The following is a 55,584-nucleotide window of genomic DNA, read 5'->3' as shown; positions in this document are numbered from 1 at the left end:
AGGTGTGTGGGAAACTGGTATTAGCTTGAAAAGCTGTTACTGCTGATATTATTCCATCATTTTAGCGGAAATTTCGCCTGAAACAGGGAGACGAATAGGCTCACGGGATTCTATGAGCACTTTTCGGCATTCTATGATCATTCGGCCGTTCAAATGGCTGAAAAGCAGTTGGAAAATGCCATTTCACTTTAAACTGTATATATTTTTCCAATTCAATGAGTTACGCTTGGATTACTTATTTAATTCGAATTTCGAGGAGGAAAGTTTGTGATGATGAAGAAGCAAGGGGTGTTAGGCGACCGGCATGGCGTCTCCTATTTGAACGGCAAAGTGCAATTTCAAGGCGTATCTTTAAATGTGTACAGTTATCTGATTGATGGCGTCCTGATTGATACCGGCGCCCAGTCGCTGCGCAAATTTTTTGAAGCCTTTATTGACCAGGCTGATTTCAATCAGGTCCTGCTTACCCATTATCATGAAGATCATTCCGGATGCGCCGCATATATTGAAAAGAATAAAGATGCCCCGATTTATTTAAATCAAAAAACAATCGTCTCCTGTGCCCAGCGTGCGGATTATCCGCTGTACCGGAAACTTTTTTGGGGAAAGAGGAAGCCGTTCCACGCAGTGCCTATGCCTGAAACTTTTCAGTCGCGAACTGCCACATGGGATGTAATCGATACGCCGGGCCATGCTTTCGACCATAAAGCTTTCTTAAATAAGGATACCGGCCAATTATTTACCGGTGATTTATTCGTGAATGAACGCACAAAAGTCGTATTGGCAGAAGAGCATATTCCGGACATCATCAATTCCCTGGATAGGGTATTGAGATACGATTTCCAAGACGTATTTTGCAGCCACGCGGGATTTGTTGAAGATGGACGCAGCGCCCTCGAACGAAAAAGAGATTATTTGCTTGCCCTGCAGCAGCAGGTCCAGGAATTGCAAAATGAAGGCAACAGCGCTGAAGCGATCCGCGATCAGCTGTTTCCCCACAAATACCCGATCATCAAATTTTCGGGCGGTGAATGGGATTCGCTGCATATCGTGACGTCGATCATGGGCGAGGTACAGTAATTATGCCAAAAGCGAAAGGGAAGGATTCTGTTGATGGAATCCTTCCCTTTCCTATTTTCATGTAAAAGCCATTGACCCAATTTACCTCAACCTATACTATTCTTCTTTTGATTTGCTGATCATCATAAACGCGACTTTTGAAATTAGATGAAGGATAAAAATGATCATCAAGGTTCTTGAAATGACCAGGCCATCGACAGCCAATTCATAACCGGCAGGCACCAGTCTGGATTCAAACAAGGTATAGACTGCCACAAGAAGAATCAGCAGAATTATTATGTATGCGTAACCTGACTTATTTTCCATGATATATGCCACCTTTTCTTTATTTTAAGCTCCATAACTCCAGTAATGTATATTTAAAACTCAAGGGTGGCGGTAATCATATTTTCCGTTTGGTACATCAATGCTTATACCATTAATGATTACTGTATCGGAATCCTGCCAGTGCACGGTGCTGTCTTCTATTTCATATTGCCAGTAAATATTTTTCGGTTCCTTTTTACTGCCATTGAAATGGAGCACACCTAAAACGGCATAGTTGACCGTTGCTCCGCCGTTATTTACGTACGTTTTCAATGTATATTTTCCGTCTGGCGAAACTTCTTCAGTAAGAAACTCGCCTGGATCAATTCGGTCCATATCGTAAAATGCCCAATTGATGAAAAAACCTACAAGACCGGCAGCTAGCGCTATAAAAATAGTTAATGCAGATAAAATAGGATGATTTTTAACAAAAGATTTCAAATTACGTAACATCCAAACACCCCTACACGACCAGTCTCCAAATGACTTTCAATACCCACTCACTCGTTGAAAATGCGCTTATCGTTTCCTGAAAGCTCCAGGGGAAAGTCTCCTATTCATACTACCAATAATTAGTAATTATGAATATACCTGTATTTAGCAAAAAGGAAGAAACCTTAAACCAGTCTTCTCCCTCTCTCTTACGTCATACTTCCTTACCACCAATTTCTTCCGCCAACCCGATCAGCAGCCCTTCAGTTCCCCGAATATAGCAGAGCCGGTATGAGTCCTCGTACTGAACCACTTCACCGACGAGCTGAGCACCATGCTTCATCAGCCTGGCAACCATTTCATCAATATCTTCAACCGTGAACATGGCGCGCAGGTATCCCAATGCATTTACAGGGGCCTCGCTGTGATCCGCTATCACCGAAGGAGTGTGGAATTGCGAAAGCTCCAGCCGACTGTGGCCATCCGGCGTCACCATCATTGCAATCTCTGCCTTTTGAGAACCCAAGCCAGTCACTCGTCCAGCCCATTCTCCTTCCACGATCATACGTCCTTCGAGATGCAGGCCGATTTCTTCGAAAAAAGCGATGGCGTTATCCAAGGATTCCACCACAATGCCGATGTTATCCATTCTCAGCAATTTGTTATTATTCAATGCTTTGCCTCCTTTTGAATAAAAGCACAGAAACATGTTCTCTAATAATTCGAGATGAAAGTTTTAAATACCTTCCTGGGAAAACGCACAATAAAAGAGCCTGGAAATGCAGCTCCAAGCCCTTTAGTTGATATCTCTAAATTTAATTTCTGATTCCGTCCAGTCTTCTAAAACATTCCGCTTTCATGGTTACTGCGTCCAGCATCCCGGCGCGCTTCTGCTTCAGCCATATTCTGGTTCAAACTATTATCCTTTTTATTCATGCTGTATTTACGCTTCGTCAAAACATCCACGACATAACTGATGATAAATATAGCTGCCAGAGTTCCCCAAAACACCCACATCATCCAATGCATAGAGTACACCCCTTTTCGTTTTAGGCTTTCCCCATCTCCGCCTGTCATCTCTATACCCTTTAATACGTATCTGATTGCAATTAGTTTCAATAATTTTTAAATTCTGAAATTATTTCCAGCCTAAAAATTTCTACTGCTTCCTCTTCAACGGAATCCAGATTTCAGAGACATACTCCTCGCTGTACGCGTCCCCCGCCGGATAAACTTCCAGCTCCGCGGTTCCGGCGTTTTCGTATTGATTGGACGGGAACCATTCCGAGAAAATCTGTTTCCACACTTTCGGCATGGCATCCGGCATCGCGCCGTGCACTTCGAAGACGCCCCACTTGGATGCTGGAATTTCGATTTGCTGGAAACCTTCCGGAACTGCTTGTGCACTTTCTGCTGCAATCCAGTAATCCATCGTGGTCCCGTCCTCGAAGTTGGCACAAATGCCAAGCAGGCCATTAATTTCTCCCGATTGCAGCTTGGCAATCGCGTCGCTTGTGCCGTCCTGATTCATTTCCATCCACATGTCCGGAATACCGCTCAAATTCTCTCCACCCTGCAGCGAAAATTCCCGCTTCACACCAATCGCCTGAAAACTTTCCTTTTCCACAATTCGATACTTCATCGGATCTGCCCCTTTCAGATTCACCTGGATCGCCAGGCGGTTAAAAGATTGCAGCTCTCCCAAATTCTTTCGAGCATCACTCGGTGTCACACCGTGCTGCCGCCGAAACGCTTTGGAAAAAGCCTCGGGAGTGTCGTAGCCATATTTGTAGGCGATATCGATGATTTTTTGATCCGTGGCCGACAGCTCCTGCGCCGCTAATGTCAGCCGCCTTCTGCGCAAATACTCAGCGACCGAACAATCCGTCAAGATTGCAAACGTCCGCTGGAAATGAAACACAGAAGAATTTGCCTCCTTAGCAATCTCCTCGATTGTCACCGGTTCCTCCATATGCGCCTCCATATAATCAATGGCGTGCTGCAACGATTCCACCCATCCCATAACCCTCACTCCTTAATCTGATCTTAACAAGCAATCCGGTCGGAATCCTGTCCGTTTGTGCTGAGTGTAGACAGGTCGAAGTTATTCAGTATACCTGATTGATCTCTTTCATTAGTATAGAGTTTTATTTACTGAGGTAAAAATTTTTTAAAAAGAATTCTGAAAATTCCTGTTATAGTATATGTATATTGTAAAAACATTTAAGGAGGAGATAACCCTGGATGCCGAAAAAATATTAAAAGATCTGCCCTTAATTGAAATAATCAAACGGAAGTCGAGTTTCATGCAAGCCCAACACTCCAAGTATTTCGATAATACGGGTGAGTTACAAGCGTATAATGACATGATCCAAGATGTTATGAATATGACAGAAGATAAGTTCGTACGTAAGTATCTTAAAATTGTCAGAGATATTGAACAGAAATTTAATCGTAATGAGATAACCAGCCAGGAAGAGGATCATAAGTTGGGTGGATACAGCAATGCAGTTGTTAACGTACTGTTGTTGATTGACCCGCTTTACGAGGAAAAGTTGGTTTTCCGAGCATATTGTTCTGATGAGTTGATAGACAGACTAAAGGAATAATCCCTGTTGAGCTACATTTGAATATGGTTACATATAAAGATATCTTCAGAATTTCGCGGGAAAGGAGGCATAAGACAGTGGAAAAATTGCGCATACACTCTTCAAATTGAAAATTTGAGGAGGAAAAAAGATGGAATATGTATACAAAGAAGGTAAGCAAATAGATAAAGAATCGTTGAAATCGTTGTATGAAGACGTGGAATGGTTCGCCTATACAAAAGATTTGGACCAATTGGCGGAGGCGGTTGCCCATTCTTTATACGTCCTGTCCATTTGGGACAACGATGAGCTAATCGGCTTAATCCGAGTGGTCGGCGACGGCCTCACCATTATCTATATCCAGGACATCCTTGTACTGAAATGCCGGCAGAATCAAGGAATCGCCAGCGAACTGATACGGCGCGTACTCATAAAGTACCGCAATGTCCGCCAAAAAGTCCTTTTGACAGAAGAAGCGGCAGGTGTTCGCCACTTTTATGAAAAGAACGGCTTCGAGTCTTGTGACCAGGGGACTCTCGTGGCTTTCGCGAAGCTTGGTTGACTGAAATCTCCAGACGCTAAAAATCCCGTGCAGGTGATTGTCACCCGCACGGGATTTTTAGTTGGTTTTCCGCTTTTCGCTTGCGAAAAGCATCCATTTTTCTTTTGATCTGTGATTTTGGGTGTTGAGGCAGCTATGAATGCGGATGTTGATGAGGAAATGCGCTCTTTCAGCCCCGTTTTTCCTTTTGAAAAACGGCGAATCTCTTTTATCCGCGGCTGCGGCTTGTTTATCCGCGCTTGTGAGGGTTTTATCCGCGCCTAAAGGCCATTTATCCGCGGCAAGCCATTTTTCGCCAAAAAAAGAAGATCATTCTACCACTCCGCCAAACTCAAAATCCATCTTCTCCACAAATTGCTGCTCACCGACCGTTTTGATGACGATATCAAAATTCTCGCTATAAGGATGCATGAAAACTTCATACTGGATCCGCCGTTCGGCATGCGAAAACTTCAGGTACTCCAGATCAGTCCCACGTTCCGCAACATCGCGCGATGATCTTCTCATTAATTCCGTTTCGCCATCTGTGTAAAAATAAATTCTCAAATCGAACAGCTCCGGGTCGATAAAAGCCGCGCTCATCCCCTCGACAATCGTCAACTGATTTTCGGAAGAAATCAAAGCCCGTTCCATGTAATGGACGTCGATGGTATAGAAATCGAGACCATCCCGCGCCATCCGCACATCCCGCTCCAATGCGCCCAAATGATGCGCCGCCGGATGGCATGCGGTCATTTTAAAGCGGTGATCCTCATTTTCATATGTATAGTCGATTGCAGAAAGCCGTCGAATATCCGAACTGACGATATACGGGTCCGTATTGAGGCAGTTTACGTTTTTATTGCCAAGCCGGGCCAGCAGTTCCTGTGTGAAGTGGGACTTCCCCGCCGCTCCGTGCCCCGATATGCCAATCACGAGCCGCCCCTTCTTCGATACTATCCAATTTACAAGCGTGTCCATAAGATTTTCCATTGTTATCTCCTTTTAAGTCAGCTTTATTCAAGTATACGAAATTTTTTTAAGAGGAAGATTAACTGCTTTTATTTCTTAAATCATTTAACTGTCAATTGACACCAATTACATTTTCCTATAATATCTAAATGAAAATGATTATCATTATCAAAAATAAAGGAGAAAACTCATGAAAAAATTAGCTGTGTCTTTTTTACTTATACTAATACTTATTCTCGCTGCTTGCGGTAAGGCAGAAGGTGAAAGTGGAGCTGCCGAATCGGAAGTTTCCGATACATTTACATACGAATCAGAGACAGGTGCGGTCGAAGTGCCGACCGATCCGAAACGAATCATTGCTCTTACAAATGGACCAAACGTCCTTGCGCTTGAAGGCAATATCGTCGGTATTGATGAATGGACAGGCATGAATCCCCTGTTTGAAGAAAAATTGGAAGGCGTGGAAATCGTCACTGAAGACAACCTCGAGAAAATCATTGAACTGGATCCGGATTTGATCATCGCCGGTTCACATATGAAGAACCTTGATAAACTGGGCGAAATCGCTCCTACAGTTTCATTTACATGGGGCAAGCTGGATTACCTTGATCAGCAGGTCGAAATCGGTAAGCTATTGAATAAAGAAGAACAGGCTGTCAGCTGGGCTGAAGATTTCCAGAAACGCGCTGCGGCCATCGGCGATGAAATCCGCGCCGAAATCGGCGAAGACGCTACAGTTTCTGTAATCGAAAGCGGCAACAAGGAATTCTACGTGTTCGGCGACAACTATGCGCGCGGCACGGAAATCCTATATCAGGCAATGGACCTGAATATGCCTGCAAAAGTCGAAGAATTGGCGTTGGAAGCTGGCGTTTACACCTTCTCTTCTGAAGTGCTGCCTGAGTTTGCCGGCGATTACGTGATTTTCAGCAAGAACCCCGACGTCGATAACTCATTCACTGAAACGGATGTTTGGCAAAACATCCCGGCGGTCAAGAATGACCAGGTATTCGAAATCAACACGAAAGCATCCACATACAGTGACCCGATCACATTGGAGTACTTGTTGGATTTCTTTGAAGAATCGTTCTTAACTAAATAAAATTTTGAAGCCATCATGGGAGAGAGAAATCCTCTTACCTGTGATGGCTTTTTTGTACTGCTGGATTTTATGTATAAGCATCAATGTAAAACTTTATCTCAGCAGCAAGGAATTTTCTGTTAACCAATCCCTACTGTTGGTTATAAATCCCTTGCAGGTTCAATGTTAAAACAACCGCCATTGAAAAAATTGCTGCTAATACTGCATCATGTTTTACACTGTTATTTAATGTCGGCATCCATTTTATCTTACCGGTCAAACTTACTAGCCTCGCAACAATAAAAAAGACAATGAAATAACTAAAAAATGTTCCAATCATGCAATCACCCCAAATCAATTTTTCAGTAGATCGATATCTTCCCACCCATAAGCTATCTCGTTTAATACTTTACCAGAGATAGTTAACGTTTTGCGGTCGACTTTTTTGCCGCCCATCTTTTCGTAGAAACCGCGCGAAGGATTTTCTTCCAGCACCCAGACGAGCATCGAATTGTAGCCCCTTTCTTTTAAATGTTCGACTACTTTTTTCATCAGCGATCTGCCTATCCCTTTCCCCTGATATTCCGGCAACATATAGATTGAATACAGCTCGCCCTGCAACTTTTCGTACTTCCCCGTTCTCTCTTTGCCTCCATCTGCAAATCCGATAATTTCACCGCCGTCATTTTCTGCCACGAAGTTGTTGTTTGCTTTAAGATTTTCTTTCCACAATTGTTCCCGTGCTTCGCAGCTTAATTGGTTCAAATATGTATTTGGGACAATGTTTCGGTATGTGGTGCGCCAACTGTCGACATGTACACGGGCGATTCCCTTGGCATCTGCTAAAGTCGCTTTTCTTATTTTCATTTTTTGCTCCTTTTTGATTTATGCCCAACTCTGTCCTGTTTATGCCCAACTTCGACTGTTTTATGCACAACTGGCTAATCAAGTATTCGGTCCCTTTATATTTCCTTATCCTTTTCATTGAAAGTTCAATCTATTATACTTCACGCTTCTAAAATTTGGTATATTGAGAGTAGCTTTGAATAACCGATTGCCAAAGGGGAAGCCGTATGCTCAAATTCATCTCAAATTCTTTATGCCGGAATAAAAAGCGTTTTATTCTTTTACTGATCGGCATTACGATTTTTAGTGGTGTACTGATTTATTTATTTGGAATAAAACAGGGTAACACCGACGTAACTGGAGATTTGCTTCCCCAAAAAGAGCAGTCTTCTACTATCATCGAAGAGCTAACTGAGGAAATTATTCCGCTGGACGAAAAAAACTCAGCCAGCGGTATATCTCCTGGCGCAATTGCCGTCTACAATATCGATCTTGCTTTGGATGAACAGGACGTTTTCCAGATCAGCGCTGAAATCGACGTCACCAACGAATCGCAGGATTCGTGGACAGATATCGGCTTTTATTTCATCCCGAACGCTTTGACGGATGCCAATAAACCCGATTTCATGGAAGACGGAGCGGAAACGGCGATATCGGGCATTACGTCGGATGGCGAGGAGATACCGTTCGAGTTGGTCGATAATCGACTTCTGTTGAAATTGGATGCGGAATTGAAACCGGATGAGATGAAAAAAGTGAAGATCGACTACACTTTGAAGCTGCCCGAGAACGGCAACCGCCTGTCGCAAGTGGATGATAATTATTATTTGGCTCAGTGGTACCCGATGCTCGGCCATTACAGTGACGGGTGGAACATCGAAAACTATGACAGCAAAGGCGAATCCTATCACACGTCCTATGGCAGCTACGAAATCGATTATCAATTGCCGACGGAATATTTAGTCGCGAGTTCTGCCACGGACGGCGAAATTGCGCCGACGGCTTCTGGGACATTGGCGGGCGACAATATCAAAGATTTCTATCTCGCGTTAATGGATCCGGATGACTGGCATACGGCGGCTTCGAGCGTCACCAATACGGCGCTCCGAGTTTATATCCCTTCTGCCGGGATGGATTTCACAGCGGACATGATGGCAGTAACAGAAGATGCTTTCGCTTTCTTTGAAGAAAGAATTGCCGACCATCCTGCTGAAGAATTGGACGTCATCGCCAATGACGGCGGCATGGAATATCCGAATATCATTGAAGTGAACAGCAATCCGGACGATTTTGAACACACTTTGATCCATGAAATCGCGCATCAATGGTTCTACTACCTGGTGGCGAATGACCCTTATACCGATTCATGGCTCGATGAAAGCATCACAGAGTGGGTAGCGTCCATGTACATGGTCGAAGAAGGCTATCAGGACCCGTTCGCGTTTGCGGCAAGAATCGCTCAGACTCGGCCTACTGCCCACTTGATCAATTTGCCGCTGAATGAATTCGAAAAAGGCGATTACTATTCGACCATTTACGGAAAAACGCCTCTCCTGCTGCAGGAGTATTTCGAAGCGAACGGCGGCTCGGATGCGGCTTTCGACTTTTTATCGGCATATGTGGAGCAGTTCCGTTTCGACTACGTCGACACTGAGAAGTTTGCGGAGTTTTTTGTGGAACAGCATGGCGAAGACAGCCGTGAATTCCTGAACAGCTGGCTGGACCTCGAAAAGGAATAAAACAGGTTTTATCGCGCCGTCCGGTTTGCCGGGCGGCGCTTCTTTTTGGTTTGTGCGACTGGGGGTGGGGTTGGGGGTTTTTCGGTCGATTTTGGTTTATGCCCAACTCTGTCCTGTTTATGCCCAACTTCTTGTGTTTTATGCCCGACTTTGGTCCGTTTATGCCCAACCTTGACTGATTTATGCCCAACTGGCTAATTGCAGCCAGCGAGTCGATATTTATTTCGAATTTTAGCCTCCTGCTGAGTGAAATCGAAACTTTCGCAGCTTCATTTTCGAGCGATTTATATTTACTCCCAACTTCGACCTGTTTACTCCCAACTTTCATCGATTTACTCCCAACTTCGCTCCGTTTACTCACAACTTCAATGGTTTTACTCCAAACTTACCATTTCGCGGCTTTGCATGGCACATTTTTCATTCCACACAAAAAGGGACAGCTCCACTCGCCGTCCCTTCAGCATTTATTGCAAAACCCATCCCGCCACAATAATTGAAACAAACAAAATTACCACAAGCCCCACAAAAAGATACCCGCCAACCTGAAGTGCCTTAGGCATCGTCTCCAGATTTCTGTAATCTCCTGCAGCAGGGTAGCCTTCGATGCTCTGCATATGCCCAACTGCATCGTTGAACGGCTTTTTGTCGCCAACGATGGCCTGCGCATCGTACTCGCCATCTCCACTGAAATTGAATGCCTCCCCCGGCTGAAGCTCGACTTTGTCTTCACCGATAAACAGATAAGCAGACTTCGTGCCTGTGACTTTGATGTGCCCATCCTGAAAATACGCACCGCTTTCTTCGGGCAAAGCGATGACCGGCGCATCAAAATCTTCGATATAACGATGGATCATTTCATCGTTTTCATTTTCATAATGGCACCAGACAGCCAGGCCGTCGAGCACATCCAATCCGGCGAAATCGTGTACGCCCACTCTATTGTCATCCAAGTGTGCACTGGTCATGATGTTCGAGCCCAGAATGATGGCGCCGGCGCTCCCGCCATAAACGACGCCACCATCTTTTATATATGCTGCCAGTACCGCATCAAAGCCCGAATTCCGCATTTCATTCAATAAATGAAACGTATTCCCCCCGCCGATATAAACAGCTGAGAATTGCTGCAGATCGTCCACCGATTTCCGGTGAAGATCGGTCCACATGACGATTTCGTGAATGCCCAGCGGGTTGAAGACATCCCGCATCCACTGAAGACAATCAGCGTAGGGAATCATGCCTTCCATCGCAACCGGGATATATAAGAGCGGCTTCGCCTGACCGATTTGCCGCCTGAATTCCTCATCAAACTTCTCAGTGTTCTTGCGGTCTCCACCGCCGGATAAAAATAAAGACCCCATTTCTTAGCCCCTTCACGGATCAAACATAATCAAGAATTTTCAAATCTGTTTCATCTATAACCCCGAGTACCTCGCTTCGGTCCCATAACCTCATCTCTGACGTTTCGTCATTCTTCAGGAATGGCTGAAGCTTCTCCGCACTGCCAGCAAAAACAAGATTGTACTTGACGCTGCCATCAGACGTATTCTCTAATTTTAACAGCCCCTTAAACTCCAGTTCAGTTATGTATTGTCCGGTCTCTTCATAAAGCTCCCGGATGGCGCATTCCTTCTCCGTCTCTTCGCCTTCGAGCCGGCCTGCCGGCAATTCCCATTGTTTCCGCCATACGTTGTAAACCATCAGGACCTTGTCATCACAGCTGATCACCGCAAAAGATCCGGCAATCGGCGCGTAATTCTTTATTTCTTCTTCCTTTATGGCAATAAAATCGAGAATCCTAAAGCCGTTATTTTTGGTGGTGTTCAAGTGCAGCACTCCTTAATACGAACTTCACTTTATTCAATATACTGCTCCGTCAATCTCAAATACTCCTCAATAGCCTCTTTCAGCGCCTGCTGCGAAGCATTCCAAAACTCCGGCTTTGTTACATCGGCATCCAAGTAGTTCTGCGCCAGCTGCTCGACCGTCATCCGGCCCGAGTTACGAAGCAACTCGTCGTATTTCTCCTGAAAATCGCCTGTCGCTTCTTTTGCCAAACTGTAAATGCCGTTGCTGAACAAATACCCTATCGTATAGGGAATGTTGTAGAAAGGTTTGTCGGCGCTGTAGAAATGGCTGATGTACATCCACTTATAAGGGGCTGACCCTTCAATGATGCCGCCGTAGAAATCACTCTCCACATCTTTGATCAGGTTATTGATCTCTTCCACAGTAAGCTGGCCATGCTTTCTTCTTGTATAAAATTCCTGTTCGAATCGGAACATGTTCGGCACGCTTACTACATATTTAAGGCCGTCTTTAATCTTCACTTCCAATAAAGCCAGCTTTTCCTTTTCATCTTCTGTGTGCTCAATTGCCGCATCCAAGACGAGATTCTCCAGGAATGTAGAGGCAGATTCCGCGACAGATGTGCCTTTTTGCTGAGCGAAAGCAGGTTCTTCCTGCAGAATGTAATTATGATACGCATGACCGAATTCGTGTGCCAAGGTCACCACATCCTGATAATTTTCACGGTAGGTCATGAAAATGCGGCTTTCTTTGCTCAACGGCATGGAAGCGCAGAATCCTCCACCCGCTTTATCGGGTCGATTTTCAGTTTCAATCCAGCCTTCTTCAAAAGCACGTTCCGCAAATTGACCCAATTTTTCACTGAACTGGTGAAACTGCTTGATGATAATATCTTTAGCTGCTGCATAGTCTATCTTCTTCTCAGATGCAAAAGTCGGCGTTTCCAGATCGAACCAGCTGATCTCGTCCAGCCCCGTCAATGCGACTTTGCGCTGGAAATAGGCTCTATACAGATCCTTGTTGCCATCGATCGACTTCATCAATGCCTGAATCGATTCTTCCTGGATCCGATTCTGTTCGACAGCTTCTTTTAAAACATTGTTCCAGCCGCGCTGCTCGTATACATCCAGACGGAAGCCTGCAATCCGGTTCAATGCCGTGGCAAAGTCCTCTGCATGAGCTTCACAAGTTTCGGCAATCGCTCCTGCCGCCTTTTTACGATGTGAACGATCTTCTGCATACATCGCTCTATTCATTGCCTGACCAATTGAGACTCCTTGCTCCTCCCCGTCGGGCCCGATCGGAATTTTCAATTTCGCCAGGAGTTGCTGCTGTTGCTGTTCCCAGGCTTTGATGCCGTTGACCGACAGCACATTGATCAGCCGCTCCATTTCAACCGGCAGCCGGTCCTTTACCGTTTTCCGTCTTTCCTCCAAATAAAAAGAATACGGCTTCACTTCTTCCAGTTCGACAAACTCATTCCACCGGGTTTCGGGAAAGTTTGCCAGCGCTTCATCCAAGTCGATCTGCACCGAATCCAGCTTCGCTTTGATCACAGCACTTTCATCCAGCAGCACAACCGCATCGTTGTCTGTAACATCCTGCGAATAAACGCAAATCACAAAATCATCGAGTTCATCCCAGCCGCTCCTTGCATGCTGAAACTGATTGATGAGTTTTAGAAAAGCCTGAGCATCTATATTTTCTTCTTGATCATTTAAACTGCCGCTTATTTTATCGATCATGTCCTTCAACTCGGTTATCAAGTTTTTCAATTCGATTGACTGGCTGCCCCCAGCATATAAAGTGTTGAGGTTCCAATTCTGGTTAGTTGTCTGTTCCAATCCAATTCTCCTCTGCTGCCGTTTAATATTGTTCCATACTATAATGTAGTTCTACTTTTTCCTAAAAATTCCTTTTGAATATAAAAAGAAAGAAAGGCTAATATAAAATCCAGCCTTTCTCCTCGAACACTTATTAATTTTCAATCTTTTATTCCACGTAATATCCCAACACTTCCGCCTGGATTTCGTCGACTTTGATGATATGTTGACTGCCCCTGAACCAGTCATCGCCCACTACATAGATTTCATCATCAGCTAATGGGAATTTGGCTACGTCCATTTGAAAAATTTCTTCCATTCCGGTAGTTGTGCTTTCAGGGGAACTGTTAGCGTCGAACCATTCCAAATATTCTTCAGTCGAACTCGTTCCCACACGGTGCGCCCGTCCATAAAACGTGTCGAGTTTTTGGTCGTTGATGAAAATTTGTCCGTCCACGACTTCAACTTCTTCCCCCGGCAAAGCGACGATCCTGCCTACCGTCCGGCTCTTGCCGCTGAAAAATTCCGCTTCATAGACGATTACGTCTCCTCGGCTGGCTTCTTTAGCGGCGTTAGCTGGGTAAGCCTGCGGATTAATCAGCAAAGGATATTCTGAATAGTCGTGATTGCCGCGGTCCATCGCATCATAGCGGAAGTCGAAAACTTCCTGTGGCTCCGTCATTTCCGTGAAGCTATCAATTTCCGCCACTGTATCCGGATCCGTCAATACCGGCAGCTCTTCCGGTGTACTCGCAGGTACAGCTGGATTCGTATCATTACCATTCAGATTCAGTACGAGAAAAGTGGTGGCCACTATCAGAAGCAACATCATGACTGCGGCATATTTCAAGGCAGCAAAACGATTCATTGGCCGCTCCTCCTTTTTCATGTCGCTCAGAATTTTCCGCTTCAGCGGTTCGTTAAAGCGAGGCGATTCGCCGACAAACTCATCCAGGTCACGTTTGAATTTATTCATCCTGCATCCCCTCCCACTCTTTCAAATCCACTTTTTCGCGCAATAAATCCTTTGCGCGGCGCAATCTCGTTTTGACAGTGTTTTCCGGGCAGTTCAGCAGCTCGCTGATTTCCTTCGACGTGAATTCCTGGTAATAGAACAGCAGGATCACTTCCCGATATTTGATCGGAAGCTCAAGGATTTTATTCGTAAGATTGCCTCGATTTGTATGTTGTTCCAAAATCGTCTCGGGAGATTTGCCTGAAGAAATTAAACTGCCGATTCCATTCGAAAACAACGAGCGTTTGTTTTTCCAGCTCCGGAGATGATCATGGCATTTATTGACGGTAATTTTCGATAAATAGGTTTTCAGGGAAGCGCGGTTGTCGAACTGGGCGGATTTGCGGTAATAGCTGATGAACACTTCCTGCATGATGTCTTCGGCTGTTGCCCAGTCCTTCACGTAGAAATAAGCCAGCCGGATCAAGTATTCACCGTGGCTGTCCATGATCTTTTTCATCTCTTCATCGCTTATTTTCGTGTCTTCATGCACCGGCACACGCCCCCATCCCTTCCTGAACACCCAATAGACGCAAGTTTTCTGATAATAGTTTCGTTTTTTTAAGTATAGGTGAAAAAGAAGAGGTGTGGTTTGGGAATTTAAGCAATCTTGAACCTTATGCTATATGAAATTTATAGTGATAATAATGAATTAATCTTTTAAACAAATCAAAAGGCTTCGCGGATGCGAAGCCTTCTTTTAATGGATTGGAGTTTTTCGCGCCGCGAAAAACATCCGTTTTAGCTCTTTTGATTTTGTGGGCGGGGTGAAGCAGAGTAGCATTCTTCAACTTGCGCCGTTTTTAGGGCAGAAAAATAATACAAAAGACAGAAAAGCATCTTTCCGCGCAAACATGACCGGTTTCCGCGCATACTTGGATCTCTTCCGCGCATTTATATCCTTCTTCGACGCATACTTGTCTTTTTGCGCGCATACTCCCCTGTCTTTAGCGCATATATTTCAATTCCCAAGAAAACCGACTCAAAAGACACCGCTTCCCTTCATTATTTCTATCAAAAAAACCGGCCCGGAAGAGTAACCCCCCTGAGCCGGCCGATTTTATTCCATTAAGCCAGCTTCTCTGACTCACGCTTCTTTTTGACACTAACCAACGCTCCGACTGCAACAATCGCGAGCAAGACTCCCCAGAAGATCAGCTTCCATTCTGCCGAGTGGACGAAATCGTATGGCAGGATGCCGAGATTTTTATGCCCCAGAGTCAGGACAGTCAACTTTACGCCGACCCAGCCGACAATGACGAAGGCAGTTGTTTCAAGCTGCGGGTAGTTCGCAAGCAATTTAACGAATTTGTGTGCAGCAAAACGCATGATGACTAGGCCGACCAATCCACCGGCAAGCATGACGCCGAACTGGCCGCCGTTGATGCCGCCGATTTCCATCGAACCCAAGTGAGGCAATGTCATCGCCAAAGCGACTGCCGCAAGCATGGAGTCGATTGCGAACGCGATGTCCGCCAGCTCAACTTTGAAAACGGTCATCCAGAAACCTGAACCTTTTGTCGCTTCAGGTTCGTGCGAGTGTTCCTTGTGTTTTCGCTGATCGTAAATGTGCTTGAAGGCGATGAATAACAGGTACGCCGCACCTAACGCCTGAATCTGCCAAACATCAACGAGCAGCGTGATCAGGAACAACGCTGCGAAACGGAACACGAACGCTCCGAGTAATCCATAGAACAACGCTTTTTTCTGCTGCTCTTTCGGCAAGTGCTTGACCATCACTGCCATAACGACCGCATTGTCTGCGGCAAGTAACCCTTCAAGTGCTACAAGAACGAGCAGCACCCATACATATTCCAATAAAATTGCTTCCATCTTCCAAACCCCCAGCTAATTTTTTGCAACAAAAAAGACCCAGCCTAATTAAAGGCAAAGGTCTTGCTAAGCAAAATTAACTGCTATCACAGCCGGTGGCTCTTAACCACGTAATGACGACTGTGAAATAGGTTTCCCTATAGCTACTCCCCTTTGACGAATGTCAAAAGTCTATTGAGTTGTAACGTCAGTATAGCACCTTTCAAAAGAAAACAATAGATTGTTTTTGTCTGAATTGTGGCAAATTTAAGTGGGACGAGTTTTCATTGCCATAAACCATTACGTTCCACTGTATGGTTCGCTTCCCGATGTGATAGGATATTCTTAATTTAAATTGGAGGTGCGTGCATTGGGAAGGATTTAATGAAAATCGGTGAAATAGCAAAACAGAGTGGTGTGTCTGTAAGAACCATTGATTATTATACAACTGCGGGTTTATTGGCATTCGAACGCTCTGAAGCTAATTACCGGCTTTACCCGCCCAATGTTCTGCACACGCTCGAACGGATTCAAACATTGAAGAAACAGCGCATGTCGATCGCGGAGATTAGGGAAATTATTTGTGCAGGCGATACTCCGGAAACGGATGAACTGATTGATGAAGTGATCAATGAGTTCGATCAGCTGCAGCAAAAAATCGTCCGGCTGGAAAAACAGCTGAAGGATGCACCGTATTATGCGAAGACACAAACGGGCAAAGCACTGGAGAGAAAGATGGCTGCCATCACGGCTCTTTTGGTTTTGCTCCAATAAACCCCGGAGGTGAATCCCTTTTACAGGGACATAAGTGGATATAATTACGATATTGAATTTAGGATTATTGGTACTATTGCTCGGCCTGACAGCTTTTTTTGTCGGATCAGAGTTTGCGGTGGTCAAGATCAGGATGTCTCGGCTCGACCAGCTGATTGCAGAAGGCAATAAAAAAGCGGTTACCGCTAAAAAAGTGGCCGGCAACCTGGACTATTACTTGTCAGCCTGCCAGCTCGGCATCACGGTGACAGCCCTCGGACTCGGGGCGCTCGGTAAACCGACCGTCGAACGGCTGATGTATCCGATTTTCGAATTTTTTGCCGTATCGGATTCGGTTGCCTCAGCTTCTTCCTACGCAATCGCTTTCCTGCTGGTCACCTATTTGCACGTTGTCGTGGGAGAAATGGCGCCAAAGACATTAGCAATCGAATTTGCAGAAAAGATGTCATTGCTGTTGGCTCCACCGCTTTATTGGTTCGGGCAAATCATGAAGCCTTTCATCTGGGCATTGAACGGAGCTGCCCGCTTATTGCTGCGGACGTTCGGCGTTCAGCCTGGACATGAACAGGCCTATTCGGAAGATGAACTCAAAATCGTCATGGCGCAAAGCTTTGAAGGCGGCGCCATCAATGAAACCGAACTTTCCTATATGGAAAATGTCTTTACGTTTGATGAGCGGGCCGCCAAAGAAATCATGGTTCCGCGAACGGAGCTTGTGACGCTTGATAAGGATATGCCTTTAGAAGAGATTGTTGAAGTTCTCGATGAAAATAATTACACGCGCTACCCGGTCACGGAAGACGGCGACAAAGACCGTATCATCGGTTTTGTCAGCGCCAAAAAGATGCTGCCTCATATTGTTGCGGGACGTCCTTGGGAGCTGCAGAACTTCGTGCGGGAAATGCCGACCATTTTTGAAATGACCGGTCTGCAGGATGCTTTGCTGAAAATGCAGCAGTCCCGCGTCCATATCGCTTTGGTGGCCGATGAATACGGCGGTACTGCCGGCATGCTGACGATGGAAGATATCCTGGAAGAAATCGTCGGTGAAATCCGCGATGAGTTTGATGATGATGAAGTGCCGGATATCAGCCTCGTAAACGAGAACGATTACCTGATCAACGGACGTGTGCTGCTGAAAGATCTCGAAGACCGTTTCGGCCTGAGCTTTGAAGAAAGCGAAGACATCGACACGATCGGCGGCTGGGTTCATTATAAACGAGCTGGCGAAGTCCTTACCGGCGATACTGTAACGCAAGGTAAGACTTCGTGGACGGTCATGGAAATGGATCATCAGCAGATCAAACAGGTCCTGTTCCATCAGGAAGCCGCAGAACAATAGAAGCTTATTCAATATTACTCGGAGGTGAATCCCTCTTATAAGAGGGAACCATATTGGACGTACAGATAATCATTAATCTATTGCTCGTCGCGCTGATGATCATCGCGACCGCATTCTTTGTCGGAGCTGAATTTGCCATTTTGAAAGTGCGCATGTCCAGAATCGATCAATTGATTTCAGAAGGAAATAAAAAGGCATTGCGCGCCAAAGAAGTCGCTAATAACCTCGATTATTACTTGTCAGCCTGCCAGCTCGGCATCACCGTAACCGCCTTGATACTAGGGGCGTTAGGAGAGCCGACCGTTGAACGGCTGCTGCATCCTGTATTCGAATATTTTGCACTGTCTGAAGCAGTTGCCACTGCACTTTCCTATGCAATTGCGCTCGGGATTGTGACGTTCCTTCATGTTGTCATTGGGGAATTGGCACCGAAAACTTTGGCGATCCAATATGCGGAGCGCATGACGCTGCTGCTTGCACCGCCGCTTTATTGGTTCGGTAAAATCATGAATCCGTTCATCTGGGTGATGAACGGATCGGCCCGTCTATTGTTGAAAATGTTCAAAGTGGAACCGGCCGGCCATGAAGAAGCCCATTCCGAAGAGGAATTGAAGCTGATCATGGCGGAAAGTTACCAAAGCGGGGAGATCAATCAGACCGAATTGACTTACCTCAAAAACATTTTCGCTTTCGATGACCGCGTCGTCAAAAATATCATGATTCCGCGCGAGCAAATGGTCGCAGTCAACAATGGCTTTTCCCGCTCTGAATTTTTCGCGGAATTGGACGAGCACGAATTCACACGCTATCCGGTAACCGACGGCGGCAATAAAGACCGGCTCCTCGGTTACATCAACACGAAAGAACTGCTGACCAGCATGGCTGCAGGCAGAAAGCAGGATCCGGCTTCCTTTATCCACGCGATGCCGAGTTTCACTGAAAACACACCGATTCAAAAAGTACTGACAAAAATGCAGCAAAGCCGGACCCACATGGCGATTGTCACTGCTGCCGACGGCAAAACAACGGTCGGGCTCGTGACAATGGAGGATATATTGGAGGAAATCGTTGGAGAAATCAGCGACGAATCCATTGATCCGGAACTGGCTTAAGGATTTTTGAAGCAGGTACTCAAATAAAATCCAGAAAGCAGACAGGGCGAACCAGGAATTTAGTTTGCCCTCAGTCTGTCGAGAAACATCAACTTCTTCAATCATTTCGCTGCAGCCGGACGCGTTCCGCAGGGAGCTGCCTGAGCCTCCTCGTCGCTTTGCGCCTGCGGGGTCTCAGGACTCGCTCTGTTTCCTGCAGGAGTCGCCGGCTGCTGCTACATTTTATATCTGTAAAAATAGATGAATATTTTTCTCGAAAAAATAGTTAGATTACTACTTTATAAAAAGTGATTCTGAGATATGGAGCAAAACAGCGAGACTCCCAAGGGAGTAGAAACGGAGTTGGCTTTCCAACTCCGTTTCGAGCGAAGTGCTGAGATCCACTCGGGCGAAGGGGACCGAGACCGAGTTAGCTCAGTGCGAGCCCCAAGGAAAGCGAAGCTGTTTTGCGCAATATCGATTGCTTGCATTTATCTTTTTCTCAACAAGCTGAGGGCGAGCCAAGAATTTGGTTCGCCCTGTTTTTTATATTTTTTTCGCAGAGCGTATAACTCTACTTTCTGTTGCTTTCATATTCCTTCAGAAATTTTTCATCTTTTTTCTTCTCAACGAAACTCCAAATCAAATAAATCAGGATTGATATGCCTATTACCAATAATGAAGAGTTGAATACAAAATCAAAATCCATCTCATTGACGATCTGGTCAACCCCCGCCCTGTTTAAATGGCTTGTCCAACTGCTTTCATAATCAAAGAGGAGAAAGGATAAAATCAATCCCAATACGAGACCGCCCAATATAGAAAGGAATATTTTCTTCATTCCATGAACACCTCCTGTCAGCAATGTTTAAGCTGTAAAAAATGCATTGCAGGAAAGCCGCTTTTCCTGCAATGCATTTTGAATTCGCTCAGATATTTTTTTGGCTTTCCCTGTTGCTTACTTTATTCGTAACAAACAGCACAAGCACGATCAATAAGACTGAAAAAACGATCGCCCACGGACTTCCTTCTCCGAATAATGCCGTCAATACTACTTCAAACCCGGGAATCCCCAGCGCTCCTAAAAGTAAAGGAACCACAAAAATCCCGCTGAACAAACCTGAAATAAAAGCAAGGATAGACCCCTTTTTCTTCATCGATACACCTCCGATAATATAAGGGTATCATTAATTAACTTAATATTCAAAAAAATGGAAGAGAAGAGCATCTCATTCCCTTTCCGCTATCTTTTTCAACTCAATCGCCCGCTCCGCAATAAACCGGGTCATATATTTCTCGAGGAACAGCTTGTCCGCGATTTTCCCCAGAATCCCTAACGGCGACCGGTAAACAAACCGATCTTTCATTACCGTGCCGCTCCCTTTTCCAATAAATTCGTGTGTATGCGTAAACGAATGAAAGGCACCTTTCACCATCGCATCCGTAAACGAATGCGGCTTATCCATTTCGATAATTTTGCCCGTCAGTTTTTGCCTCACTCCGAGATGGGTGGCTTCCCAGGTAACCAAATCCCCTTTTTCCATCAGACCGGACGTCACTCCCGCAACAGCCCGCTCTTTTGTCTTGCCGGTTGTTTCTGTATGCACATCAACGTTCCTTGCAAGATCGAAGCAGACTTCAACTGGTGCTTCGATGTAGATTTCGTGGTTTATGGTTGGCATTAAAGTGCTCCCTTCAAGATATTCTGAATCCCTGAACTTTTAGTCTTCTTTTCCGTAACGTAAACCTTACTTAAACGACTACTCCATCAAAGGGGGATTGGTCATGAATTACAGAAAATTGATTGGCTTGCTTATGATCTCCACACTTTCATTAACCGCCTGTATCGGCCAGGATCCCACCACTCTGGAAAAAGAATCTGCATTCAACGATTTGCCAAGTGAATTTCAAAAACAGGGTGCAGCCGTCCGTATATCAAGTGAACAGGAAACTTACTCTCTCCCTATCGAGCAAATCCATCTGGTCATTGAAAATTCCGGAAGCAAAGAGATCGGTTTTAGTGCAGCTATTTATCTTGAAAAACTGGAAGAAGACGACTGGTATCAGATTCCCTATAAAAATTTAGGATTCACTGATGCAGAAATCGGAATAGCTGTGGGTGAGACTTACATTGATGAAGTGCCTATTGATATGCTCCATTATCAATTGCAGGAAGGAACTTATCGTATTATGAAATCATTCCACACCGGATCTGCGCGAAAAATGCTTGCTGCTGAATTTGAAATTGAATAGATTTAGGGACTGATTTGCATAAGAATTAATCCTTTTATGACCCAATCTTCCCCATCAAAACCGTATTATAATATTTTCCATCCCTTAACAGCTTGTCTTCCTTCAGGATGCCTTCTGTCTCAAAACCACATCTTTCATACAGGAGAATCGCTTTTTTATTCGTTTCAAGGACCTTCAATGTCATTTTTCTAATGTGATTGCTGTCTGCCCAATCGATGGATCTCTTCAATAGATTCGTTCCTATACCGTAACCCCAATACGCTTCCAATACGCCGACCCCGAATTCCACTTGATGGGCGGTTCGTTTGAGTGAATTGCCTTCGCACCTTGAAAATCCGACAATCCGGCCATCCGCTTCAGCCACTAGAAGTAAATTCCTGCTGCTTGCCGCATCTTCTTCGATGATCCGTTTGAATCCCGCTTCGTCTATGTATGCTTCGCCCGGTTCTCTGTCCAGATTTTCGGTTTCGCCGTCCACCTGCAACCTGACTTCGGACAGGGCTTTCGCATCCGCTATCGCCGCTGACCTTATACGGTACTGCAGTTCGTTGACAATAAATTCTTTCTCTTCAATTCTCATTTCCTATCCTCCGAATGTTGATTTCATTTTGATTTAAGAGAAAGCCTCATTTTCTTCATCTAATTAATCCATCCCTCAAGCATCTCTTCCGACAGTTCACCTTCATGAACTTCTTCGATCACGCCTTTTTCATCAACCAGGAACGAAGCTGGCAAATTGCCGACACGATACGCTTCTTTGATTGACCCGTCCTGATCGATCATCACGGGAAATGTCAGCTGGTATTGGTCGATGAATTGGCCCGCTATGAAGTCGGACTGGCCCAAATTGATGGAAATGACTTTAAAGCCGTCATCTTTATATTTTGAATGCGCGCTTTCAAGTGCAGGCATTTCCCGTTTACACGGCTCACACCAGGATCCCCAGAAATTGATGAGCGTTTTCCCTTCCAGCTCGTTGGATAAAACAAGCATCTCGTCCGCCACCGTCTCACCGGCAAAATTAGGAGCCTGCTTTCCCTGCGAAGTCATGGCCGTTTCCGGTTCTTCTTTCATACTTTCATAAGCTGCGTAAAACACCATCACTGCGAGCAGTCCCAAGACCGAGACCCTATAGATCATTCGCTTCTTTTTCTTATTCATCCGCTGCCCGCCTCTGTTCATCTTTTTGTAAAACTCTATGGAAATAATGGGAATATTCGTTAACTCTCTCGTGTTAGAATAGCATAGAGGTGTTTACGTTGGAAAATATCACTATCTGGGTCGCGCTCGCCGGCGGATTTCTCGCATTCATATCCCCGTGCTGCCTTCCTTTATACCCTTCTTTTGTTTCTTATATAACCGGTGTTTCCGTAAATGAATTAAAGGAAAATAAACAGGCTTCCTTCAGAAAAAAAGTCTTGATCCATTCAATTTTCTTTTCTCTCGGATTTTCCGTCATTTATTATGTACTCGGCTTTTCCCTGAGCACAATCGGCGGCTTGTTCACCAAAAATGAAACGCTTATCCAGATGCTTGGCGGCATCTTCCTGGTGTTCATGGGTTTATTTTTAATGGGCATCATCAAGCCTGAATTCATGTTCAAGGAAAAGCGCATAAAACATGAAAAGAAACCGGCCAGTTATTTGAACAGCTTTGTGGTCGGATTTGTCTTCTCGGCCGGCTGGACACCGTGCATCGGACCGATTTTCGGGGCGATCCTGACATACGGCAGCCTGGTTAACCCTGCGCACACGATTGCAGTCGTCACCGCCTATTCCCTTGGCTTCTGCATCCCGTTCATCATCATGGCGTTCTTTATCGGCAAGACGCGTTTCATCCTGAAGTATTCATCTGCCCTGATGAAATTCGGCGGTGCGATCATCGTGGTGATGGGCGTTATGATTTACTTCGACAAAATGTATTATTTGAACATCTGGACTGCAGAACTGCAGTACTTCCTCGAGTCATTGCTGACTTAAAGGATGATGGATGGATAAAACCTTCGCGGACGCAAAGGTTCCTTTAAAAGACTGGAGTTTTTCGCGGCTGCGAAAAACATCCGCTTTTGTTTTTTCACTTTTCGGCGGCTTGAGGAGTTTTTTCGGGTGTTTTACTCTCTGATGTGGTCGTTGGTGTGGGGTTTTTGAAGCTTGTGATGTTTAAAAAGCTCTTTTCTAAACATTAAGAGTTGGAATAGGGCCTGATTCAGCTTGAATTATGATAACTAAGATGTGAGTCTCCATTTTTAATTTCCATATTTTGGACTTACTGTCCGCAATTGGGCAAATACTGTCCGGAGTGAGTCAAATACTGTCCGCAAATCAAAAATACTGTCCTGAACTGCTGAAATACTGTCCGCAGGCATTTAACGGGCGAAGTTCGCACTATAAGCAATTGACAATCCATCCTCTCTCCCCATAAATAAAGCCCGCCTGTTCCCGGCGGGCTTTCATTTTCATTTTCATTTATCTTATTGATCCAACTCAAAATACGCCGTCAGCGAAACCTTGCGCCCCGCTTCATGCCACTTGCGGTATTCAGCAAACACCGCCTGGATGTCGTGGTCAAAACGCTGCTCGACCAGATACATGACTGCGAGAAAGCTGCGCCAGTAATCGAACATGATGCTCGATAAGCTGCCCTGATAGGAACTGCTGCCGAATTCGTCGATGGACCGGCCGCCGTATTGCGGCGTGAATGCCTCGACCAATTCCCGCTCCACCGCGGTGATGTCATCGAACTCGGTTTCGCTCAACAACAATTTCCGCGGCAGGTATTCACACATGCCCTCTTCGAACCAGATGCTGTCATCCCGCTCTTCGTCAAATTCATCCGGAAATAAATCCGAATGATGGGTCAGCTCATGACCGACGATCGTGAACAGGTGGTTTTCCGAATAGTTCTCGTAAAACTTCCGAATGTGAGGCAGCTCATTTCCGTCCAATTGCCGGATGAAAAGTTGTCGCCACGCGTCAAGATCCGGCGACATGTAGATGACGTCTTTATTGGTATAGGCCGGTATCGGGATGTCCGACAGCACCGAAGTCGCCAGCTCATCCGTTGTCCAGACGATGCCTTTCGGCTTGTCGGTCAAAGCGAAGTCTTGGGACAAAGTCTGCTCGTAATCCGCCACCCTTTCACTGAAGCGCTTGATAACCTGCTCGAATTTCTCGTAGTCTGCCATCTTTTCAAAAGCATAAATATGTTTCAACTCGAATACCCTCTTTCATTAAGGTGCATCTGCCGGCTCGATCCAGCTGTCCAAAAATTCACTTTGGTCCCCATCAAAATAATCTTCGAAGAACGTTGTGAAGTCTTCGCTGTCCACCCTTTTAAATTGGAATGCCGCGTAATAATCCGATAAAAATTCAAGCGCATTTTCGCGGCCGCCATTGGCATCGAAAAATTCCTTCAACATCAACGGCCCTTTGCCGTAGACCGTCGAGTAATAAGCGGCCTCTTCAAATTCATCCAGTGGCAGATTGACGTATTTCTCAGGCGGATGGCTGGCCTGGCTCAGCGAAGCATCCCAGAAACCGCTGTCCGTATCGCCGTTGCGCTCGCTGATGAACAGCGCCGTTAAAAATTCCGCCAGACTCTCATCAAGCCAGGCATCTTCGAACGGATCATTAGTCACCAGGAAATAAAACCATTGATGCGCAATCTCATGGATAAGTATGGGCTCCATCGCTTCCTGTTCCGTCGCCACTTCGATGACGTTGGGGTATTCCATATAACCGTCGTTCGCGATGATATCCAGTTCATCGAAAGGATTGTCGCCGATCTCCTTTTCGAAATAGCTGTAGGTTTCTTCCGCCAAAGCAATCGTTTCTTCCAGCAAATCGGCATCCGTCGGCATAAACACCCGCAAGTCTGTGTCGCCCGCTTGCGCCGTTCCTGTTTGCCAGTCTTCCGGATCCATAAAGGCGATGTAAAAATCCTTGAGATTGTCGCCTGCCAGTTCACCTGATGCAGCAGCCTCGATTGCGCCGTCGTCAGCTGAACTGGCTACCAGATATTCCTCTAGCAATTCAAAGCTGACGCTGAAATTACCGTACCCGGTGTCATAGGATTCACCTTTTGGATCGTAGTCTTCAATGTCCCAGCCGTTATCGTAAACCCCAAGCATCGGGTACCAATGCGCGAGATAGAAATTATCATCCACCTGAGCCAGGCGCATGCCGTCTTCCGGCACTTTGAGACTGTAGTCGACCGTCACTTCCACAGCGCCGCCGGTTTCCAGCTCGGTCGGTAATTGAATCATCAGTTCATTATTTTCCAGCGTGAAATCAGCCGGCTCCCCGCCGATCAATACATCAAACAACTCGACTTCCGCCTGTCGGTCACGGTAAGAATGGGTCTCCACCGCATTCATGGCGTTCGGTACGAGATAGAAGCCAATCTCCTCCCAGGCATCCTCGGAATCGTTCGTCACTTCGATGAGAGACGACACCGTGAACAGCCCATCCTCCTCCATTTCAATGTCCAAATCGTAATTGGCATTCACGCCCTCCGGTTTGCCGTCCGAAACCTGTTTTTCGGGTTGGCCCGAAAAGAAAGCGATCATTAAAATCGCCACGCTGATCAATGCAATGACGCCAGCTGCCACCCATCCTTTTTTCTTCATAAGCCATCCCCCGTTGAAATTCTTTCTTTTATTCCAATAAAACCGGCTGCAGGCCGGAAATAAAATCTCCTTTTTTATCCATTTACAAGTCTATCATCTAAGAGGCGCCCAGGTCATTCGAAGTCCGGCGAATAGGTAAAATTGACAAAGCGGGACCGCTTGCATAGAATAAGGACAAGCTTTTGTATGATCATGGGAGCAGGCGCCGGGAGCGGCGTCGCCTGAGTACAGCCGAGCTGAGCATAGCAGAGTAAATCGTCGAACAGGAAAAGTAGCGCAAAAAGCCTCTAAAAGAGAGCCGGTGGCAGGTGGAAACCGGCGGGGCGAATGCGTGAATGGGCCTGTGAGTGGTGTCCTGAAAATCGAGTAGGGACATCCGTTTCCCCGCGTTACTGGGGATCAAGTGAAAGCTGCAATGGCTTTAACACGAGGTGGCACCGCGGTCAATCCGTCCTCTACAAGGAACAGTCCTGTTCTTTGCAGAGGGCTTTTTTTATTGGCCGGCGCTGTCGAACCGAGACCAGAGGAGATGAGCAGAGATGGAGATCAGAAAGATCGAAGGAGATTTGCTGACGCCGATTGCGGTGTTCAACCGGCTGAAGGGGCCGAGAAAGTTTTTGCTGGAAAGTTCGCTTAAAACGTCGCTTACCGGACGCTATTCGTTTATCGGCGCCGATCCGGTCAAGTCTTTTATCGGCGAGAAAGAGCAGCTGATGGAAATCAACCACAGAACCGGCGAAGAGACGATTCACCACGGGAAGCCGCTGGAAATATTGAAAGATTTGGTCCCGACCGATCGTGAATCGATTGAAGGACTGCCGTTTACCGGCGGCGCGCTTGGCTATATCGGCTATGATGCCATTGCGGCTTATGAGCCTGTTGAGGCAGCACGCGTGAACAGCCTGCAGATGCCGGATATCCATTTGCATGATTACCAGACCGTCGTGATATTCGATCATGTAAAGCATGACGTAACGATAGTGTCCACTGAAGGCGAAATCGACCAAGTAACAGCTCAATTATATGAGGCAGAACAGTCCGCTGATCCCGAATCACAGCAGCCGCTTACTTTCCGGTCGACAACGGATGCCGACAGTTTCAAACAGAAAGTGAACCTGGCGAAAAAACATATCGAAAACGGCGATGTGTTCCAAATTGTGTTATCGCAGCGTCTGTCCGCTGATTACAAAGGAGACTCTTTCAACCTCTACCGGAAATTGCGCAAGCAAAACCCGTCTCCATATCAGTTTTATATCGACTTCGCGGATTACGCTGTGGTCGGAGCCTCACCCGAGAGTTTATTGACCCTCCGGGGTGGCCATATGGTGACCAATCCCATTGCCGGCACACGGAAACGCGGACGGACCGAAGAGGAAGACGCGCGCTTGGCCGAGGATTTGGAGCAGGATGAAAAAGAACGGGCAGAGCATCAGATGCTGGTCGATCTCAGTCGCAATGACGTAGGGCGCGTGGCTGCCATCGGTTCGGTGAAAATACCGAAATACATGAAAATCGAACGCTATCAGCACGTAATGCACCTGGTATCGGAAGTCACCGGCGAACTTGGTGAAGACATGCATCCACTCGACGCACTTGTTTCCTGTCTGCCGGCGGGCACGGTCTCCGGTGCTCCGAAAGTCCGCGCCATGCAATTGATCCAGCAATTCGAAGAAGAACGAAGAGGCGTCTACGGCGGAGCGATCGGTTATCTCGGCAATAACGGGAACCTTGATATGGCGTTAGCTATCCGTACGTTCGTCGTCAAAGACGGCCAAGTCCATGTCCAGGCAGGAGCCGGCATCGTTTACGACTCAATTCCCCAGGCGGAATTTGAAGAGACGCTGCACAAAGCCCGCTCGCTGACGGAGGTGTTCGGATGATTCTCCTGATCGATCATTTCGATTCATTTACTTATAATATTTATCAGGCCGTTTCTCTATTGGGCCGTGAAGTTGAAGTTGTGCGCTACGGTGTGCTGACGGCTGAGGAAATTCTTGAACGGGAACCAGAAGCCATCATCCTGTCCCCCGGTCCGGGCCATCCCGATGCAGCCCCTGAATCGATTCGGCTGATCCAGCTTGCCGGCGACTCGGTTCCGCTGCTTGGCATCTGTCTCGGCCACCAGCTGATTGGCGCTGCTTTTGGCGGAACAATTACACACGCACCCGTCATCCGCCACGGAAAAGTATCCGCAATTTCACACAGCAATCAAGGCATGTTTTCAGAAATGGCAGTTCCGCTTCCTGCCATGCGCTACCATTCGCTGGTGGTCGAGGCGGAATCACTTCCTTCCTGTCTGGAGGTTCAAGCTGTTTCGGAAGATGACGGAATGATCATGGCCATAAAACATACCGACTATCCGATTTACGGCATCCAGTTTCATCCGGAGTCGATTGGGACGCCAGAAGGTGATAAATTGATGGAAGGATTTTTGAATCGGATATGAAAATAAAAACGGAATTCCTGCGCCATGTGAGTGGGCGGAAATTCCGTTTTTTAAATTGGATTTATTTCATATCGGCTTTTATTTTTTCCGGAATCATAACGACTGCAGTCGCGAGATCAACCGGCGAAAAATCAGGGTCAATACATTCCTGCCAGTAAGCCATATGCTTTTCGTCAATCCAGTGAGTCGACGTTTCCACTTCCTGGCCGCCCTCGCCTTGGATCGAATACCAATAGAGATACTCACTGCCGTCGAGCGTTTCACGGAAAATCGTCTCGACATACATTTTCTCTCCCTCCAAGGTGACCAAAACATCTTTCATATTGCCATTCAGAAATGCCAGCCATTCATCGACCACAGCTGACTTTCCATCTTTAACGCGAAACCTTGTTAATTCTACGTTCATTGGTGATTCTCCAATCCTATTTATTTAAATACAGCATCGATCTTGTCTCTATCGTAATCGAGGATCCAATCGTTATATTGTTCGTATAAAAAACGGATATTTTCTTGGTCTGCAGCGATGATATCGCATCCCCGGTCATCGTAGAGATGGTAAATGAGTTGCTGGGTTATATTAATCAAATAAATCTGGGCGGAACTTCCCTGATAACTAGTAATGGTCGACGGGTGATCGAAATCCTGGTAACAGATGGCCTGCAATAATTGCGGGTAGCGAATATCCTTTTTGCGGCAGGCGTAGCTGAAGCGGCGAGTCGTGATATTATCATCGAATTCCGACAGTTGGATATCTTCCAGCTGTAACTTATATAAGGCCTGCGGTTGCTTAATGTATTTCTGATATACATTCAAAGGCTTTTTGCGAATAAAGGAATTGTTTCGCCATGTAATCAGGTCAGTCACTAAAAGGATTTCATCTTCTTCATTGAAAGCCGCATCGAATAAAGCTTTGGAACGCTCGAAAGCCTGCGCTAAAAAGTTCGATTCTTTGTTAGAGCTTTTAGGATCCGCTATCTCGAAACGCAGCCCGGGTTCCCACGCATAAAACAGGGCTGGCACAAGTTCGATGCCATTAAACGATTGATCCATAAAAGATGGCAGTTTGTCAGGCATTGGATTCCTCCGTTTTTTTCAAGGTTACACTTAGTGTTACTCCACTTTCAACACGCTCAAATGATCTGCAGTCGTAATCAGATCAATTTTCTTGTCGTCCTTCTGGTAAATCGGCGTCAGATCGCCTTCAACTTTCTCCCAGCCATTCAACTTCAACGCCCATTGATAGCTCCAAGGAATGCCGTTGTCGCCGGAAGCTTTCGGCCAATCGTAATTCTTTCCGAATTCATTTTCTTCAACCAGTGTGGCGCTTTGCGGTATCGGAAAATCCAGTAACTCCGCGTCTGCTTTGTAACTCGAAATAAGTACAAAAAAGGAAATGCCACCTATCAGAACTAATAAGCTTAATGCGATTGGCCAAATGAATTTTTTCATTGATAATTCTCCTCGCGATCTAAATTTTCCTCAATTTAAATCTAACTTCTGTTGTTTCACTAAATATTTCAAATTCTTCTTTCTTCAAATATACAGATTGTGAAAAAATAAAACCAGTTGAGTTTGAAAAATATTTTTTCTCTATAAAAAACAAAAAAATCCCGCGAAGGAATAGTTTCTCCTCCACGGGATTTTCTTTGAATCACATTTGAGCGCCATGATCACGCGCAATATCGTCTTCCAGTTGTTCAATTTCCAGAGTCCAACTGTCGAGCGTGTGCAGCAGGACTTCGCGCACGATTTTCGGATAGTCATCTATACGCTCTGCCACTTCCTGCTGCAGTTCCAGCCGGTCCGCTTTCAATTCCGCCACAGCAATTTTCTTTTGCTTCACTGTAAGATAGTCATAAACCTTTCTTATGTTGCCCACCACCTCATAAAATCCTTGTAACGCAATCCGAATCTATCAACCAGCACCGCTTCGAGTTCGGCTAAATAACCGTCCACCGCTTCCAGTAAATCTTCCGCGGCGATCAAATCTAAATGTTCAAATTCCTGCCAGATTGAAAACAACTGCCACCGGCCAGCACTTTTCCTGTTGAAAGCCAATATCGGACCTTCTCTTTCATCATGCTCCATCGTGAAAAAGTGAAAGTCTTTATTCGCGCCGGGATCCTTCGTCCTCCAACGTTTCAAAGCGACACCAAGTTCAAGCAGCGTAAGAGACGGCTCCCAGAAGAAGCGTCTATCCCCTAACGTGATAGTCAGTTCTCCATCGACATCGATCAATAGTTTACCATTTTTCTGCTTCAGCAGTTTCGGGTCCAATTCCAATAAAGGATCCAGCTTAAAATCAATCGTCAATTTCCCCATTCAAACACCCCTTCGTATTTACCACGTTTATACTGATCTCCATTTACGCTGATATAACACAATCGTCATCAGCACGATGAATTCAGAAATCGGGATCGCCAGCCAAGCACCTGTCACGCCGAAGAACACAGGAAGAATGCTGAGTAAAATCAGCAATATTATAATTTCCCGGGCAGCAGTAATCCACGTCGCCATCCGGATTTGACCGGTCGACTGGTAATACGTCATCATGACGAAATTGGTTCCCATGAATAAATAGGCGATGAAGAATAATTGAATCCCTGGTACTGCCAAATCCATCACGGAATCCGGGAAATCACCAAATACGTTTGCGATTGCCCTTGAAAAGAACTGGCCGATGATGAAAAATGCAGTTCCTGCAGCGACCGCAGTCCCGATTGCGTATTGAAGTGTCTTCCGGATTTTCATCTTTTCACCGGCGCCACTGTAATAACTTACTAAAGGCTGGATTGCGGATCCCATACCGAGAAATGCGAGAAGCATAACACTGTGCACATAGTTAAGAATGGCAAATGCCGAAACACCGGCCGTGCCTGCAAGCCGTTCAAATACATTATTATGGGAAATAGTGAAAACTGACATACCAATTTCCGCGAGAAAACTTGGAAAACCGATGACCAGAATCAGCAGCAGTAACTTCCGGCTGAATCTGAATCGCACGAAACGAAGATTGTTCGACTTTTTGAAGAAATGGGAACTGAGTACAAGCATCCCGATAAAAGCGGCAAGCAAAGTTGCAGCCGCTGCGCCCATCACGCCCAAATCAAGCACGAAAAGAAAGATGTAATTAAGGCCGATATTCAGCAGTGACGTTGTTATTAGCGAAGCCATCGCAAGATTCGGACTGCCGTCATTGCGGACCATGATGCTCAGAGCGTTCTCCATTGTAAAAACGAAACCGAACAGCAGCATCAGATATAAATAATCTGCCACGTATGGATACGTTTCAGCATTCGCCCCCAGCAGATAGGCCAATTGGGTCCGGAACGGAAACGCGGTCAATCCGATGAATAACGTTACGATAAAAATCGACAGCATACCATGCGAAAAGACTATTTTCGCTTCTTCCGGCCGCTTGGCCCCCATCAAGGACGAAAACCGGGTTGCTGTTCCAATGCCGATCCACAGCGACATTGCGACAAATAATGTATACACGGGTATCGCAATACCGACGCCCCCCAGTGCTACGGGACCGAGGCGATTTCCGACCATAATCCCATCAGCTACAATATTGATCGCCATCAGCAGCATGCCGATTGTCGACGGCACCAAATAACGGATAAACGATTTCGCTACTGAATCCGTATCCAGCCGTTGTATTGATTGTATTTTCTTCATGTTGAATAACCCTCCTGAAAATCCCTTGTAACGAAAAAACTATTTTTGTTTTTTTAGTTTTCTGTTGCCGAGAAAAAACTGGCTGCTTCAGCCAGCACCTTATTTTTCTTTTATTAATCCATATAATAGTACGTCGCTCATGGCTTCCACGCCTTCTTGCATGGAAATGCTCTGGTCATTGAAAAATTTCTGGTCCAGTGTAATATTGATTGCACTTAATATCATTTTCATTAATAAATCCATGTTCTGTTCCTTGACGATGCCAGCTTCCATGCCTTCCCGCAATAAATCCTCCAGGTCTTCCCAGCGATTCAGCTCCCGATCCACGCGCTGCCACTGTTCCGGATAATACCTTTTCAGCTGCTCCAGAATGCGGAGATCGTAAAACTCGTTATGCTTCGGGATGATTAGAATGACCTGCTGAATTTTTTCCGCCAACGTGAGACTCTTATCTTCTCTAATTAGCCGTGCCTCTTCTTCGTGCCCTGAAAAAGTCATATCTATTATTGTTTCTAATATCTCCAGCTTAGAAGAAAAATTTTCATACAGGGTCCGTTTGCTGATTCCAAGTCTTTTCGCCAAATCGTCCATTGTAAACTTGATCCCGTTTAATCGGGTCTCTTCAATAAACCCTTGAATAATTCTGTTTTTCACGTTCGAACCCCCTCACAAAAACTAATAATACACTTTTAGTTTTTTAAGTTCAAGCTTTAACATCTGCATCTCCCCTTTACTTTTAGTGGTATTATTTACTAAAAAGAAGATTTTTAATAACTCGTCGAGGAGAGAATAAAATGTCAGAACGATTTTGGAATTTCGAATTAATGGATCCATATGAACTGGTAAGCCTGACTCCGGCGATGGTCGATAAAGCAGAAGAAAAATTCAAAGTCACTTTTCCTGCGCGTTATCTCGAATTGCTTCAGGAACAAAACGGCGGGTCGCTGTACCTAAACAAGTTCCCTATCGCAGATTTTGAAGAAGGCTCAATCGACGTCGATTATTTATGGGGAATCGGGAAAAGCGGCAAACAAGGGATTTATGTAACTTCCTACTTGATCAAAGAATGGGGATTGCCTAAGAATCTGGTTTTATTGAATGGTGACGGCAATTTCTGGATCGGGCTGGATTACAGGCAGAATCCGCAGGAACCAGGAGTGGTTTACCTGGAAAGCGACAGCGACGTGGAAATAACCCTGGCCCCAAGTTTTGAAGAATTCGTTTCCAGACTCTACCGGGAAGAAGGTTCAGACGAACTCGACATGTCCTTGTTCGAAGATGATAAAACCGAGTTTACCCAAGAAGAAGCTGAACAAGCTTTCGCCGATAATATTGTATTGCCGATCAGTCTCGCCCTCTTCCACCTGACCAAAGTTGAGACGGATATCGATTGGTTTTTGAATCAAGCCGGAAAGCTTTTAAATAATAAAGATTCCACCATCGTCATGGAAACTGAAGTCACTATGATGCAAATTCTGCTGAATCAACCCGAACAGTTCACGCCGCTTCACCTGCAGAACATCAAAAAAATGATGGCATCGCTGAAAAAAGAATGGAAATGGCATAGCGACATCATCAATTATGCGCAAAAAATCGAAGTGAAAATAAAGCAGATGTCCGTTTAATATGATTTCTGGAGGCTAAATAATTTGAAAAAGCAACTGCTGTCCATAATTGCGATTGCAGCAATCGTTTCTTCAGGCATCTTTTATTTCTACATGAATTCTGGTGAATCAGATTCCCAAAAAGCGCTGGACAGTTTTTACACTCATCATAATCCCACTAATGCGGGGAGCCAAGAGTTTTCACTGAAAAAATTTGAACGAGTCGATGATACTGCAAGTTGAATTGCCATTATGGAGTCTGCTGGCGGAGAGCTTACCTATGCCCATTACGAAGAAGATTGGCTGGGTCGCTTAATTATACGTTCAATTGGTAGGATGCCTGAACTCACTTACGCAGATATTCAGACTGACAATGGACTCCATGGTGTGCTTACAGGCATGAACGCGTCCAAATCTGCAAACGAAATCCATGTCCGGACATTGGGTGCAACCACGCTTGATTTCAGTTTCTCCGTAAAAGATGAAAAATATATTATAAAATACGAAAAATTGCCGGTAGACACTATTTCGAGCGCTCCAGCTGAAACCGAATCGTATGCGTGAGATCATACAGGTAACGATCACCGTAAATAAATTCATTTTCCATCCTTATTTCCCTTCGACTTCCCACCCGTCTTCATGTAAACTTAATGGGAACATATGTTTTATTTTGTATATAAAAGGGGGATTCCGGATGAAGGGTAACGAGTTTACGGATACGTGGGAATTGGATTCTCTGTTAAAGGGGTCAGGTGAACTGACTGAATTGATCGCGCAAACGAAAGTGGGCATTGCTGAATGCCTGGAACGAGTCGAGGCGCTGGATTTAGCCACTGCTCAAGACAATAAAGAACAGGTTGCCATCGTCCTTCGGGATATCGGCTGCATCCAGAATGCACTGTCCCAGATGAGTTCGTTTGTTACTTGCCTGCTTGCTGAAAATCCGGCAAATCAAAAAGGCGTCTCCCTGCAAGGAAATATTTCCTCAGTGAAGGCTGACTTCAGTTCACTGGTGAAAAAACTTCAGCACCAGCTTGCTGAACTGGATTCCGCGACGTGGGATTTATTGCTGCAAACAGAAAGTTTGAAGGACTACCGATTTATAATGAATGAATGGCGGACCGATGCAGATGCCGCTCTGTCGAATGAAGAAGAAGCCTTGATATCCGATTTAATGATCGACGGTTATCATGCCTGGAACGATTTATACCGCTCCATCCTCAATAATTTGCGCGTCAATATCGAGATGGATGGCAGCGATAAGGCATTTTCTGTCGGGCAAGCAGTGAATTTACGGTCGCATCCAAATTCAGCGATCAGGAAAAACGCTTTTATTGCTTTGGAAAATTTGTGGACGGGACAACAGGAAACGATGGCGCGGATTCTTAATCACATCACAGGGTTCCGCTTGCAGGTCGACCGGAAGCGCGGAGCTTCGAGCAGTTTGGAGCAGCCGCTCAAAGATAACCGGATGAGCGAAAAGACGCTGCAGTCTATGTGGCGGGTTGTCGAACGGCATAAGCCTGCGTTTGTCGATTATCTGGACCATAAAGCGCAATCAGCCGGGAACGATCAAATGCCTTCCTATGATTTTTGGGCGCCTTTCGCAGAAAAGGACATCTCCCTCGGTTACCGGCAAGGTGCCGAATTCATCCTTCAGCAATTCCGGAACTTCGGACCGGAGTTGGAGCAATTCACCCGCAATGCCTTTGAAAAAGGCTGGGTCGAAGCAGCCGATCGTCCTGGAAAATCGGCTGTGGCTTTTTGCGCAGGCTTTCCGCTGTCGGGTGAATCCCGTGTATTTCTGACTTTTGACGGCTCGATAACCACGCTTCTGACGCTTGCCCATGAACTCGGCCACGCCTTCCACAATCATGCATTGAAAGATGTGGCTCCGATGAACCGCCGCTACAGCATGAGCACAGCGGAAACCGCGTCGACGTTTGCTGAAATGATTGTGCTCGATGCGGCGATTGAGCAAACTGACGATGCCGACGAAAAACTGATGCTGCTGGATGAAAAGATAAAACGCAGTGTCATGAATTTCATGAACCTCCATTCCCGCTTCCTTTTTGAAGGACGGCTCTATGAAGCGCGTAAACAAGGAATGGTATCAGCTGACCGGCTGAACGAGATGATGGAAGGTGCTCTTACTGAAGCCTATGCCGGTTCCATGAGCCACGTGCCGGTCCATTCCTGGATTTCGACGCCGCATTTCTATATCACTTCTTCCCCGTTCTATAATTTCCCTTATACATTCGGTTATCTGTTTGCTGTCAGTATTTATGCAAAAGCGAAAGAACAAGGAGCCGATTTCGAGAAGAATTATTTAGCATTGCTGCGCGATACCGGCAGTATGACGGTCGAAGATTTGGCAATGAAGCACCTCGGAGAAGATATTACGCAGGAGAGTTTCTGGGAAAAAGGGATGGCTCTTTGCCTGAAGGATGTAGAGGAGTTTATCCAGCTGTCGTCAAGGAGTTTGGTGAGGCAGTGATTTGATGGATTTGAATAAATTAAAAGAAGGACTCCATTTCGGAATCCTTCTTTTTTCCGTTAATATGTTCCAGTGCAAGCACATCTGCCTTAAGTGATTGAAAATTACATGAGAACCATTCAAACTGGAAATATTAAAACACTTACAGCGTCAGTTATGATGACAGGCACTGAGGAAAACTATTTATGAGGTGACTCCGCATGACAACCGATATAATCATTTCGCTTCTCGGCATCCTGCTTCTGCTTATCCTAGGCATTTATTTGCTGCAGGGCAAAGGTGCGATGTTGATCGCTGGATATAACACTTTGCCGAAAGAAGAAAAGGAAAAATACGATGAAGCGGCTTTATGCAAGGCAACTGGAAAATTGATCCTGAGTTTCATCGCACCCATTACGCTGATTTCTCTGGGTGACCTACTCCAGATGAACTCCCTGATGATTGCCGGCGGCGTTTTACTCGCCGTCCTGATTGTCTTCGGACTGATTTACATTAATACCGGAAACCGGTTTAAAAAGAATGCATAAAAGATAAAGGCATCTTCTTACGAATGAATTGTACGTAAAAAATGGATGCTTTTATCTTGCCGGCAATATGACACAGTTTCTTTTGGATTCATTTATATTACACACTTTACAGACACCTGTTATCTATAATTAAACCAAAAAAATATACTTACCCAACTTCCCCCTGCTTCTGCACAATCAATACATACAACGATTCTGAAGGAAATACTTTTTCAACTACCCGGAAACCGGCATCCTCCATCTCCTGTTCCATCCCTGCCAACGTGATTCTTGGCGCTTTATGGGAGGATTCCCCTTTAGGTTCGAGTTCGATACAGATCAAATGACCATCATCTTTCAACACATTTTTCATTTGCGTCAATGTTTGATCCAAAGGCCGGATCTCGTGTAATACCAATGAAGCGATCACCAGGTCGACCCTTTCATCAGGCAAGGGAATATCCGAACCATCTGTGTGAACCGGAATGATGTTTTCAATTTCCGCGTGCAGAGCTTTCGCTTTTATAACGTCCAGCATTTCAGCATCCATATCAAGCGCATATACATTCCCAGTCACTGCTTTCGCCGCGGGAATCGTAAAGTAACCGGTACCCGCCCCGAAATCCAAAACAGTATCCGTTTCCTTGATTGGAATCAGGCTCAATAATTTTTCTGGAGACAAGTCATTTTTTCGCGCGGGATTCTCCAGATAAGACATTTTCCCGTGAGACCCGTGCTTACTATGCAAGTTTTTATGTTTCTCGTGCATCTATTTTCCTCCTCTTATAGATTTTTTCAACTGAATTTCTCTTCGATCATCGCGGCATTGATGCTGATGGCGGCCATGCTGCCTTCCGCAGCCGCAAAAATCAACTGGGATGCGCCGGCCAACGAGACATCTCCACAGGCATAAACGCCTTCAATATTCGTCCGTTTCATCGCGTCGCTTTCCACGCCGCCGTGGTCATTGAGTTTGCAGCCGAGCGACGCTGCGATATCCGAAGCAAGCGTCCATTCCGGCGTTATGAATCCGCCTTCCCGTGAAACCGCTCTTCCGTCTTCGAAAAGAACTTCCGCCAGCTTACCGTTCTCTCCATTTAACGCACGGATTTTTTCTTCATAAACCTGAATGCCCCTGCTTTCCAGCAGACTTTTCTCTTCTTCAAGCAACTGCCGTCCATTTGTGCAATAAATCAAATCGTCCGTCCAGTTCGACGCCACTTTCACCATATGCGATGCCGCTTCGTTATCTGAAATGACGACTAATGCCTTGTCCCGCATTTCCCAGCCATCGCAGAACGGACAGCTGAACAGGCTTTTTCCGTAAAATTCGTCCACTCTTTCCACATCCGGCAGAATTTCTTTAAAGCCCATTGCCAGAATGATCCGCTTGGCCTGGAATACCGCTCCGTCTTCCGCTTCAAGGTGGAACAGTCCATCTTTCTTATGAACACGTACAACACGTTGCTTCTGAATTTCAACATCTGGATACTTCGCCAATTCTTCATGGCCGATCCGTTTGAATTCCTGCGGATCGACGCCATCCCGCGTGATGAATCCATGCGATTCCGAAACGACCGCATTGCGCGGTTTATTGTCATCGAACAGGACGGTTTTCCGCCGGGATCTCCCGAGCACGAGCGAAGCGTTCAGCCCCGCTGGCCCTCCCCCGATTACAGCACAATCGAGTATCATTCCAATCACTCCTTCTAATTTCAATTAACTTTCAATCCCAGCCTGTTTTTCTTTCGCCATCCTGACAATATCGATCAGCAGCTTGTTTTCGAGCTCGTGCTTCATATTGTCTTCTGCCTGCTGCATGACGTTTTCAATCAGGCAGCCTTCGTGATGGATCGAGCACTCGAATAAATTCGTATCCCCTTCAATCGATTTGATGACATCGAGAAATGAGATTTCCTTTTGCTTGCGTGAGATTTTGTAGCCGCCCTTTACGCCGGGCGTCGACTCGATCAGTCCGGATTTCGTCAGCTTGGTCAAAATTTTCGACAGATAGGTCGGGGACAGTTTCTGCATCGCAGCCAGCTCCTGAACCCCTATCGGCTCCCCGTCAGACTGGCGCATGATATGGACCATCGTGTGCAAAGCGTAGTTCGTCGCGTTCGAATATTTCATGGTGACCTCCTGTAAGATTTATTCGCAGATATCAAAGACTCTATTTGTCTTTAATTGATTTAAATTTATCACCCTCTATGCAGGAAGTCAACTCACGGGATTTTTTCTCACAAAAAAAGAAGCCGCTTTTTAACAAGCCGCTCCTTCCTATTTAACATCTCACATATCTCCGCTTGAAGCCCAGGCGATCTTTTTCCATCGCTTTCTCGATGGTCGCGGCGGCATTCAGGAAATTGCTCTTCTTGCCTTCGCGCTTCATTTCAACAGGACCGATCTGCCGCGCTGTTTCCAGCGCTTTTTCGCTCAATGGCTTATATGATACACCAACCGTTTCGATAAAATTATTCATGGCGGATTTTGTGCGTTCCGGCGCTTCGTGAATCGTGTCTTTCACGAGTTCCAGCATGCCGGACAGCTTGCTCTCCGAAAACTCCTCGTCCTTGCGGCTGCCGAGCAGCCAGCAATAACAGCTCCAGCCGGCGGACATCCGCAGCTCCTCGCCGCTCGCAATCCATTTGTCTGCCACTTCCTGCGCAATATCCGATTCCGACAATGTCACAGCCACCACGTAATCAGACAGCATAAAGAAATACGCCGAATCCAGCCAGCGGTCGTAATCCTCTGCCGTCATCGCCTTCGGGTCGGCAATGATGCCCGCGAAATACATCGCATCGTAATTGCCGGTCGCGTATAATTCTTCCGCCAGTTCCTGATCGATCTTTATTTTCTTCGCTATCGGTTTCATGGCACCTGTCGCCACACCGAAAAGCGGCTCATGTGCACCATTCGAAAGGTATTTCTTCTTCATATTTTCTTTGCTCAATGCCTCAAGTTCCTGCATGACCGTTTCAAAATCCATCGCTGCGCACTTCCTTTCGGATCTGTTCTTAATACTTTACAATAGTCGTCACACCCCGCGAGGTTATTTAATTTTTGCGGCTTAACTCTTAGGCTTCATTTCTGCGGAATTCACTTTTTTCCTATCTGAGCGCCACCTCAGAAAGTTCATTACTTCCGCAATCAGAAATCCGCCAAATATCCACGGCAGCAAGCCGAAACCTTCCGGATCAGCGAATAGTTCCGCCGCCCCTAATGCCACGATTACACCTGTGAAAAGCATCAGATAATATTTCTTGTTGCTCGCTATGTATGAGATCATCCGAATCATTCCTTTCTGGCACTCACCCCTTTAGAATCAGCTTGCTTTTCATTCCCCTAGTATGTGCTTTAATTCTTCTGTCTGATCTGCAGTCAAAATAAAAAAGTTTTGATCTTCATTTCCGGCTAGGTCGTCATTCGACAGAATAGTGCTGCCATCTTCCTGGTACCAGACGTAACGGCTAATTTCAGAAACACCTTCCTCCCGTATATCCAAAGTGAAGAAAGTATCCGCTAAACTGGATAAATCTGCGGGCTGCTCCACCTCTTTTTCAGTATTCATGATATCTCTCAAATCCGTTATCGATTCTGTATTCGTGATGTCAGTATGGAACTTTACTCCACTCGTTTCATCCTCTTGAAACGGAGTCCCAATCCTTATCACTTCATCATTTGACGAACAGCCTGCAAGTGTTATGGCGAGAACGGCTATTGCAATCAACCCTTTTAAATGCTTCACATGACCCGCTCCTTCCGGATATATTACATTTTCAATTTCGCAAAATCTTCTAACTATATTTTACCATATGTTGAAGCAACCACTTAGGGGTGACAATAAAATTGCAAAAAAGCGGATGAGAAACCCGCTTAGGGCGATTCGTTTTACTGAACGTTGATATATTCTCCTAAGCGTTGATATAATTTTTTGAACGTAGATATAATTTGCTGAGCGCTGATATAATCTCCTGAACGCCGATATAATCTCCTGAACGCCGATTTACAAGCAATCACGCAAAATCAGCTCTTCGAAAAGGCGGTTTCAGCCGCCAACCAGCCTTTATTTCAATCGAACCTCAATCAAAATCCCAATTCAAAAGAAACACGCATGCTTTTCGCAGGCGAAAAGCGAAAAAACCGAAAGCCAGACCAGCCTTCGGTTTCAAGCCAAAAAATACTCTTCCTTATTATCGATGCGGTACAGCTTCACCTCGCCCCAGGTGTTCGAGCGGCTGATGAAATTATACGATTCAGTCGGCGCGAGCCCTCTTGATACGCCTTTGATTTTGCCGACGGGCTGCGCCGATTCTTCGCCGATACGGCAGGCATAGCACCATTTTGTATCCTCCAGCACGAAATAGACGAAATCGCCGCGGATACTGACAGAAAAGGTGCCTTTATTCAGCAGGTCCGGTTCGTTATGGATGGTGATTGATTTCGACTCCGGAACGATTTCGACCAGCGGCTTCAGCAACGGCACAAGCCAGATTGCGGAATTCTTACCTTTGACGAGCGCCAGTATTTCCAGAATATCAGGCTTGTCCGGCAAATCGGTTTCATATTTGAAAATCGGCAGGCCGTCCCATCCGAATAAAACCAGCTTTTCACTCGGAAGGCCCGATCTGAATCCCCCGTAATAATAGCTGAGCCAGAATCCTTCCGGACCAACTGCAATGTCTTCGATCGCATCACCTGCATAAAACGAAGCAATAATTTCACCAGTGAGGTTCAGGACGAAAATGTTCCTTTCAAACCTGCCGCTTCTGCGCTGGACGAGAACAATCCGCTCCTGATCGATCCAACGGACGAAAGGATTGGGATCATTTATTGGAGAAGGAATCCATTCACTGTTGATGATGAGCCAGTTTCTTCCCTTAATTGATAAATAGAGTACCAGTCCGTTTTGGTCCTGCCAGTCTGCGTCACGAATCGAATATTCCTTGAAACGTGAATCGCCGCTTGAAAAAACAACTTGTTCAATCAGATGAATAGGTGTTTTAAGCATTTTCAGCACATCCTGACTTTTGCTTGGTGCTTAGTTTATTCGCTGGAAGTTGGCAATAACCCTTGCGCACCATCGCTTTTCAAGCAACGGATCGCATATATGCTTTGCTCCGCCTCGTACCGGAAAACTTTCCGTTCCAATCCCATGCCCAATTTCTCCAGCAGCCTGCACGAAGCAAAGTTTTCACTTTGCGTTTCCGCCAATACCGCCGGCAACTTTAAACTGTTCAATGCAAAATCGATAATCACTGTAACCGTTTCAGCCGCGTATCCCTTTCCCCACCAATCCGGCAGGAATTGGTAGGAAACTTCATAGTCGATTCCATCGTGATGAAGATCCAAAGAAATCAAGCCAATAAACTCGTTAGTGCTTTCTCTCCGCGCCACCCAGTAATATGCAGCTGATTGTGGAGTGAGCATACTTTCAAGAGTTTCCTTGAGAGAATCCGCATCTCGAATACCGCCAAGATATCTTCTTACTTCCTCATTTACAAAAAGCTTAGAAACGTCTTCACAGTCCGATTCCTGAAAAGCCGATAGTACACACCTTTCTGTCTTAAACAAACAAAATTCAGCTCCTTACTTGTGCCCAGCCCACTTCAGGTTGGCTGGTTCTTAATTTTGAAATAATAAAAGATCTGAATGGCTGGGAGAAACACCAGCGGCAGGAAATAAACTCTCATTTCGATAAAAATGAGGATCAGGAAGATGGGCAGAAACAGAAAATAACTAAGCAATACCGTTTGGTGAGAGTTTTTTGCCAGTCCAAGTCCGAAAAGCAAAATAGATGGGATGATTAGCGTTAACGAGCCAAATCCTAATAAAAAATCGACGATTGCGGTCATGCGGCTCCACCTTTCCGTTGAAGAAAGTTTTGAATGCTTTGATATCTGTATTATATCGCTAAATATACAGAAAAATCCAAATTCGGATTACATTATTTTTCTTTCAACAGAATCTTTACATGCGCATCTATGTAATCACTGAATTCCAGTAAACTCTCTCTATTGAAATTGTCTTCGAACCCTTTGTACACTTTCAACGCTGTCCCGGCTAATGATGCAAACTTTTCCGGAAAATTGAACGCACCCCATTCACCCGCTTCCTGCTTCGAAGAAATCTTCCCTTCTTTTAAATACCAATAAACCCGGATCAAATTGAGTACGCTGTAGACCGGTTCCCGTAAAATTTTTTCCAGACAGTCTTCATAATCGTCAAGGATGGAAGCTATATAATCCGCTTTTGGGACCATCGGAAAAACTTGATCGATCGGCCGGCCTTCCAGACAAATCCCCCGCTGGTGCAAAATCATAAAATGGGCGGCGAGGTCGATATCGTATTTCCCTTCGGTATCCAGACAGGCAGTCGTCCCTTGCGCAGCGTCCTGTTCAAACCGCTCCCGCCAATATTCGCTGAAATGAAAATCGTATGGCGTTGGGAACTTCCATTCTTCCAACTGAGATTGATTCAAAACACTGATTTCAACAGGGTATGGGTTCCGTGACTGCTCCAAGAAAAGAGCGGCCAGCTTCCTCTTTGTCTCCAGACTGATCGGAGTTTCCGTCACAACCAATAAGTCGACATCGCTTCGGGCCGGATTGAATCCACCCATCGCAAGCGAACCATGCAGGTAGACACCGATAACCGGAACCTCTATCTGATGATGCAGATTCATGATCAAGGCATCGAGAAATTGTTTTATCTCTATTGAACTTATTATCATTTTATCGCCCACAAGAAAAAGCCTCCCTTTTTACTTATTGCTGCATTTTTCTAACCAGCCATCACTTTCCCTATTCCTCACTATAAGCTTTTCGCTTCCACAGTAAAAGGCAGCCGGAATCGAAAATTCCGGCTGCCTTTCTTATCATTACTTTTCCGATATGTCTTCGAGCGCATCCTTCGATTTCACATCTTCCTTTTTGATGATGGACACCGAGCCGTCTCCTTCAAGTACGATCGCTTCCACATTTTCAAAAGAACTCATGCCCTGCTGCCGCACTTTGCCTCTTAAATCCTGTTTCCTGATCCGGTTCTTTTGCATCTGCTCTTCATTGAAATTGCCTTCGTAATATAAAAAAACCGGCGAAGCTTTTATGAAATCCGAAAATCTTTTGGATCCCGCCGCCGTTTTCGACACAAGGTATTGCAATAAAGTCAGCATCACCAGCACTGCAGCCCCATCTGCAAAAGAAACTTTATCGCTTGTGATGATACTCGACAAAGTCGCACCATACGTAACAGTTATGATGAAATCAAATATATTCACATTTGTGATAGAGCGTTTTCCGGACATGCGCAGCAGGACAATGAGGAAAGGGTAAGCTAACGCAGACATAATCACAATACGCAGAACGCTTTTCCAACCATCAAATAATAATGTCTCCACTATTTATCCACTTCCTCTCCGTTCTGTTCACAAGGCAGGCTTTACTCAAAAGTTACCCTTTGGTGTGCGGGATGAAACGGAAAGAAGAAGTACAAAAAGAGAGGATGCGTGTGGATGCATCCTCTCTCCTTTTTCATTGTTTACTAATCCTTTATTGTAAAATCACTATCTCAGTTCATCTGAAAGACCGGAGTCTTTTCCGTATTGGAACTTGCCGATTTTCTTTTCTGCAGTAGTAAAGAGGACAACCCCTTCCACATCAGCAATCTCCTCTTCTCCACCTTCTTTCTGATAACCTACCTGCGCAGTGAATGTATATTTATTCGACGCATTTTCAGCTTCTTCAATCGTTGCACCTTTAAAGTCCAGCGTATAATCATTCAAATGGCAAAACTTTGGTAAGCAATTCCGGCTGTTCTTATAAATGTGTCTAGGGCACTTTCCGTAAAGTATTCACCATACTTCTCTTGTACATACTTATCGAATTCTTCATTTACTTCAATACCGTCAACTACTTTTTTATTGTCCGGGTTCCACATTAATTCCATCAGTTCCTCGTCTGGTCCGTTAAATTCCAGTGCCAGCACTTTTTCAATCATTTCCTTATCCGAATCTCCGGCTTCTGTTTGTGAACAGCCTGCTAGAAAAATTCCAGCGAGCACCGTAACAAAACTTAATAGGATTAGGATCAGTCTTTTATTTAGCATGGAGTTCACTCCCTTTGCTTATTCTACGGTTTCCGCCTGAAATAGTTTCAATATTCTCATACTTATCTATTTATTCGCATTAATCCCTTCAACCTTAACTATTAAACGCGGGAAAAGGATACACTTAACAACATCGACTTTCGTAAAATGACTTATAATCAAAGCGCTACTTTTATCCATCTCAATCGTCTAGACCGGTAAGGAGGGGAAAACATGGATGAAGAAGTGGAAAGATTGTTTATTGCACACAATAAAACGGTGTACCGATATATATACTGGCTGGTTAAAAACAAGGAAACTGCGGAGGATCTGACGCAGGATACCTTCTATAAGGCATTCAAGAATCTCCATAAGTTTCAAAGGCAGTCTTCCGAGTCGACGTGGCTGCTGAAGATTGCGCGCAATGTGACTTATGATCATTTCCGCAGAAAAGGGCTGATCAGTTTTTTGAAGTGGGACAGCAAAAGCGATGTGGATACGTCGTCTTTGAGCCCGGAATCCTCCATTCTGCGGAGTGAAGAGCTTGCCAAACTGTATGAGGCATTCGACCATTTGAAGAAAGATTACCGGGACGTATTGATTCTCCGCAAAGTGAACGAGCGTTCCATCAAAGAGACCGCCTATATCCTGGGATGGACGGAAGCGAAGGTAAAAGCCAAGGCCGCGCGGGCATTCGAGGCTTTGAAGCAGGAATATAACCGAAAGGACGGTTTTGTAAATGAGCCAACAAAATGAGTTCGATCCCCTATTCGAAGAAATGAAAAGCGCCGAACTTTCCGATTCCGCAAAACGCGACAGCCTTGCCAATATCCAAAGAAAGCTCAGCCGTAAACGGCCGCATTTCATCCCTACCCTGGCATCTGGTATTGCAGCCGTGGCCGTCATCATCTTTCTTGTATTTTTCGCTTCCAACTCTTCGATGTTCGAGAATATTTCCAGCGGCGGCGCCGGTGAAGATCAATTGGTATTTACCGGTTCAAGCGAGAATTGGGCGATTGAGTATGTGGTTACTTATCCGAGAGAAGATTGGGAGAAAATTGTGTATACAATTACATTTATTGGTGATGAAGTACCTGAAACTGTCGAATATTCAATTGAGGGAACGAGTGGTGGAAGCAGCGGCACAGACACACTATATGCAGATCGAACAGTAAGCGGAACGTCAGAAAGCAACGGTGCGAAGGTACAGGAAAACGAAGAAATAGATGCCACTATCGAGTGGGATGGAAGATCCGAATCTTTTTTGCTGACTCGTGAAGAGTGATAAATATTTTTTTATGAGTTTTGAAAATGAAAGGTTCCATATGCCAATAAAAGAGAGCTTGCATTCGGAAAGCTCTCTTTTATGTTCACTGGAATTTCTCGTTTAATCTGCCGTTAAATCCCGCGTTTTGTTCAACACCTCCGCTACTCCAATGGCTATGCTCGCATTTAGCATGCCGAATACCGAAAAGATCAAAGTGCATTGACTGTATTCTCCTACAAAATTCATTAAGAAGAAAAAGAAACAGACCGCAAAAAGGGCGATTACAAATATGTATAAGAAATTTGCCACTCGCCACCATCCTCTCCTTTATATTGTTTACGAATTCTTATTGCTTAAAGTATGTATGTTTTTATACCCCTTTGTTCATCAAATCGATTACAACAATTACCCAATACATAAAGCTCGCAACAAAAAAGACCGTTCCGAATACCGTAACCATTTTCGGCAGCTTTCTGTTTGTGTATATGAGGAACAATCCAATAGAAATGTGAATAATAATAAACAAGAAAAGACTAATGATCCTTCGCCACCTGCCTTCTATTCCTGATCTTCGTATTTGCCCGCAGCTTTTTTAATGCCGATAATTGCAGCGTAGGTAATGACCATTCCCAATGAGACACCAATTGTAGTTTGTATTATTGAATCACCATCCCCGAAAATTACAAGAACTATAAAACAGCCGAAGATTGCGCCTAAAATTAGACCAGCTAATGACTTCAAATCTTTTTTCATATCCTCACCCCTTCCATATACTGTAACATAATGGATTTGCAGCGGTCGAATGGCCTTTTGTCCTTTCGCCAACAGCGCTCCAGCTAATAAAGGAATATTAACCAGAGTGGTTTTTCGCTTTTCGCCTGCGAAAAGCATCCATTTGTCTTTTGGGCTTGGGGTTGGTCTGCTGGATTTAGGCGGAAATTTTTTTATTCCCAACTTTGGTCGGTTTACTCCCAACTTCGCCTCATTTACTCCCAACTCGCTTTTTCCACGATTCGGCGCCTCTTATTTTTATCCGAAATGAATGAAAAATGCTATTTTTCGTGTGGCCAACTTGCCCGAATTTGCGCCAGACTTTTTTATGCCCAACTTTGGTCGAAATATGCCCAACTTCGACTGTTTTATGCCCAACTTCGTCCTATTTATGCCCAACTCGCTTTTCACGCACCCTCGATCAGCTCCCATCCCAACACCCCACTCCCCAAAAACAAAAAGCGCCCTCCGGATTTCCCCGGAAGGCGCTTGAAACTTCCATATTTTATTGCTTTCGAAATAATTTACTTATCCAATTTCACTCTCTGCAGACGCAAGGAGTTCAGAACGACCGACACGGAACTGAAAGCCATCGCGGCTCCCGCTACCCATGGCGCCAGCAAGCCGATGGCGGCAATCGGGATGCCCACTGTGTTGTAGGCGAATGCCCAGAACAGGTTCTGTTTGATGTTGCGCATCGTTTTGCGGCTCATGATGATGGCGTCCGCGATGCTGTTCAAATCGCCGCGGATCAATGTGATGTCCGCCGCTTCCATCGCGACGTCTGTGCCTGTACCGATGGCCATGCCGATGTCAGCTGTCGCAAGTGCCGGCGCGTCATTGATGCCATCGCCGACCATCGCCACTTTCTTGCCTTGCTGCTGTAATTTCTTCACTTCGTCCGCTTTGCCTTCCGGAAGCACTTCCGAAATCACCGCGTCGACGCCGACTTCTTTGCCGATCGCCTGCGCGGTCCGCTCGTTGTCGCCTGTCATCATGATCACATGGATCCCCATTTTCTGAAGGCGTGCAATCGCTCCGCGCGAAGTGTCTTTAATCGTATCCGCAACAGCCACCAATCCGGCATACTGTCCGTTAACAGCAGCGAGCATTGCTGTTTTGCCGTCACTTTCCAACGCTTCCATTTCAGGCAGAACCGCTGATACGTCGATACCGTATTGCTGCATGAGTTTACGCGTTCCAACCAGAACACCTTGCCCTGATACGGTTGCTTGAACGCCGTATCCCGGAATCGCTTCGAAAAATTGCACTTTGCCAAGTTCGATGCCTTTTTCCTGGATCCCCTCCACAATTGCTTGCGCGAGTGGGTGTTCGGATTGCTTCTCAGCTGCACCGACCAATGAAAGAACGTGTTCTTCGTCTTGGCCATCAGCCAGCTTAACATCCGTCAACACCGGTTTGCCGTGCGTGACCGTACCCGTTTTATCGACAACAACTGTATCGATGCTTTGAGTCTGCTCCAAATGTTCGCCGCCTTTGAACAGGACACCCATTTCCGCTGACCGGCCGGAACCCGCCATAATGGAAGTCGGTGTTGCAAGACCGAGCGCACATGGGCAGGCAATGACCAATACCGCAATCAGCACTTCAAGCGCCGGTGTGAAATTGCCCGGGTCGACAAGGAAATACCACACAAGAAATGTAACTAACGCGATTCCGACAACGATCGGAACGAAGATGCCTGAAATTTTATCCGCCATTCGCTGGATCGGCGCTTTTGTTCCCTGCGCGTCTTCCACCACTTTTATGATTTGCGCGAGCGCTGTATCGCGTCCCACTTTCGTCGCTTTCATTTGGATTGAACCATTGCTGTTGATCGTTGAACCATAGAGCAGATCGCCCGCCGCTTTATCGACCGGCAAACTTTCGCCCGTCAGCATGGATTCGTCGACTGCCGTGGTTCCTTCGAGCACTTCGCCGTCCACCGGAATCTTTTCACCGGGTTTAACGAAGATGGTGTCGCCAATCGCCACTTCTTCCAGCGGCACTACCGTTTCGATGCCACCACGCAGCACGACAGCGGTTTTTGCCTGAAGGCCCATCAGTTTCTTGATCGCTTCAGATGAACGGCCTTTCGCTTTCGCTTCAAATAATTTACCCAACACAATCAGGGTAATTAAAACCGCACTGGTTTCAAAATACAGATGCGCTGCGTGAGGTGAACCGGCGTGAATAATCGCCTGGTAAACGCTGTAGAAGTAAGCCGCCGATGTCCCCATCGCGACCAGCACGTCCATATTGGCGCTGCCGTTGCGGAGCGCTTTATATGCTCCGACATAGAACTGTTTCCCGATAATGAACTGCACCGGAGTCGCCAACAGCATCTGAACCCATGGATTCATCAGAATTTCCGGAACGTATAAAAACGAAGTAAAGGAAAAGTGGCCGACCATCGTCCACAGTAAAGGCAGAGAAAGAATGGCTGACGCAATGAACTTCCATTTCTGCTCCTGGATGGCTTTTTCACGATAATCCACTTTTTCTGTGTCTTCCTGGTGCTGATGAGCGCCGTAACCCAGTTTTTCCACTTTCGCGATGATGTCGCCAACCGTCACTTCAGACGGATTGAATTCAATCGTCGCTTTTTCAAGCGCCAGATTAACATTCGCCGCTGTCACACCACCCAGTTTGTTCAACCCTTTTTCAACACGGGTCGAGCACGCCGCACACGTCATCCCGGTGATATCAAATTCCGCTTTCTGTTTGACGACGCCATAGCCAAGCGCGTCGATTTTCTTTTCAAAATCCGCTTCGCTGAGTTTAGTGGAGTCGTACTGGATCGACGATTTTTCAAGCGCCAAATTGACACTTGCCTTTTCGACGCCATCCATTTTGTTCAACCCTTTTTCGATGCGGGTCGCACAGGCGGCGCACGTCATACCGGTAATTTGAAAGTTAGCTTCTTTGGATGTTTCTTTAGTTGCTGTCGCCATGATATTCTCCTCTTCCCTATACTATATGGGGGTATATTTCATTTAAAAGAGAAGAGTGCTGAAAGAGCACCCTTATACTACGTCATATCCCTGGTCTTCGATTGTTTCCTTGATTTCGCCAAGTGATGTTTTGCTGTCATCGTAATCCACGGCAACCTGGCCGTTTGCAAGATCCACTTTCACTGACGAAACGCCTTGAAGTTCGCCCACACTCGATTCAACCGCATTCACGCAATGTGCGCAAGACATACCTTCTACTTTTAATGTTTCATTCATTATAATTCCTCCTAAGTTCTTATTTTCTTAAGCTTAATATACCTTCTCAGGGTATATCAACCTTTTTGTTCCTTCTTTTACTTCGTCATCGTCTTCATGACGTCCATCAATTCATTGATCGCTTCTTCGCCTTTATTGTCTTTGATGGCTTTTGCCACACAGTGATGTGTATGATCTTCCAATAAAGCCAGCGACACTTTGTTCATGGCCGACTGGATCGCACTCACCTGATGGAGGATGTCCACACAATAGCGGTCGTTCTCGACCATTTGATGGACGCCACGAACCTGCCCCTCAATCCGTTTCAACCGGTTCAAAAGCTGCTGCTTGTTTGGCTGTACTGTTGATTTCATTGTAGTTTCCATTTGATCAACCCTCCCGAATCAATATACCCTATACCCGTATATTACTAATATTTTGACAGTTTGTCAAAGCTGTTGATTCCGAAGATGTTTGACTTGTGGTTGCATGTTTTATATCTCTTCCGCTAAGGAGCTCGAATAGTTCAAAAGCGGAATATACAGCGAGGGGGTATATAATAAGTCAAAAATTGGGCGGCTCATGAACTCCGCCGCCAAAACATATACGTGTCTTTACATGGTAAATACATCACGTTGCTTACTATTTTTAAAAACAATTTCAAATCGAATATATTATTTAGCAGGAAATAGAGAATGTTTTTGAAAGACTCCTCATTTTTCAATCACTTACCTGCTGTATTCCAGCGATTAAAAGCTGTTGCTTTCACCATTGTTTGGCACAATCAGATTGGAAGACATGCCTTTTTCTTCCCCAAACTTCTGCAGATCTTCTCTTGACAGATTCCAGTGGTTAACAGCTTCCATGTGTACAGAGATGATTTTTGCATCAGGTGCCGCTTTATGCACTTCGTAGACATCATCTTCTTTCATGACCAGCGAACCGCCTTGAAGGAATTGGTTGTCTCCTGCATTTACCACGATGATTTCCGGATTGTGGGCAGCGATCGTTTTTTGTACTTCATCATACCAAACAGTATCTCCAGCTACATAAAGTGTTTTTTCATCTGCGTGCTTGAAGACAACGCCGCATACATGGCCGGCCATCTTCAAGATTTCGCCTCTGCCGTGTTCGCCTTTTGTTTTGATCAACTGGATATTTTCGAATACTGTGTCTTCCTGAAGAACTTCAATATTCGTGAAGCCAGCGCCTTCAATCTCTGCTTTGTCTTCATCGTTCTGCGTGAACAATTTGATGTCTTTCGGCAATGCTTCTTTTGCTGCATCATCCCAGTGGTCCAGATGTGTGTGAGTGACGATAACAGCATCTATACCAGCGATGATTTCTTCCACCGAAAGAGGCAGGCTCTCAAGTGGATTGTTTTGATCTTGTCTGTCTGAATTGGGGAAAGGCGGTAAAGTTCCTTTCTCCGCTAAAAATGGATCAACTAAAAACTTCTTTCCTGCAAAATCTATAATCAGGGTAGCATTTCGTATTTGTTGAATATGCATGGTTCCATCTCCTTTTTGTTTGATTGGTCCCTAGTGTATACTAAATGCTGGCTATATGAACATGGACTAAATAAGGTCTTTTTGCCGTTTGACTTTATTAACGAAAGGATCTGAATGACATTGGACAACACCGATTTGCACATCCTGGACGAACTTTCGAAAAACAGCCGTATCACAATGAAAGAACTGAGCGAAAAAGTCCATTTAAGCGCTCCTGCCACTTCGGCGCGGGTGGAAAAATTGGAAGCTGCCGGAATCATTGAGGGCTACACTATTAAGATCAACCAGGAAAAGATGGGATATGCTGTTCATGCCATCATCAATATCTTTACTGCCAGCACCTATCACCGTCCTTATCTGTCGTTTCTGGAAGAACAGGAACAGTATGTGATCAATAACTATAAAATTAGCGGAGACAGCTGTTATCTGCTTGAATGCAAATTCCCTTCCAATGAATCATTAAATGAATTTCTGGATAAATTGGATCAGCATGTAAATTATAAATTATCGATAGTCATCGATAAATAATCCGTCGAAAGATGAAGGCATGGTCTAACGCAAAACAATAACAGATAAGAGAATTTTGCGTTAGCCGTTCAAACAGATTTAATGTTTCAACCGTAATGTCATCGCATTGATGGCGACGATAACCGTCGACACAGACATTAAAACCGCTCCGACTGCAGGAGCCAACGTAATGCCGATTGAAGCTAAGACACCTGCAGCCACGGGAATGGCAATAAAATTATAACCGGCTCCCCAAACGAGGTTCTGTTTCATCTTGCTGGTTGTTTTATTGGCCAATTCGATGAAAGATGCAATGTCTCCCGGATCCGATTGGGTCAAAATCACATCAGCAGAATCGATTGCTACCTGAGTTCCCGCTCCAACTGCTACACCTACGTCTGCCATCGCAAGAGAAGGTGCATCATTTACGCCATCGCCGACCATGATGACAGTTTTACCTTGGTTTTTCAGTAATTCGACTAAATCATATTTATCCTGCGGAGATTGATTGGCTTTGTATTCAATGTCCAATTCTTCAGCCACCCCTTGAGCGGCTGTTTCATTGTCGCCCGTAGCCATAATCGCTTTAATATTATATTGTTTCAGTGCCTCTATCAGGTTTTTACTGGCTTTTTTCAATTCATCCCCTAATGCGACTGTACCGATAGGTTCTCCATCTTCAACCAATATACTGAGGGTGGCACCTTTTGGAACATCAACCGCCAAACCTTCTCCAAATGCCTTTTGGCTGATCAATTCGTATTTGCGGCCATCAGCGCTGCCTTGCACGCCGGCACCTGACACAATCTCAATCGAATCAAACCGGACAGGCTGAACTCCCTGCTTCTCAGCATAGTGGATGATGGACTGGGCGATTGGGTGGCTGGACCCTCCTTCAATCCCTGCCATAAATGCAGCGATTTCAGCTTCGGTATATTTTACCCCAAGCGTTTCCATGCTCAAAACTTTAAATTCTCCAGTAGTTAATGTGCCTGTTTTATCCAGTATCATCACATCTGCCTTGTTTGCCAGCTCCAACGCTTCCCGGTCCTTCACCAACAATCCTCTGCCCGCGCCCAGACTGGTGCTTCGCGCAATAACCAATGGAATGGCAAGACCAAGGGCATGCGGACAAGCGATGACCAGCGTCGTGACCGTAAAGAGGACCGCTGTTTGGATATCGGCTATAGACAGCCAGACGGCAAAGGCGATGACGGCCGCCGCAATGGCGATATAAAACAGCCAGCCGGCGACTTTCTGAGCCGTATTTTCAGCTTGTGAAGGCTGATTTTGAGCCTCGCTGATCAACGTTTGAACTTGTGAAATAAATGACGCTTCTCCTGTTCCTTCCACTTCCAGATAGAGGACACCTTCGCCGTTCGTAGAACCGCCGATCACTTTGTCTCCGGCACCTTTTTCAACCGGTTTGGATTCTCCAGTCAATAAGGCTTCATTAATCCGTGAGTTCCCCCGCGTGATGATGCCATCAGCAGGAACGTTTTCTCCAGCCTGCACACGGACAATGTCCCCAACTTTCAACTCAGCTACGGGACGTGTATCGATCGAATCGTCTTCCAATACTACATGTGCATCTTTCGGCATTAATTCGGCAAGCGATTGTTGCGCGTCTCCTGCTTCCCCGACAGCTTTCATTTCAATCCAGTGTCCAAGCAGCATGATCAGAAGCAAGGAAGCGAACTCAAAGAAAAAGTCCATGACGTGTTCTCCGAGCACATAGCGGGCCGCTACGGCATAAATACTGTAAAAATAAGAAACGGATATCCCTAATGAAATCAGCGCCATCATTCCTGGAGCTTTTTGCCTGAATTCGTCTATCGCTCCTTGATAGAAAGGTTTGCCGCCATAAAACAATAAGATGGTCGCCAATACAGCGACTGCTATATCCGAGTATGGAAAGCTGAACTGAAAGGGAAGACTGACGTCCATCATCGGCGATAATAACAGAATGACAATTCCGATGGGCAAGGACTTCAGAAAAATCTCCTTGAAGTTCCCATGGTGATGGTGTGTGTGTTCACCGTGGCCATGTTCCGCATGAGCACCATGACCGCTGTGATTGTGGTGAGCATGGGAATCGTGTTTGTCAGAGGGATTGCTGTCGTCGTGAATTCCTTCCTCTATTTGGTTTTCATGATAAGCATGTCCGACGTGTTCAGAATGATCCGTGTTGTTGTGATTCGTATGTTCACGGTGATCATTGTGGTGTTTATTTTCATTTTTCTCCATTTAGTATTCCTCCTTAAAAGCAATTTATTTTACAACATTTCATCCCTGCTCCTTTGGATTTTTTGCAGATCGGATTTTCCACTCTTTAATGTCCAGATGAACAATTATTACATCTGCATTGTCCAGGCACACAATTACATGGAATTTCTTCCACTGCCTCTTTTTTCTTCATTTCTATCACTTTTTCTATCTTATCTATATCCTTGAAACTCAACGTTGCGTTCGACAGGAGATTCACTATGGCGTTTCCAACGTCCTTATTGCATATATGTTCAAAAGTCTCATCCAGCGTACTATTGATAAAATCACTTTCATTTACAGCAGAGGAATATAAAAACTTTCTGCCTTCCTCTTCAGTATGAAGAATCCCTTTTTTCACTAAACGCCCGATAAATGTTTTAGTGGTTGCCGGTTTCCAATCTTTTTTTTGCTCTAATACATCAATGATTTCTTTGCTGGTCACTTTATCCTGTGCCCATACCACACGCATAACTTCCCATTCAGCATCAGAAATTTTAGATTCCATTTCATTGACCATAAAATACCCTCCCCTTCTTTGTTTACAAATGTAATCGAAATTTATGATTGAAGTTTACAATTGTAATCTTAAGTTGTCAACCTATTTATCCTTATCGTGTGTGTTTTTATTTCCCATCAATAAAAAACTGGCACATCTAACGCTTCCGAAGCGCTCGATGTGCCAGTTTGTTTTCCGGTGTCTATATAACTTAATCATTCCATATACCGATGTTTCCGCAGACTGTTCAAATTCGCAATTTCCTGTGACAGCTTCTCACCGATATTCGTTTCCCTTACCTTTTTACGCTCCAATTCCTCATCCACCAGCCGCTTCACGGAAAGGACATCGGTTCCATTGCTCAGCACTTCTTCTTTTGAGTTGAACTTTTGGTGAGCGACAAGCTGCATGCCATAGGAATTGTACAGAAGCGTATAGCCGGCAATGCCTGTCGTCGATTGATAGGCTTTCGAGAAGCCGCCGTCGATGACGATCATTTTGCCATTGGCTTTGATCGGGTCTTCCCCGTCGATTTCCTTCACCGGTGTATGGCCATTGATGATGCGGCCGTGTTCCGGATCGAGATCGAATTCAGCGAGCATCCT

Annotated in this window: 68 protein-coding genes and 1 other annotated feature (1 of these 69 cut by a window edge); of the genes, 20 read left to right on the top strand and 48 right to left on the bottom strand. The window is 45.5% G+C overall.

Going from position 1 to position 55,584, the window contains the following annotated elements; genetic code table 11:
• The first annotated feature begins 270 nt into the window (after window positions 1-270).
• A complete protein-coding gene (locus tag CXF70_RS01350; protein WP_101801179.1) occupies window positions 271-1,080 on the top strand; it encodes an MBL fold metallo-hydrolase in 810 nt (269 codons plus the stop codon).
• 96 nt (window positions 1,081-1,176) lie between these two features.
• Here the strand turns inward: CXF70_RS01350 and CXF70_RS01345 are convergent, their stop codons facing one another.
• The 5 genes from CXF70_RS01345 to CXF70_RS01325 all read right to left on the bottom strand — a co-directional run bounded on the left by CXF70_RS01345 (window position 1,177) and on the right by CXF70_RS01325 (window position 3,841).
• Window positions 1,177-1,386: a hypothetical protein gene (locus CXF70_RS01345; protein WP_101801178.1), complete on the bottom strand. Its 210-nt coding sequence runs from the start codon at window positions 1,384-1,386 to the stop codon at window positions 1,177-1,179.
• Between the two features lie 60 nt (window positions 1,387-1,446).
• Complete coding sequence (locus CXF70_RS01340; protein ID WP_101801177.1) at window positions 1,447-1,839, bottom strand: DUF5412 family protein; 393 nt, start codon at window positions 1,837-1,839, stop codon at window positions 1,447-1,449.
• Between the two features lie 193 nt (window positions 1,840-2,032).
• Entirely contained in the window at window positions 2,033-2,491 is a 459-nt protein-coding gene (locus CXF70_RS01335) for a VOC family protein (protein ID WP_101801176.1), read from the bottom strand.
• Between the two features lie 167 nt (window positions 2,492-2,658).
• The gene (locus CXF70_RS01330; protein WP_101801175.1) at window positions 2,659-2,847 is read right to left on the bottom strand and encodes a hypothetical protein; all 189 of its coding nucleotides are present in this window, start codon (window positions 2,845-2,847) and stop codon (window positions 2,659-2,661) included.
• 130 nt (window positions 2,848-2,977) lie between these two features.
• Window positions 2,978-3,841, bottom strand: a complete 864-nt coding sequence (locus CXF70_RS01325; protein WP_101801174.1) for an AraC family transcriptional regulator — start codon at window positions 3,839-3,841, stop codon at window positions 2,978-2,980.
• Window positions 3,842-4,124: 283 nt separating this feature from the next.
• On the opposite strand from CXF70_RS01325, the gene CXF70_RS01320 reads away from it, so the two are divergent.
• Both CXF70_RS01320 and CXF70_RS01315 read left to right on the top strand, forming a co-directional pair.
• Window positions 4,125-4,427: a hypothetical protein gene (locus tag CXF70_RS01320; RefSeq protein ID WP_145990692.1), complete on the top strand. Its 303-nt coding sequence runs from the start codon at window positions 4,125-4,127 to the stop codon at window positions 4,425-4,427.
• Between the two features lie 130 nt (window positions 4,428-4,557).
• A complete protein-coding gene (locus tag CXF70_RS01315; RefSeq protein ID WP_101801172.1) occupies window positions 4,558-4,968 on the top strand; it encodes a GNAT family N-acetyltransferase in 411 nt (136 codons plus the stop codon).
• A gap of 309 nt (window positions 4,969-5,277) precedes the next feature.
• On the opposite strand, the gene CXF70_RS01310 is transcribed toward CXF70_RS01315, so the two are convergent.
• On the bottom strand, window positions 5,278-5,940 hold the full coding sequence (locus CXF70_RS01310; RefSeq protein WP_101801171.1) for a uridine kinase family protein: 663 nt from the start codon (window positions 5,938-5,940) through the stop codon (window positions 5,278-5,280).
• A 169-nt stretch (window positions 5,941-6,109) separates the two neighbouring features.
• Here CXF70_RS01310 and CXF70_RS01305 point away from each other — a divergent pair, with 169 nt between their 5' ends.
• Window positions 6,110-7,021 carry an iron-hydroxamate ABC transporter substrate-binding protein gene (locus tag CXF70_RS01305; RefSeq protein WP_101801170.1) on the top strand — a complete coding sequence of 304 codons (912 nt, stop codon included), beginning with the start codon at window positions 6,110-6,112 and terminating at the stop codon, window positions 7,019-7,021.
• A gap of 130 nt (window positions 7,022-7,151) precedes the next feature.
• Here CXF70_RS01305 and CXF70_RS01300 read toward each other — a convergent pair whose 3' ends face one another.
• Both CXF70_RS01300 and CXF70_RS01295 read right to left on the bottom strand, forming a co-directional pair.
• On the bottom strand, window positions 7,152-7,340 hold the full coding sequence (locus CXF70_RS01300; protein ID WP_101801169.1) for a hypothetical protein: 189 nt from the start codon (window positions 7,338-7,340) through the stop codon (window positions 7,152-7,154).
• A 14-nt stretch (window positions 7,341-7,354) separates the two neighbouring features.
• Window positions 7,355-7,867, bottom strand: coding sequence for a GNAT family N-acetyltransferase (locus CXF70_RS01295; RefSeq protein ID WP_101801168.1), 513 nt, complete (start codon window positions 7,865-7,867; stop codon window positions 7,355-7,357).
• 206 nt (window positions 7,868-8,073) lie between these two features.
• On the opposite strand from CXF70_RS01295, the gene CXF70_RS01290 reads away from it, so the two are divergent.
• Window positions 8,074-9,585 carry a M1 family metallopeptidase gene (locus CXF70_RS01290; protein ID WP_101801167.1) on the top strand — a complete coding sequence of 504 codons (1,512 nt, stop codon included), beginning with the start codon at window positions 8,074-8,076 and terminating at the stop codon, window positions 9,583-9,585.
• Window positions 9,586-10,049: 464 nt separating this feature from the next.
• Here the strand turns inward: CXF70_RS01290 and CXF70_RS01285 are convergent, their stop codons facing one another.
• The 6 genes from CXF70_RS01285 to CXF70_RS01260 form a co-directional block, all read right to left on the bottom strand.
• A complete protein-coding gene (locus CXF70_RS01285) occupies window positions 10,050-10,943 on the bottom strand; it encodes a Type 1 glutamine amidotransferase-like domain-containing protein (protein ID WP_101801166.1) in 894 nt (297 codons plus the stop codon).
• Window positions 10,944-10,962: 19 nt separating this feature from the next.
• Window positions 10,963-11,418: an NUDIX hydrolase gene (locus tag CXF70_RS01280; protein WP_233208509.1), complete on the bottom strand. Its 456-nt coding sequence runs from the start codon at window positions 11,416-11,418 to the stop codon at window positions 10,963-10,965.
• A 20-nt stretch (window positions 11,419-11,438) separates the two neighbouring features.
• The gene (locus CXF70_RS01275) at window positions 11,439-13,235 is read right to left on the bottom strand and encodes a M3 family oligoendopeptidase (protein WP_233208508.1); all 1,797 of its coding nucleotides are present in this window, start codon (window positions 13,233-13,235) and stop codon (window positions 11,439-11,441) included.
• 148 nt (window positions 13,236-13,383) lie between these two features.
• Window positions 13,384-14,190 carry a S26 family signal peptidase gene (locus CXF70_RS01270; RefSeq protein WP_101801164.1) on the bottom strand — a complete coding sequence of 269 codons (807 nt, stop codon included), beginning with the start codon at window positions 14,188-14,190 and terminating at the stop codon, window positions 13,384-13,386.
• The gene (locus CXF70_RS01265) at window positions 14,183-14,722 is read right to left on the bottom strand and encodes an RNA polymerase sigma factor (RefSeq protein ID WP_233208507.1); all 540 of its coding nucleotides are present in this window, start codon (window positions 14,720-14,722) and stop codon (window positions 14,183-14,185) included. The genes CXF70_RS01270 and CXF70_RS01265 overlap by 8 nt, the downstream gene beginning before the upstream one ends.
• 575 nt (window positions 14,723-15,297) lie before the next feature.
• A complete protein-coding gene (locus CXF70_RS01260) occupies window positions 15,298-16,062 on the bottom strand; it encodes a TerC family protein (RefSeq protein WP_101801163.1) in 765 nt (254 codons plus the stop codon).
• Between the two features lie 363 nt (window positions 16,063-16,425).
• On the opposite strand from CXF70_RS01260, the gene CXF70_RS01255 reads away from it, so the two are divergent.
• Genes CXF70_RS01255 through CXF70_RS01245 form a run of 3 tightly spaced genes read left to right on the top strand, consistent with a single transcriptional unit; the run spans window position 16,426 to window position 19,269 of the window.
• On the top strand, window positions 16,426-16,815 hold the full coding sequence (locus CXF70_RS01255) for a MerR family transcriptional regulator (protein WP_101801162.1): 390 nt from the start codon (window positions 16,426-16,428) through the stop codon (window positions 16,813-16,815).
• Window positions 16,816-16,849: 34 nt separating this feature from the next.
• The gene (locus CXF70_RS01250; protein ID WP_101801161.1) at window positions 16,850-18,157 is read left to right on the top strand and encodes a hemolysin family protein; all 1,308 of its coding nucleotides are present in this window, start codon (window positions 16,850-16,852) and stop codon (window positions 18,155-18,157) included.
• Window positions 18,158-18,210: 53 nt separating this feature from the next.
• Window positions 18,211-19,269 (top strand): hemolysin family protein, encoded by a 1,059-nt coding sequence (locus CXF70_RS01245; RefSeq protein WP_101801160.1) that lies wholly within the window; start codon window positions 18,211-18,213, stop codon window positions 19,267-19,269.
• 553 nt (window positions 19,270-19,822) lie between these two features.
• Here CXF70_RS01245 and CXF70_RS01240 read toward each other — a convergent pair.
• The 3 genes from CXF70_RS01240 to CXF70_RS01230 form a co-directional block, all read right to left on the bottom strand.
• Window positions 19,823-20,089 carry a hypothetical protein gene (locus CXF70_RS01240; protein ID WP_101801159.1) on the bottom strand — a complete coding sequence of 89 codons (267 nt, stop codon included), beginning with the start codon at window positions 20,087-20,089 and terminating at the stop codon, window positions 19,823-19,825.
• Window positions 20,090-20,177: 88 nt separating this feature from the next.
• A complete protein-coding gene (locus tag CXF70_RS01235) occupies window positions 20,178-20,405 on the bottom strand; it encodes a hypothetical protein (protein ID WP_101801158.1) in 228 nt (75 codons plus the stop codon).
• Between the two features lie 72 nt (window positions 20,406-20,477).
• The gene (locus tag CXF70_RS01230; RefSeq protein WP_101801157.1) at window positions 20,478-20,930 is read right to left on the bottom strand and encodes an SRPBCC family protein; all 453 of its coding nucleotides are present in this window, start codon (window positions 20,928-20,930) and stop codon (window positions 20,478-20,480) included.
• Window positions 20,931-21,033: 103 nt separating this feature from the next.
• Here CXF70_RS01230 and CXF70_RS01225 point away from each other — a divergent pair, with 103 nt between their 5' ends.
• Entirely contained in the window at window positions 21,034-21,501 is a 468-nt protein-coding gene (locus tag CXF70_RS01225) for an immunoglobulin-like domain-containing protein (protein WP_101801156.1), read from the top strand.
• 34 nt (window positions 21,502-21,535) lie between these two features.
• Here the strand turns inward: CXF70_RS01225 and CXF70_RS01220 are convergent, their stop codons facing one another.
• The gene (locus tag CXF70_RS01220) at window positions 21,536-22,081 is read right to left on the bottom strand and encodes a GNAT family N-acetyltransferase (protein ID WP_101801155.1); all 546 of its coding nucleotides are present in this window, start codon (window positions 22,079-22,081) and stop codon (window positions 21,536-21,538) included.
• Between the two features lie 59 nt (window positions 22,082-22,140).
• Entirely contained in the window at window positions 22,141-22,662 is a 522-nt protein-coding gene (locus CXF70_RS01215; protein WP_158241139.1) for a redoxin domain-containing protein, read from the bottom strand.
• A gap of 98 nt (window positions 22,663-22,760) precedes the next feature.
• On the opposite strand from CXF70_RS01215, the gene CXF70_RS01210 reads away from it, so the two are divergent.
• Window positions 22,761-23,480 carry a cytochrome c biogenesis CcdA family protein gene (locus CXF70_RS01210; RefSeq protein ID WP_101801153.1) on the top strand — a complete coding sequence of 240 codons (720 nt, stop codon included), beginning with the start codon at window positions 22,761-22,763 and terminating at the stop codon, window positions 23,478-23,480.
• Window positions 23,481-23,971: 491 nt separating this feature from the next.
• Here the strand turns inward: CXF70_RS01210 and CXF70_RS01205 are convergent, their stop codons facing one another.
• Together CXF70_RS01205 and CXF70_RS01200 are read right to left on the bottom strand one after the other, a co-directional pair.
• Window positions 23,972-24,712 (bottom strand): hypothetical protein, encoded by a 741-nt coding sequence (locus tag CXF70_RS01205; RefSeq protein ID WP_101801152.1) that lies wholly within the window; start codon window positions 24,710-24,712, stop codon window positions 23,972-23,974.
• Window positions 24,713-24,730: 18 nt separating this feature from the next.
• Window positions 24,731-26,128, bottom strand: a complete 1,398-nt coding sequence (locus CXF70_RS01200; protein WP_101801151.1) for a M1 family metallopeptidase — start codon at window positions 26,126-26,128, stop codon at window positions 24,731-24,733.
• 249 nt (window positions 26,129-26,377) lie between these two features.
• Window positions 26,378-26,587, top strand: a binding site (T-box leader).
• Window positions 26,588-26,667: 80 nt separating this feature from the next.
• Between CXF70_RS01200 and trpE the strand changes: the two genes are divergently transcribed.
• Window positions 26,668-28,008 carry an anthranilate synthase component I gene (gene trpE / locus CXF70_RS01195; RefSeq protein WP_101801150.1) on the top strand — a complete coding sequence of 447 codons (1,341 nt, stop codon included), beginning with the start codon at window positions 26,668-26,670 and terminating at the stop codon, window positions 28,006-28,008.
• Complete coding sequence (locus tag CXF70_RS01190) at window positions 28,005-28,574, top strand: anthranilate synthase component II (protein ID WP_101801149.1); 570 nt, start codon at window positions 28,005-28,007, stop codon at window positions 28,572-28,574. Before trpE ends, CXF70_RS01190 begins: the two co-directional genes overlap by 4 nt.
• A gap of 61 nt (window positions 28,575-28,635) precedes the next feature.
• On the opposite strand, the gene CXF70_RS01185 is transcribed toward CXF70_RS01190, so the two are convergent.
• From CXF70_RS01185 to CXF70_RS01155, 7 genes are all read right to left on the bottom strand, one after another.
• Entirely contained in the window at window positions 28,636-28,980 is a 345-nt protein-coding gene (locus tag CXF70_RS01185) for a DUF6176 family protein (protein WP_101801148.1), read from the bottom strand.
• A 20-nt stretch (window positions 28,981-29,000) separates the two neighbouring features.
• Window positions 29,001-29,648: a DUF3885 domain-containing protein gene (locus tag CXF70_RS01180; RefSeq protein WP_101801147.1), complete on the bottom strand. Its 648-nt coding sequence runs from the start codon at window positions 29,646-29,648 to the stop codon at window positions 29,001-29,003.
• A 36-nt stretch (window positions 29,649-29,684) separates the two neighbouring features.
• Window positions 29,685-30,023, bottom strand: a complete 339-nt coding sequence (locus CXF70_RS01175; protein WP_101801146.1) for a hypothetical protein — start codon at window positions 30,021-30,023, stop codon at window positions 29,685-29,687.
• Window positions 30,024-30,225: 202 nt separating this feature from the next.
• Complete coding sequence (locus CXF70_RS01170; RefSeq protein WP_145990691.1) at window positions 30,226-30,456, bottom strand: hypothetical protein; 231 nt, start codon at window positions 30,454-30,456, stop codon at window positions 30,226-30,228.
• Window positions 30,441-30,896 (bottom strand): DUF7878 domain-containing protein, encoded by a 456-nt coding sequence (locus tag CXF70_RS01165; RefSeq protein WP_101801144.1) that lies wholly within the window; start codon window positions 30,894-30,896, stop codon window positions 30,441-30,443. The genes CXF70_RS01170 and CXF70_RS01165 overlap by 16 nt, the downstream gene beginning before the upstream one ends.
• Window positions 30,897-30,923: 27 nt before the next feature.
• Window positions 30,924-32,255, bottom strand: a complete 1,332-nt coding sequence (locus CXF70_RS01160) for an MATE family efflux transporter (protein ID WP_101801143.1) — start codon at window positions 32,253-32,255, stop codon at window positions 30,924-30,926.
• 99 nt (window positions 32,256-32,354) lie between these two features.
• The gene (locus tag CXF70_RS01155) at window positions 32,355-32,909 is read right to left on the bottom strand and encodes a TetR/AcrR family transcriptional regulator (RefSeq protein ID WP_101801142.1); all 555 of its coding nucleotides are present in this window, start codon (window positions 32,907-32,909) and stop codon (window positions 32,355-32,357) included.
• 140 nt (window positions 32,910-33,049) lie between these two features.
• Between CXF70_RS01155 and CXF70_RS01150 the strand changes: the two genes are divergently transcribed.
• The 5 genes from CXF70_RS01150 (at window position 33,050) to CXF70_RS01130 (ending at window position 36,883) form a co-directional block, all read left to right on the top strand.
• Window positions 33,050-33,880 carry an SMI1/KNR4 family protein gene (locus tag CXF70_RS01150; protein WP_101801141.1) on the top strand — a complete coding sequence of 277 codons (831 nt, stop codon included), beginning with the start codon at window positions 33,050-33,052 and terminating at the stop codon, window positions 33,878-33,880.
• 24 nt (window positions 33,881-33,904) lie between these two features.
• Window positions 33,905-34,102 carry a hypothetical protein gene (locus CXF70_RS01145; protein WP_101801140.1) on the top strand — a complete coding sequence of 66 codons (198 nt, stop codon included), beginning with the start codon at window positions 33,905-33,907 and terminating at the stop codon, window positions 34,100-34,102.
• A gap of 9 nt (window positions 34,103-34,111) precedes the next feature.
• Window positions 34,112-34,423, top strand: a complete 312-nt coding sequence (locus CXF70_RS01140; protein ID WP_101801139.1) for a hypothetical protein — start codon at window positions 34,112-34,114, stop codon at window positions 34,421-34,423.
• A gap of 130 nt (window positions 34,424-34,553) precedes the next feature.
• The gene (locus tag CXF70_RS01135) at window positions 34,554-36,356 is read left to right on the top strand and encodes a M3 family oligoendopeptidase (protein ID WP_101801138.1); all 1,803 of its coding nucleotides are present in this window, start codon (window positions 34,554-34,556) and stop codon (window positions 36,354-36,356) included.
• Window positions 36,357-36,556: 200 nt separating this feature from the next.
• On the top strand, window positions 36,557-36,883 hold the full coding sequence (locus CXF70_RS01130; RefSeq protein WP_199172767.1) for a DUF3784 domain-containing protein: 327 nt from the start codon (window positions 36,557-36,559) through the stop codon (window positions 36,881-36,883).
• Between the two features lie 148 nt (window positions 36,884-37,031).
• Here the strand turns inward: CXF70_RS01130 and CXF70_RS01125 are convergent, their stop codons facing one another.
• The 12 genes from CXF70_RS01125 to CXF70_RS01065 form a co-directional block, all read right to left on the bottom strand.
• The gene (locus CXF70_RS01125) at window positions 37,032-37,631 is read right to left on the bottom strand and encodes a class I SAM-dependent methyltransferase (RefSeq protein ID WP_101801137.1); all 600 of its coding nucleotides are present in this window, start codon (window positions 37,629-37,631) and stop codon (window positions 37,032-37,034) included.
• A gap of 26 nt (window positions 37,632-37,657) precedes the next feature.
• Window positions 37,658-38,557, bottom strand: a complete 900-nt coding sequence (locus CXF70_RS01120) for an NAD(P)/FAD-dependent oxidoreductase (protein ID WP_101801136.1) — start codon at window positions 38,555-38,557, stop codon at window positions 37,658-37,660.
• A 24-nt stretch (window positions 38,558-38,581) separates the two neighbouring features.
• Complete coding sequence (locus CXF70_RS01115) at window positions 38,582-38,995, bottom strand: Rrf2 family transcriptional regulator (RefSeq protein ID WP_101801135.1); 414 nt, start codon at window positions 38,993-38,995, stop codon at window positions 38,582-38,584.
• A gap of 151 nt (window positions 38,996-39,146) precedes the next feature.
• Window positions 39,147-39,854, bottom strand: a complete 708-nt coding sequence (locus tag CXF70_RS01110; protein ID WP_101801134.1) for a DNA alkylation repair protein — start codon at window positions 39,852-39,854, stop codon at window positions 39,147-39,149.
• A gap of 81 nt (window positions 39,855-39,935) precedes the next feature.
• On the bottom strand, window positions 39,936-40,154 hold the full coding sequence (locus CXF70_RS01105) for a hypothetical protein (RefSeq protein WP_101801133.1): 219 nt from the start codon (window positions 40,152-40,154) through the stop codon (window positions 39,936-39,938).
• Window positions 40,155-40,202: 48 nt separating this feature from the next.
• Window positions 40,203-40,613, bottom strand: a complete 411-nt coding sequence (locus CXF70_RS01100) for a hypothetical protein (protein WP_101801132.1) — start codon at window positions 40,611-40,613, stop codon at window positions 40,203-40,205.
• 420 nt (window positions 40,614-41,033) lie between these two features.
• Window positions 41,034-41,876 carry a hypothetical protein gene (locus CXF70_RS01095; protein WP_101801131.1) on the bottom strand — a complete coding sequence of 281 codons (843 nt, stop codon included), beginning with the start codon at window positions 41,874-41,876 and terminating at the stop codon, window positions 41,034-41,036.
• Window positions 41,877-41,911: 35 nt separating this feature from the next.
• On the bottom strand, window positions 41,912-42,439 hold the full coding sequence (locus CXF70_RS01090; protein WP_101801130.1) for a GNAT family N-acetyltransferase: 528 nt from the start codon (window positions 42,437-42,439) through the stop codon (window positions 41,912-41,914).
• 373 nt (window positions 42,440-42,812) lie between these two features.
• Window positions 42,813-43,610 (bottom strand): aminoglycoside adenylyltransferase domain-containing protein, encoded by a 798-nt coding sequence (locus CXF70_RS01080; protein WP_101801128.1) that lies wholly within the window; start codon window positions 43,608-43,610, stop codon window positions 42,813-42,815.
• 135 nt (window positions 43,611-43,745) lie between these two features.
• Window positions 43,746-44,264: a DUF421 domain-containing protein gene (locus tag CXF70_RS01075; protein WP_101801127.1), complete on the bottom strand. Its 519-nt coding sequence runs from the start codon at window positions 44,262-44,264 to the stop codon at window positions 43,746-43,748.
• 165 nt (window positions 44,265-44,429) lie between these two features.
• Window positions 44,430-44,648 (bottom strand): hypothetical protein, encoded by a 219-nt coding sequence (locus tag CXF70_RS01070; protein WP_101801126.1) that lies wholly within the window; start codon window positions 44,646-44,648, stop codon window positions 44,430-44,432.
• Window positions 44,645-44,971, bottom strand: coding sequence for a hypothetical protein (locus CXF70_RS01065; RefSeq protein WP_101801125.1), 327 nt, complete (start codon window positions 44,969-44,971; stop codon window positions 44,645-44,647). Before CXF70_RS01065 ends, CXF70_RS01070 begins: the two co-directional genes overlap by 4 nt.
• 213 nt (window positions 44,972-45,184) lie before the next feature.
• Between CXF70_RS01065 and CXF70_RS01060 the strand changes: the two genes are divergently transcribed.
• Both CXF70_RS01060 and CXF70_RS01055 read left to right on the top strand, forming a co-directional pair.
• Entirely contained in the window at window positions 45,185-45,706 is a 522-nt protein-coding gene (locus tag CXF70_RS01060) for an RNA polymerase sigma factor (RefSeq protein ID WP_101801124.1), read from the top strand.
• Window positions 45,690-46,235 carry a hypothetical protein gene (locus CXF70_RS01055; RefSeq protein ID WP_101801123.1) on the top strand — a complete coding sequence of 182 codons (546 nt, stop codon included), beginning with the start codon at window positions 45,690-45,692 and terminating at the stop codon, window positions 46,233-46,235. The genes CXF70_RS01060 and CXF70_RS01055 overlap by 17 nt, the downstream gene beginning before the upstream one ends.
• Before the next feature lie 540 nt (window positions 46,236-46,775).
• Here CXF70_RS01055 and CXF70_RS01045 read toward each other — a convergent pair.
• The 5 genes from CXF70_RS01045 to CXF70_RS01025 all read right to left on the bottom strand — a co-directional run bounded on the left by CXF70_RS01045 (window position 46,776) and on the right by CXF70_RS01025 (window position 51,708).
• Window positions 46,776-47,192 carry a hypothetical protein gene (locus CXF70_RS01045; RefSeq protein WP_158241138.1) on the bottom strand — a complete coding sequence of 139 codons (417 nt, stop codon included), beginning with the start codon at window positions 47,190-47,192 and terminating at the stop codon, window positions 46,776-46,778.
• A 320-nt stretch (window positions 47,193-47,512) separates the two neighbouring features.
• Entirely contained in the window at window positions 47,513-49,942 is a 2,430-nt protein-coding gene (locus tag CXF70_RS01040; RefSeq protein ID WP_101801120.1) for a heavy metal translocating P-type ATPase, read from the bottom strand.
• Between the two features lie 72 nt (window positions 49,943-50,014).
• Window positions 50,015-50,218, bottom strand: a complete 204-nt coding sequence (gene copZ, locus CXF70_RS01035) for a copper chaperone CopZ (protein ID WP_179135716.1) — start codon at window positions 50,216-50,218, stop codon at window positions 50,015-50,017.
• A 77-nt stretch (window positions 50,219-50,295) separates the two neighbouring features.
• On the bottom strand, window positions 50,296-50,583 hold the full coding sequence (locus tag CXF70_RS01030) for a metal-sensitive transcriptional regulator (RefSeq protein WP_084243598.1): 288 nt from the start codon (window positions 50,581-50,583) through the stop codon (window positions 50,296-50,298).
• A 363-nt stretch (window positions 50,584-50,946) separates the two neighbouring features.
• Window positions 50,947-51,708: an MBL fold metallo-hydrolase gene (locus CXF70_RS01025; RefSeq protein WP_101801119.1), complete on the bottom strand. Its 762-nt coding sequence runs from the start codon at window positions 51,706-51,708 to the stop codon at window positions 50,947-50,949.
• 114 nt (window positions 51,709-51,822) lie between these two features.
• Here CXF70_RS01025 and CXF70_RS01020 point away from each other — a divergent pair, with 114 nt between their 5' ends.
• On the top strand, window positions 51,823-52,236 hold the full coding sequence (locus CXF70_RS01020) for an Lrp/AsnC family transcriptional regulator (RefSeq protein ID WP_101801118.1): 414 nt from the start codon (window positions 51,823-51,825) through the stop codon (window positions 52,234-52,236).
• A 78-nt stretch (window positions 52,237-52,314) separates the two neighbouring features.
• Here CXF70_RS01020 and CXF70_RS01015 read toward each other — a convergent pair whose 3' ends face one another.
• The 3 genes from CXF70_RS01015 to CXF70_RS01005 form a co-directional block, all read right to left on the bottom strand.
• Window positions 52,315-54,462 carry a heavy metal translocating P-type ATPase gene (locus tag CXF70_RS01015; RefSeq protein ID WP_101801117.1) on the bottom strand — a complete coding sequence of 716 codons (2,148 nt, stop codon included), beginning with the start codon at window positions 54,460-54,462 and terminating at the stop codon, window positions 52,315-52,317.
• Window positions 54,463-54,547: 85 nt separating this feature from the next.
• The gene (locus CXF70_RS01010) at window positions 54,548-55,000 is read right to left on the bottom strand and encodes a CopY/TcrY family copper transport repressor (protein WP_101801116.1); all 453 of its coding nucleotides are present in this window, start codon (window positions 54,998-55,000) and stop codon (window positions 54,548-54,550) included.
• Between the two features lie 194 nt (window positions 55,001-55,194).
• Window positions 55,195-55,584 carry the end of a fructose-1,6-bisphosphatase gene (locus CXF70_RS01005; protein ID WP_101801325.1) on the bottom strand. Its footprint extends 1,542 nt past the window's final position, so 390 of the gene's 1,932 nt are visible here — the last part of the coding sequence; its start codon lies beyond the right edge, outside the window; its stop codon occupies window positions 55,195-55,197.

Source organism: Planomicrobium sp. MB-3u-38, assembly GCF_002836425.1.
GTDB lineage: Bacteria > Bacillota > Bacilli > Bacillales_A > Planococcaceae > Planococcus > Planococcus okeanokoites.
The sequence above is the reverse complement of the archived record's forward strand: the minus strand, read 5'-3'. Positions and strand labels throughout refer to the sequence as shown.

Bases quoted from the DNA above. Each gene is read 5' to 3' on its own strand.
- CXF70_RS01350 (WP_101801179.1), top strand. From the start codon at position 271: ATGATGAAGAAGCAAGGGGTGTTAGGCGACCGGCATGGCGTCTCCTAT.
- CXF70_RS01345 (WP_101801178.1), bottom strand. From the start codon at position 1,386: ATGGAAAATAAGTCAGGTTACGCATACATAATAATTCTGCTGATTCTT.
- CXF70_RS01340 (WP_101801177.1), bottom strand. From the start codon at position 1,839: ATGTTACGTAATTTGAAATCTTTTGTTAAAAATCATCCTATTTTATCT.
- CXF70_RS01330 (WP_101801175.1), bottom strand. From the start codon at position 2,847: ATGCATTGGATGATGTGGGTGTTTTGGGGAACTCTGGCAGCTATATTT.
- CXF70_RS01325 (WP_101801174.1), bottom strand. From the start codon at position 3,841: ATGGGATGGGTGGAATCGTTGCAGCACGCCATTGATTATATGGAGGCG.
- CXF70_RS01320 (WP_145990692.1), top strand. From the start codon at position 4,125: ATGCAAGCCCAACACTCCAAGTATTTCGATAATACGGGTGAGTTACAA.
- CXF70_RS01315 (WP_101801172.1), top strand. From the start codon at position 4,558: ATGGAATATGTATACAAAGAAGGTAAGCAAATAGATAAAGAATCGTTG.
- CXF70_RS01310 (WP_101801171.1), bottom strand. From the start codon at position 5,940: ATGGAAAATCTTATGGACACGCTTGTAAATTGGATAGTATCGAAGAAG.
- CXF70_RS01305 (WP_101801170.1), top strand. From the start codon at position 6,110: ATGAAAAAATTAGCTGTGTCTTTTTTACTTATACTAATACTTATTCTC.
- CXF70_RS01300 (WP_101801169.1), bottom strand. From the start codon at position 7,340: ATGATTGGAACATTTTTTAGTTATTTCATTGTCTTTTTTATTGTTGCG.
- CXF70_RS01295 (WP_101801168.1), bottom strand. From the start codon at position 7,867: ATGAAAATAAGAAAAGCGACTTTAGCAGATGCCAAGGGAATCGCCCGT.
- CXF70_RS01290 (WP_101801167.1), top strand. From the start codon at position 8,074: ATGCTCAAATTCATCTCAAATTCTTTATGCCGGAATAAAAAGCGTTTT.
- CXF70_RS01285 (WP_101801166.1), bottom strand. From the start codon at position 10,943: ATGGGGTCTTTATTTTTATCCGGCGGTGGAGACCGCAAGAACACTGAG.
- CXF70_RS01270 (WP_101801164.1), bottom strand. From the start codon at position 14,190: ATGAATAAATTCAAACGTGACCTGGATGAGTTTGTCGGCGAATCGCCT.
- CXF70_RS01260 (WP_101801163.1), bottom strand. From the start codon at position 16,062: ATGGAAGCAATTTTATTGGAATATGTATGGGTGCTGCTCGTTCTTGTA.
- CXF70_RS01255 (WP_101801162.1), top strand. From the start codon at position 16,426: ATGAAAATCGGTGAAATAGCAAAACAGAGTGGTGTGTCTGTAAGAACC.
- CXF70_RS01240 (WP_101801159.1), bottom strand. From the start codon at position 20,089: ATGAAGAAAATATTCCTTTCTATATTGGGCGGTCTCGTATTGGGATTG.
- CXF70_RS01235 (WP_101801158.1), bottom strand. From the start codon at position 20,405: ATGAAGAAAAAGGGGTCTATCCTTGCTTTTATTTCAGGTTTGTTCAGC.
- CXF70_RS01230 (WP_101801157.1), bottom strand. From the start codon at position 20,930: ATGCCAACCATAAACCACGAAATCTACATCGAAGCACCAGTTGAAGTC.
- CXF70_RS01225 (WP_101801156.1), top strand. From the start codon at position 21,034: ATGAATTACAGAAAATTGATTGGCTTGCTTATGATCTCCACACTTTCA.
- CXF70_RS01220 (WP_101801155.1), bottom strand. From the start codon at position 22,081: ATGAGAATTGAAGAGAAAGAATTTATTGTCAACGAACTGCAGTACCGT.
- CXF70_RS01215 (WP_158241139.1), bottom strand. From the start codon at position 22,662: ATGAATAAGAAAAAGAAGCGAATGATCTATAGGGTCTCGGTCTTGGGA.
- CXF70_RS01200 (WP_101801151.1), bottom strand. From the start codon at position 26,128: ATGAAGAAAAAAGGATGGGTGGCAGCTGGCGTCATTGCATTGATCAGC.
- trpE (WP_101801150.1), top strand. From the start codon at position 26,668: ATGGAGATCAGAAAGATCGAAGGAGATTTGCTGACGCCGATTGCGGTG.
- CXF70_RS01190 (WP_101801149.1), top strand. From the start codon at position 28,005: ATGATTCTCCTGATCGATCATTTCGATTCATTTACTTATAATATTTAT.
- CXF70_RS01185 (WP_101801148.1), bottom strand. From the start codon at position 28,980: ATGAACGTAGAATTAACAAGGTTTCGCGTTAAAGATGGAAAGTCAGCT.
- CXF70_RS01180 (WP_101801147.1), bottom strand. From the start codon at position 29,648: ATGCCTGACAAACTGCCATCTTTTATGGATCAATCGTTTAATGGCATC.
- CXF70_RS01175 (WP_101801146.1), bottom strand. From the start codon at position 30,023: ATGAAAAAATTCATTTGGCCAATCGCATTAAGCTTATTAGTTCTGATA.
- CXF70_RS01165 (WP_101801144.1), bottom strand. From the start codon at position 30,896: ATGGGGAAATTGACGATTGATTTTAAGCTGGATCCTTTATTGGAATTG.
- CXF70_RS01160 (WP_101801143.1), bottom strand. From the start codon at position 32,255: ATGAAGAAAATACAATCAATACAACGGCTGGATACGGATTCAGTAGCG.
- CXF70_RS01150 (WP_101801141.1), top strand. From the start codon at position 33,050: ATGTCAGAACGATTTTGGAATTTCGAATTAATGGATCCATATGAACTG.
- CXF70_RS01140 (WP_101801139.1), top strand. From the start codon at position 34,112: ATGGAGTCTGCTGGCGGAGAGCTTACCTATGCCCATTACGAAGAAGAT.
- CXF70_RS01135 (WP_101801138.1), top strand. From the start codon at position 34,554: ATGAAGGGTAACGAGTTTACGGATACGTGGGAATTGGATTCTCTGTTA.
- CXF70_RS01130 (WP_199172767.1), top strand. From the start codon at position 36,557: ATGACAACCGATATAATCATTTCGCTTCTCGGCATCCTGCTTCTGCTT.
- CXF70_RS01125 (WP_101801137.1), bottom strand. From the start codon at position 37,631: ATGCACGAGAAACATAAAAACTTGCATAGTAAGCACGGGTCTCACGGG.
- CXF70_RS01120 (WP_101801136.1), bottom strand. From the start codon at position 38,557: ATGATACTCGATTGTGCTGTAATCGGGGGAGGGCCAGCGGGGCTGAAC.
- CXF70_RS01115 (WP_101801135.1), bottom strand. From the start codon at position 38,995: ATGAAATATTCGAACGCGACGAACTACGCTTTGCACACGATGGTCCAT.
- CXF70_RS01110 (WP_101801134.1), bottom strand. From the start codon at position 39,854: ATGGATTTTGAAACGGTCATGCAGGAACTTGAGGCATTGAGCAAAGAA.
- CXF70_RS01105 (WP_101801133.1), bottom strand. From the start codon at position 40,154: ATGATCTCATACATAGCGAGCAACAAGAAATATTATCTGATGCTTTTC.
- CXF70_RS01095 (WP_101801131.1), bottom strand. From the start codon at position 41,876: ATGCTTAAAACACCTATTCATCTGATTGAACAAGTTGTTTTTTCAAGC.
- CXF70_RS01065 (WP_101801125.1), bottom strand. From the start codon at position 44,971: ATGCTAAATAAAAGACTGATCCTAATCCTATTAAGTTTTGTTACGGTG.
- CXF70_RS01060 (WP_101801124.1), top strand. From the start codon at position 45,185: ATGGATGAAGAAGTGGAAAGATTGTTTATTGCACACAATAAAACGGTG.
- CXF70_RS01055 (WP_101801123.1), top strand. From the start codon at position 45,690: ATGAGCCAACAAAATGAGTTCGATCCCCTATTCGAAGAAATGAAAAGC.
- CXF70_RS01040 (WP_101801120.1), bottom strand. From the start codon at position 49,942: ATGGCGACAGCAACTAAAGAAACATCCAAAGAAGCTAACTTTCAAATT.
- copZ (WP_179135716.1), bottom strand. From the start codon at position 50,218: ATGAATGAAACATTAAAAGTAGAAGGTATGTCTTGCGCACATTGCGTG.
- CXF70_RS01030 (WP_084243598.1), bottom strand. From the start codon at position 50,583: ATGGAAACTACAATGAAATCAACAGTACAGCCAAACAAGCAGCAGCTT.
- CXF70_RS01025 (WP_101801119.1), bottom strand. From the start codon at position 51,708: ATGCATATTCAACAAATACGAAATGCTACCCTGATTATAGATTTTGCA.
- CXF70_RS01020 (WP_101801118.1), top strand. From the start codon at position 51,823: ATGACATTGGACAACACCGATTTGCACATCCTGGACGAACTTTCGAAA.
- CXF70_RS01015 (WP_101801117.1), bottom strand. From the start codon at position 54,462: ATGGAGAAAAATGAAAATAAACACCACAATGATCACCGTGAACATACG.
- CXF70_RS01010 (WP_101801116.1), bottom strand. From the start codon at position 55,000: ATGGTCAATGAAATGGAATCTAAAATTTCTGATGCTGAATGGGAAGTT.